The organism is Promicromonospora sp. MEB111 (genome assembly GCF_030209445.1).
Classification (GTDB): Bacteria; Actinomycetota; Actinomycetes; order Actinomycetales; family Cellulomonadaceae; genus Promicromonospora.
Genome location: NZ_JARVSD010000003.1, coordinates 340356 through 398026 on the forward strand (window position 1 = coordinate 340356; position 57671 = coordinate 398026).

General features: G+C 73.5%; 46 protein-coding genes (2 of these 46 cut by a window edge). 14 read left to right on the top strand and 32 right to left on the bottom strand.

Translation table 11 applies throughout. From position 1 onward, the window contains the following. The 4 genes from QRN56_RS03395 to QRN56_RS03410 form a co-directional block, all read left to right on the top strand. Window positions 1-543, top strand: the 3' portion of a protein-coding gene (locus tag QRN56_RS03395) for a LamG domain-containing protein (protein ID WP_285101144.1). 2547 nt of this gene lie to the left of the window's left edge; only the last 543 of its 3090 coding nucleotides appear in the window; its start codon lies off the left edge, out of view; its stop codon occupies window positions 541-543. 131 nt (window positions 544-674) lie between these two features. Then, window positions 675-7178, top strand: coding sequence for an RHS repeat-associated core domain-containing protein (locus tag QRN56_RS03400; RefSeq protein WP_285101145.1), 6504 nt, complete (start codon window positions 675-677; stop codon window positions 7176-7178). A 2-nt stretch (window positions 7179-7180) separates the two neighbouring features. Continuing rightward, entirely contained in the window at window positions 7181-7675 is a 495-nt protein-coding gene (locus tag QRN56_RS03405) for a hypothetical protein (RefSeq protein WP_285101146.1), read from the top strand. A 138-nt stretch (window positions 7676-7813) separates the two neighbouring features. Next, complete coding sequence (locus tag QRN56_RS03410; protein WP_285101147.1) at window positions 7814-8167, top strand: hypothetical protein; 354 nt, start codon at window positions 7814-7816, stop codon at window positions 8165-8167. Window positions 8168-8198: 31 nt separating this feature from the next. Here the strand turns inward: QRN56_RS03410 and QRN56_RS03415 are convergent, their stop codons facing one another. Beyond that, complete coding sequence (locus tag QRN56_RS03415; protein ID WP_285101149.1) at window positions 8199-9059, bottom strand: arylamine N-acetyltransferase family protein; 861 nt, start codon at window positions 9057-9059, stop codon at window positions 8199-8201. A gap of 44 nt (window positions 9060-9103) precedes the next feature. Here QRN56_RS03415 and QRN56_RS03420 point away from each other — a divergent pair, with 44 nt between their 5' ends. Beyond that, entirely contained in the window at window positions 9104-9589 is a 486-nt protein-coding gene (locus QRN56_RS03420) for a DUF456 domain-containing protein (RefSeq protein WP_285101150.1), read from the top strand. Between the two features lie 195 nt (window positions 9590-9784). On the opposite strand, the gene QRN56_RS03425 is transcribed toward QRN56_RS03420, so the two are convergent. Continuing rightward, entirely contained in the window at window positions 9785-10354 is a 570-nt protein-coding gene (locus QRN56_RS03425; RefSeq protein WP_285101151.1) for a PaaI family thioesterase, read from the bottom strand. A 24-nt stretch (window positions 10355-10378) separates the two neighbouring features. Between QRN56_RS03425 and QRN56_RS03430 the strand changes: the two genes are divergently transcribed. Continuing rightward, the gene (locus tag QRN56_RS03430; protein ID WP_285101152.1) at window positions 10379-12376 is read left to right on the top strand and encodes a S9 family peptidase; all 1998 of its coding nucleotides are present in this window, start codon (window positions 10379-10381) and stop codon (window positions 12374-12376) included. A gap of 272 nt (window positions 12377-12648) precedes the next feature. Here QRN56_RS03430 and QRN56_RS03435 read toward each other — a convergent pair whose 3' ends face one another. Continuing rightward, window positions 12649-13779 (bottom strand): glycosyltransferase family 2 protein, encoded by a 1131-nt coding sequence (locus QRN56_RS03435; RefSeq protein ID WP_285101153.1) that lies wholly within the window; start codon window positions 13777-13779, stop codon window positions 12649-12651. A gap of 441 nt (window positions 13780-14220) precedes the next feature. On the opposite strand from QRN56_RS03435, the gene QRN56_RS03440 reads away from it, so the two are divergent. Both QRN56_RS03440 and QRN56_RS03445 read left to right on the top strand, forming a co-directional pair. Continuing rightward, entirely contained in the window at window positions 14221-14700 is a 480-nt protein-coding gene (locus QRN56_RS03440) for a GNAT family N-acetyltransferase (protein ID WP_285101154.1), read from the top strand. A gap of 87 nt (window positions 14701-14787) precedes the next feature. After that, complete coding sequence (locus QRN56_RS03445) at window positions 14788-15621, top strand: class I SAM-dependent DNA methyltransferase (protein ID WP_285101155.1); 834 nt, start codon at window positions 14788-14790, stop codon at window positions 15619-15621. Window positions 15622-15646: 25 nt separating this feature from the next. Here QRN56_RS03445 and QRN56_RS03450 read toward each other — a convergent pair whose 3' ends face one another. The 6 genes from QRN56_RS03450 to QRN56_RS03475 all read right to left on the bottom strand — a co-directional run bounded on the left by QRN56_RS03450 (window position 15647) and on the right by QRN56_RS03475 (window position 22464). Further along, window positions 15647-17101: a sugar transferase gene (locus QRN56_RS03450; protein ID WP_285101156.1), complete on the bottom strand. Its 1455-nt coding sequence runs from the start codon at window positions 17099-17101 to the stop codon at window positions 15647-15649. A 414-nt stretch (window positions 17102-17515) separates the two neighbouring features. Continuing rightward, window positions 17516-18148 (bottom strand): acyltransferase, encoded by a 633-nt coding sequence (locus QRN56_RS03455; protein WP_285101157.1) that lies wholly within the window; start codon window positions 18146-18148, stop codon window positions 17516-17518. Window positions 18149-18158: 10 nt separating this feature from the next. After that, window positions 18159-18440 (bottom strand): acyl carrier protein, encoded by a 282-nt coding sequence (locus QRN56_RS03460; protein WP_285101158.1) that lies wholly within the window; start codon window positions 18438-18440, stop codon window positions 18159-18161. A gap of 45 nt (window positions 18441-18485) precedes the next feature. Beyond that, window positions 18486-19730 carry a pyridoxal-dependent decarboxylase, exosortase A system-associated gene (locus QRN56_RS03465; protein ID WP_285101159.1) on the bottom strand — a complete coding sequence of 415 codons (1245 nt, stop codon included), beginning with the start codon at window positions 19728-19730 and terminating at the stop codon, window positions 18486-18488. Continuing rightward, entirely contained in the window at window positions 19727-21349 is a 1623-nt protein-coding gene (locus tag QRN56_RS03470; protein ID WP_285101160.1) for an acyl-CoA ligase (AMP-forming), exosortase A system-associated, read from the bottom strand. Before QRN56_RS03470 ends, QRN56_RS03465 begins: the two co-directional genes overlap by 4 nt. A 248-nt stretch (window positions 21350-21597) precedes the next feature. Further along, on the bottom strand, window positions 21598-22464 hold the full coding sequence (locus tag QRN56_RS03475; protein ID WP_285101161.1) for a hypothetical protein: 867 nt from the start codon (window positions 22462-22464) through the stop codon (window positions 21598-21600). Between the two features lie 176 nt (window positions 22465-22640). Here QRN56_RS03475 and QRN56_RS03480 point away from each other — a divergent pair, with 176 nt between their 5' ends. Together QRN56_RS03480 and QRN56_RS03485 are read left to right on the top strand one after the other, a co-directional pair. Further along, window positions 22641-23903 carry a glycosyltransferase family 4 protein gene (locus QRN56_RS03480; RefSeq protein WP_285101162.1) on the top strand — a complete coding sequence of 421 codons (1263 nt, stop codon included), beginning with the start codon at window positions 22641-22643 and terminating at the stop codon, window positions 23901-23903. A gap of 32 nt (window positions 23904-23935) precedes the next feature. After that, the gene (locus QRN56_RS03485; RefSeq protein WP_285101163.1) at window positions 23936-24916 is read left to right on the top strand and encodes a hypothetical protein; all 981 of its coding nucleotides are present in this window, start codon (window positions 23936-23938) and stop codon (window positions 24914-24916) included. Between the two features lie 39 nt (window positions 24917-24955). Here the strand turns inward: QRN56_RS03485 and QRN56_RS03490 are convergent, their stop codons facing one another. The 5 genes from QRN56_RS03490 to QRN56_RS03510 form a co-directional block, all read right to left on the bottom strand. After that, complete coding sequence (locus tag QRN56_RS03490) at window positions 24956-25792, bottom strand: glycosyltransferase family 2 protein (RefSeq protein ID WP_285101164.1); 837 nt, start codon at window positions 25790-25792, stop codon at window positions 24956-24958. Next, window positions 25789-26688: a glycosyltransferase gene (locus QRN56_RS03495; protein WP_285101165.1), complete on the bottom strand. Its 900-nt coding sequence runs from the start codon at window positions 26686-26688 to the stop codon at window positions 25789-25791. The genes QRN56_RS03490 and QRN56_RS03495 overlap by 4 nt, the downstream gene beginning before the upstream one ends. Then, entirely contained in the window at window positions 26688-27341 is a 654-nt protein-coding gene (locus QRN56_RS03500) for a polysaccharide deacetylase family protein (RefSeq protein ID WP_285101166.1), read from the bottom strand. The genes QRN56_RS03495 and QRN56_RS03500 overlap by 1 nt, the downstream gene beginning before the upstream one ends. An 83-nt stretch (window positions 27342-27424) precedes the next feature. Next, complete coding sequence (locus QRN56_RS03505) at window positions 27425-28738, bottom strand: O-antigen ligase family protein (protein ID WP_285101168.1); 1314 nt, start codon at window positions 28736-28738, stop codon at window positions 27425-27427. Next, on the bottom strand, window positions 28735-29640 hold the full coding sequence (locus QRN56_RS03510) for a hypothetical protein (RefSeq protein ID WP_285101170.1): 906 nt from the start codon (window positions 29638-29640) through the stop codon (window positions 28735-28737). The genes QRN56_RS03505 and QRN56_RS03510 overlap by 4 nt, the downstream gene beginning before the upstream one ends. 125 nt (window positions 29641-29765) lie before the next feature. Between QRN56_RS03510 and QRN56_RS03515 the strand changes: the two genes are divergently transcribed. Beyond that, window positions 29766-30398, top strand: coding sequence for a hypothetical protein (locus QRN56_RS03515; protein WP_285101172.1), 633 nt, complete (start codon window positions 29766-29768; stop codon window positions 30396-30398). Window positions 30399-30414: 16 nt separating this feature from the next. Here QRN56_RS03515 and QRN56_RS03520 read toward each other — a convergent pair whose 3' ends face one another. The 14 genes from QRN56_RS03520 to QRN56_RS03585 form a co-directional block, all read right to left on the bottom strand. After that, the gene (locus QRN56_RS03520) at window positions 30415-31632 is read right to left on the bottom strand and encodes a rhamnosyltransferase WsaF family glycosyltransferase (RefSeq protein WP_285101174.1); all 1218 of its coding nucleotides are present in this window, start codon (window positions 31630-31632) and stop codon (window positions 30415-30417) included. A 49-nt stretch (window positions 31633-31681) separates the two neighbouring features. Continuing rightward, entirely contained in the window at window positions 31682-32890 is a 1209-nt protein-coding gene (locus tag QRN56_RS03525; protein ID WP_285101176.1) for a glycosyltransferase family 2 protein, read from the bottom strand. Continuing rightward, the gene (locus QRN56_RS03530; RefSeq protein ID WP_285101177.1) at window positions 32890-34068 is read right to left on the bottom strand and encodes a DegT/DnrJ/EryC1/StrS family aminotransferase; all 1179 of its coding nucleotides are present in this window, start codon (window positions 34066-34068) and stop codon (window positions 32890-32892) included. Before QRN56_RS03530 ends, QRN56_RS03525 begins: the two co-directional genes overlap by 1 nt. Beyond that, window positions 34065-35606: an oligosaccharide flippase family protein gene (locus QRN56_RS03535; RefSeq protein ID WP_285101179.1), complete on the bottom strand. Its 1542-nt coding sequence runs from the start codon at window positions 35604-35606 to the stop codon at window positions 34065-34067. Before QRN56_RS03535 ends, QRN56_RS03530 begins: the two co-directional genes overlap by 4 nt. After that, entirely contained in the window at window positions 35603-36652 is a 1050-nt protein-coding gene (locus QRN56_RS03540; protein WP_285101181.1) for a glycosyltransferase family 2 protein, read from the bottom strand. The genes QRN56_RS03535 and QRN56_RS03540 overlap by 4 nt, the downstream gene beginning before the upstream one ends. Beyond that, window positions 36649-37293 carry an acetyltransferase gene (locus QRN56_RS03545; protein ID WP_285101182.1) on the bottom strand — a complete coding sequence of 215 codons (645 nt, stop codon included), beginning with the start codon at window positions 37291-37293 and terminating at the stop codon, window positions 36649-36651. The genes QRN56_RS03540 and QRN56_RS03545 overlap by 4 nt, the downstream gene beginning before the upstream one ends. Before the next feature lies 1 nt (window position 37294). Continuing rightward, the gene (locus tag QRN56_RS03550; protein ID WP_285101184.1) at window positions 37295-38449 is read right to left on the bottom strand and encodes a DegT/DnrJ/EryC1/StrS family aminotransferase; all 1155 of its coding nucleotides are present in this window, start codon (window positions 38447-38449) and stop codon (window positions 37295-37297) included. After that, window positions 38446-39504 carry a dTDP-glucose 4,6-dehydratase gene (locus QRN56_RS03555; RefSeq protein WP_285101186.1) on the bottom strand — a complete coding sequence of 353 codons (1059 nt, stop codon included), beginning with the start codon at window positions 39502-39504 and terminating at the stop codon, window positions 38446-38448. The genes QRN56_RS03550 and QRN56_RS03555 overlap by 4 nt, the downstream gene beginning before the upstream one ends. Beyond that, window positions 39501-40595 (bottom strand): Gfo/Idh/MocA family protein, encoded by a 1095-nt coding sequence (locus QRN56_RS03560; protein ID WP_285101188.1) that lies wholly within the window; start codon window positions 40593-40595, stop codon window positions 39501-39503. The genes QRN56_RS03555 and QRN56_RS03560 overlap by 4 nt, the downstream gene beginning before the upstream one ends. A gap of 200 nt (window positions 40596-40795) precedes the next feature. Next, window positions 40796-41992 carry a glycosyltransferase family 4 protein gene (locus tag QRN56_RS03565; protein WP_285101190.1) on the bottom strand — a complete coding sequence of 399 codons (1197 nt, stop codon included), beginning with the start codon at window positions 41990-41992 and terminating at the stop codon, window positions 40796-40798. A gap of 216 nt (window positions 41993-42208) precedes the next feature. After that, window positions 42209-43144: a hypothetical protein gene (locus QRN56_RS03570; protein WP_285101191.1), complete on the bottom strand. Its 936-nt coding sequence runs from the start codon at window positions 43142-43144 to the stop codon at window positions 42209-42211. After that, window positions 43141-43626, bottom strand: a complete 486-nt coding sequence (locus QRN56_RS03575; protein WP_285101193.1) for a hypothetical protein — start codon at window positions 43624-43626, stop codon at window positions 43141-43143. Before QRN56_RS03575 ends, QRN56_RS03570 begins: the two co-directional genes overlap by 4 nt. A gap of 3 nt (window positions 43627-43629) precedes the next feature. Continuing rightward, window positions 43630-44844, bottom strand: coding sequence for a macrolide family glycosyltransferase (locus QRN56_RS03580; RefSeq protein WP_285101195.1), 1215 nt, complete (start codon window positions 44842-44844; stop codon window positions 43630-43632). After that, the gene (locus QRN56_RS03585; protein WP_285101197.1) at window positions 44841-45770 is read right to left on the bottom strand and encodes a patatin-like phospholipase family protein; all 930 of its coding nucleotides are present in this window, start codon (window positions 45768-45770) and stop codon (window positions 44841-44843) included. Before QRN56_RS03585 ends, QRN56_RS03580 begins: the two co-directional genes overlap by 4 nt. A 142-nt stretch (window positions 45771-45912) precedes the next feature. Between QRN56_RS03585 and QRN56_RS03590 the strand changes: the two genes are divergently transcribed. From QRN56_RS03590 to QRN56_RS03600, 3 genes are all read left to right on the top strand, one after another. Beyond that, window positions 45913-48648, top strand: coding sequence for a UvrD-helicase domain-containing protein (locus tag QRN56_RS03590; protein ID WP_285101199.1), 2736 nt, complete (start codon window positions 45913-45915; stop codon window positions 48646-48648). Between the two features lie 204 nt (window positions 48649-48852). Then, window positions 48853-50880 carry an acyltransferase family protein gene (locus QRN56_RS03595; protein WP_285101200.1) on the top strand — a complete coding sequence of 676 codons (2028 nt, stop codon included), beginning with the start codon at window positions 48853-48855 and terminating at the stop codon, window positions 50878-50880. A 76-nt stretch (window positions 50881-50956) separates the two neighbouring features. Beyond that, entirely contained in the window at window positions 50957-52285 is a 1329-nt protein-coding gene (locus QRN56_RS03600) for a hypothetical protein (RefSeq protein WP_285101201.1), read from the top strand. Here QRN56_RS03600 and QRN56_RS03605 read toward each other — a convergent pair. The 4 genes from QRN56_RS03605 to QRN56_RS03620 form a co-directional block, all read right to left on the bottom strand. Then, entirely contained in the window at window positions 52282-53022 is a 741-nt protein-coding gene (locus QRN56_RS03605; RefSeq protein WP_285101202.1) for a hypothetical protein, read from the bottom strand. The genes QRN56_RS03600 and QRN56_RS03605 overlap by 4 nt on opposite strands. Further along, window positions 53019-53639 carry a hypothetical protein gene (locus QRN56_RS03610; RefSeq protein ID WP_285101204.1) on the bottom strand — a complete coding sequence of 207 codons (621 nt, stop codon included), beginning with the start codon at window positions 53637-53639 and terminating at the stop codon, window positions 53019-53021. The genes QRN56_RS03605 and QRN56_RS03610 overlap by 4 nt, the downstream gene beginning before the upstream one ends. Then, a complete protein-coding gene (locus QRN56_RS03615; protein WP_285101206.1) occupies window positions 53636-54445 on the bottom strand; it encodes a hypothetical protein in 810 nt (269 codons plus the stop codon). The genes QRN56_RS03610 and QRN56_RS03615 overlap by 4 nt, the downstream gene beginning before the upstream one ends. Before the next feature lie 165 nt (window positions 54446-54610). After that, window positions 54611-57671, bottom strand: partial view of a S8 family peptidase gene (locus tag QRN56_RS03620; RefSeq protein ID WP_285101208.1) — the 3' portion only. It continues 710 nt past the right edge of the window; only the last 3061 of its 3771 coding nucleotides appear in the window; its start codon lies beyond the right edge, outside the window — the gene reads right to left on this strand; the stop codon is at window positions 54611-54613.

The window sequence follows — 57671 nt, forward strand, 5'->3', positions numbered from 1 at the left end:
GTCACCCAGGTACCGTCGTCGGCCGAGACCGTGGACGGGGACTACCGCTCCAGCTTCCACCTCGGGTTCACCACGAGCCAGAGCTGTCCGACCGACGCCGATCCGGCGAACGTGGGGAACGTGGCGCCGTGCTGGGCGTTCTGGCAGGCGCGGGACAACGACCCCCACTCGCCGAACGTGATCTCCCGGACCCCGGTCCCGGCGGTGGTCGGGCAGTGGACGCACGTGGTCGGCGTGTACGACGCCACCGACAAGTCGCTGCAGGCCTGGGCCTGCCCGATGTTCGCCTTCCCGACGGAGCGTCCCCAGGCCGGCGACGTCGCCGCGTTCGAGACCGATGAGGACGGGGACGGTGTGATCGGGGTGGGCGAGACGTGGAACCCCTGGAGCGTGGCGGGCCATCTGCGCCTCGGGTCCGGGATGAGCGACGGCAACCCCGTCCTGCCCTTCCACGGGGCCGTGGACGAGGTGCGCGTCGCCGCGGGGCACGTCTACGACGAGGACACGCTGTCGAACATCTGCACCGGGGCCGACGTCCCGTGACGAGCGCGGCAGGAACGGACAGGTCCGGTACTCAGGAAGCGAGCCGGCGAGGGGGCCGAGCAGTGGGGGACAGCGTGCGGGATCGTGGAGCGAGACGACGGCGTCAGGGTTCGGGGCGTGGTGCGGCAGTGGTGGCCGGCGCCCTGGTGCTGGTCCTGGCGGGTCCTGTGGTGGCCCCCGCGGTCGCGGCGGGCATCGACGCGGCCGAGCGGCAGAGCATGACGCTCGACGAGGCGCGGGACTACACCGACTCGCTCGGGTTCGAGGCTCCGGAGGTGGATCTCGTCGAGTCGACCGAGCTGACGTCCGACGACGCCCGGGCGGCCGGTCCCGCGGAACGGGATTCGATGCCGAGCGCCGAGCCGACGACGGTGGTCGTTCCCGACGGCGGTGCGGTCACCCTCGACCTGCCTGCCACCGAACCCGGCGCGGACGTGAGCTCGAAGGCACGCCGTCAGGCCGACGGCGTGCACGGCCTCGCCGGTGGCCTCGGCGTGGAGCTCCGCCCCGCGGGCCTGCGGCCGGCGGCCGGGCCGGTGGAGGTGGAGCACCTGACCCGATCCGCCGCCGAGTCGCTGGGCATCGCCGGCCCGGTGGTCGCCCTCCGGGCCGTGGACGCCGTGGGCGCCGCGACGGTCGAACCGACCTCGGGCGGCCAGGTGCGCGTGGGGTTGGACGTGTCCTACCTCGCGGGTGCGGGTGCCGACCTCGTGCACCGGTTGCGGCTGGTCCGGCTGCCGGAGTGCGCGGTGACCTCGCCGGAGATCGCCGGCTGCCGGGAGGCGACCCCGGTGTCCGGTGCGCGTCTTGATCCCCGGACCCTCGAGCTGATCGGTGAGGTCGAGGTTCCCGCGCGGTCCGCACGCGCGGCCGACGACCTGCTGGTCCTCGCCGTCACGGCCGGGACGGCCGGCTCCGCCGGTGACTGGGGTGCGACGTCGTTGTCGCCGTCGGCGTCCTGGAACGTGTCCACCCAGAGCGGGGCGTTCTCCTGGCCCTACCCGATGCGTACGCCGCCGGTCCCCGGCGGGCTGGCGCCGGAGCTGTCTCTGTCGTACTCCTCCGCGAGCCTGGACGGGCGGGTCGTCTCCGCGAACTCCCAGGCGTCGCAGGTCGGTGACGGGTGGGAGGCCAACCTCTCGGGGTACGTGGAGCGCAAGTACGTGCCGTGCTCCGAGGACCAGGCCGCGGTCAAGGAGCAGGCGCCGAACAACGCCACCCGCGACACCGGCGACCTGTGCTGGAAGTCGAACAACGCGACCCTCGTGTTCAACGGGTCCTCGACCGAGCTGGTCCGGGAGGGCAGCACGAACACGTGGCGCCCCGAGAACGACGACAACACGAAGGTGGTTCGCGCGACGGGCGGCTCGGGCGGGGGCCAGGACGGCGAGCACTGGGTGGTGACCACCGACGACGGCACGAAGTACACGTTCGGCGGCGGGCTCACGAGCACCGGCGTCGCGTCCCTGTCCGTCCAGTATGTGCGCGTGTACGGCAACCACCCGGGCGAGCCGTGCCACGCCACGGCGTTCGCCGACTCGTCGTGCGCGCAGATGCCGTACCGGTGGAACCTCGACCAGGTCGAGGACACGTCGGGGAACACGATCTCGTACACCTACGAGCGCGAGACCAACCGGTACGGGCACAACCTGAACTCCCACGGTTCCACCACCGAGTACGTGTCGGGGGCCCGGCTGGCGGCGGCGACCTACGGCACGCGCGCCGGCGCCACGACCGCGGCGCCCGCGGAGATCTCCTTCGGCTACGCCGAGCGCTGCGTCCCGACGGCGGACTTCGACTGCGCGGCGAGCAAGCTGAACGCGGCCAACAGCAGCCACTGGCCCGACGTCCCGCAGGACTTGATCTGCACGTCCGGCACCACGTGCCCCCAGACCTCGCCGGCGTTCTACGACCGCAAGCGTCTGACGGACGTCACGACCAACATCCGCGACGGCGGCACGCTCGTGCCGGTGGACAGGTGGAGCCTCACGCAGACCTACCCGGACGTGGGGGACGGGCAGAGCCCGGCCCTGTGGCTGGAGTCGATCCGGCACACGGGCCTCGGCGGGGCTGCGGCCGACGTGGCGCTTCCGGACGTCCGGTTCCACGGCGCGCAGAAGGACAACCGGGTCGACACCACGGGTGACCTGGGCCCGGCCATGACCCGGTACCGGCTGGACGAGATCCGGACCGAGGCCGGCGGGCTCACCACCATCGCGTACTCGGGGCGGGAGTGCTCGACGTCGAACCTGCCGGACAGCCCGCAGAGCAACTCGATGCGGTGCCAGCCGGTGTGGTGGACCCCCGAGGGCGCGGCCGAGCAGGTGATGGAGTACTTCCACCACTACCGCGTGGAGTCGGTGACCCAGGACGGGCGGGTCGCGGGGACGGTGCCCGTGGACACCACGTACGAGTACACCGGCGGGCCGGAGTGGCACTACGCCGACAGCGAGCTGATCAAGCCGAAGTACCGCACCTGGGGTGAGCTGCGCGGCTACTCGCGGGTGGACGTGTACACCGGTGCCCCCGGGGAGGAGGACGCGCCGCAGCTGCACACGGCGTACCGGTACTTCCGCGGCATGCACGGCGACCGGAACGGCGCGGGCGGCACCACGACCGATCAGGTGGACGGCATCGACGACCTGGACCAGTACGCCGGGATGGTGCGCGAGGAGATCACCTACGACGGGTCCGACGTGGTCGAACGAACCCTCAGCACACCCTGGCGGTCGGCGGCGACGGCCACCGACCCTGACGACACGTCGAAGAAGGCCTTCCACACCGAGATCGCGCGGGCCGAGACAGTCACCCCGCTGGCCGCCGGCGGGGAGCGGACCACGTTGACGGAGACGACGTTCGACTCCTACGGGATGCCGGAGACCGTCTCCGAGCACGGCAGCACCGGTGCGACCGGGGACGAGCTCTGTACCCGGACCACCTACGCGCGCAACACGACCGCGAACATCCTTAACACCGCCCAGCGCGTCGAGACGGTGGGCGTGCGGTGCGACCAGACCGCGACGCGGCCGCAGGACGTCGTCTCGGACGTGCGGTACGCCTACGACACGGGTGCGGTGGGCGCGACACCCTCCCGCGGCCTGGTCACCCTGACGCAGGAGGCCGACCGGTACGCGTCGGGCGCGCCGGTCTACGTCGACACCTCGAAGGCCCAGTACAACAGCTACGGGCAGCCCACGTCGGCGACCGACGCCCTGGGCAACGTGACGGCCACCGACTACGACAACACCGGCGGCCTGACCCGGTCGACCACGTCGACCTCGCCCGACCCGGACGGGACCGGGCCGTTGACGTCGCACGTGACGACCACCGTCGTCGACCCACTGTGGGGAGCACCGACGCGGGCGACGGACCCGAACGGGAAGGTCACGCAGGGGCGGTACGACGCGCTCGGCCGGCTGACCGCCGTGTGGGAGCCTGGGCGGGTGCCCGACCAGCATGACCCCACCTCGAAATTCACCTACCAGGTGACCGACACCGGGTTGAACACCGTGCTGACCGAGACCCTCAACTGGGACGCCTCGGGCTACGTCGCGTCGTCGGACGTGTACGACGGGCTGCTGCGCGAGCGTCAGACGCAGGCCCCCTCGGCGAGTGCGACGGTGCTCGGCCGGGTCGTGAACGACACCCTGTACGACTCGCGCGGCCTGACCACCGTGACGCGGGACGGCTGGTCGACCACCGGGGCGGCGTCGGCCTCCCTGGTCGTGTCCGCGAAGGCCGTGGACGCCCGCACCGTGACCGCGTTCGACGGCGCGGGCCGGCCGGTCTCGGAGACGTTCCAGTCGGGTGAGGGCGACCAGTCGGACGGCGAGACGGCCTACCTGGACGTCTGGACGACCACCACGTCGTACGGTGGTGACCGGGTCACCGTGGACCCGCCGCAGGGCGGTATCCCGACCACCACCGTCATGGACTCGCGGGGCCGGACGTCCGAGCTGTGGCAGTACGAGGGGGCGTCGCCGTCAGGCACGCACCACGTGACCACGTACGAGTACGACGACGCCGACCGGCTGATCGGCATGGCGGACCCCGCGGGCAACGAGTGGTCGTACGGGTACGACCTGCGCGGTCGGCAGACCAGCGCGTCGGACCCGGACAAGGGCGACGGCTCCATGACCTACGACGCCGCGGGGCGGGTCCTGACCACCACGGACGCCCGTGGGGAGGTCCTCGGCTACACGTACGACAACCTGGGCCGGAAGACCAGCCTGCGAGCGGGTGGCACGAGCGGCACGGTCCGGGCGTCGTGGTCGTACGACAAGCTCACGAGCGGCACGGTGGTGAAGGGCCAGCAGACGGCGGCCACCCGGCACCACGACGGCGTGCAGCTCACCACGACCGTCGACGGGTTCACCGACCGGTACCAGCCCACGGCCACCACGGTCTCGATCCCCCAGTCGGCCTCGACGCCTGCCGGGCTGGCAGGGCAGTACACCTACCGGTACACCTACACGAAGGACGGCCGGGTCAGGACGCAGAGCGTGCCCGGTGCCGGGCCGATCACGGCGGAAGGCCTGACCACCCAGTACTCCGCCACGAATGCGGCGGACGGCCTGACCGGGGGATTCGGCTGGGGCAACTACGTGGTGCGGGCCGACTACCTTCCCACGGGCGAGGTGTCGTACCTGCGGACCGGCAACACGAAGACCTACCAGGAGACCTCCGCCTACGACCGCGGCACCCGACGGCTCGAGAGCGTGACGACGATGCAGCAGGTGGGCACGGCGGAGGACCCGCTCAACGAGCTGCGCCATGCCGCGTACACCTACGACGACGCCGGCAACGTCCTGTCCGTGGCGGACACCCCTGATCCGGCTCTGGGCGGCCAGCTGTCCGACCAGCAGTGCTTCACCTACGACTGGGCACGCCGGCTCACGGGTGCGTGGACACCCGCGAGCGGTGACTGCGCCACGGCACCGTCCGTCGCCGGGCTCGGCGGGGCGGACCCGTACTGGAAGTCGTACGCCTACGACGCCGTGGGGAACCGCACGTCCAGCACGCTGCACCAGTCGACGGCGGACGGTGGCAACGTCACCTCCGGCTACACGCGGCCCGACGCAGGAGCCGCGCGGCCGCACGCCGTCTCCTCGGTGACGGCGAAGGGGGCGGCCGGCGCCGTCCTGGGTACCAGCACGTTCTCGTACGACGACGCCGGCAACCTGACGGGGCGCGCCGTCGCGGGGCAGGAGGCCCAGGAGCTGTCCTGGGACACGGAGGGCGAGCTCGAGTCCGTGGCCGAGGACACGGACGGCGACGGCTCGGTCTCCGAGGCGGAGCAGGCCGCGGCGGACGAGTACGTGTACACGGCCGACGGCGACCGCCTGATCCGCGAGCAGGACGGCGACACCACGCTGTACCTGCCGGGACAGGAGATCACGCTGGACGGGCAGACCGGCCAGGTGCGGGCCAACCGGTACTACTCGTTCGCGGGTCGAACCGTGGCGGTCCGGGACGGCTCCGCGTTCGCCGACGTCTCCAGCGTCTTCTCCGACCACCACAACACGGCGACCCTCCAGATCGCGAACACGACCAACCAGGTCACGCGCCGGTACACCGACCCGTTCGGTGCGTCACGGGACAGCGCGGCGGGTCTGCCGGATCCCACCGCGGGCGGTAGCGCCGACTGGGTGGGGGACCACGGGTTCCTCGACAAACCGTCCGACACGACGGGGCTGACAGCGGTCGGGGCACGGCTGTACGACCCGGTGCTGGGGTCGTTCATCTCGGTGGACCCGGTCATGGACCTCTCCGACCCGCAGCAGTGGAACGCGTACGCCTACGCGAACAACAACCCGCTGACGTGGTCGGACCCGACCGGGCTGCTGCTCGGGCCGCTCATCGACGGTGCGTACACGGCGCCCACGCGGGGGAAGCCCGGATCGGGTGGTTGGCAGGTCGCTCCGAACCGCACCGGGTACACCGGGCGGTGGAACAACGGAGGCTCGTACCGGGGGCCGAACTCGATCGGGGACCGGCCCGTCTACAACGGAAAGGGCGGCTACGCGCCCGGGGCGAAGGCCCGCATCGCGGCCGCTGCGGCGGCGCATCGGCGGCTGGAGCAGCGCCGGCTGCAGCAGCGCAAGGCCCAGGAAAGAGCGGCGGCGCAGGCGCGTGAGGCGCAGACCCAGAAGCGGGAGCAGAAGAACAGTTGGCTCAAGGGCGTCGGGAACTGGGCCATGGACGCGGCGGACAAGGCATGGGACGCCTCTGGTGAAGCGGCGGAATATATGACGGAGAGCAAGGTCGGAAAATCGATTGAGTTTGCCTGCGGATTCGCCTTCGGTGCTGCGGGTACGCTTTGCGGCGCCGTCTACACTGCGGCCTATGCTCGTCAGGGGAAATGGGACAAGATGGCGGTGTCGGCAGCGGGGATGATCGGCGGCGGTGCGGCAGGAAAGGTTGTGGCGAAGAGCGTGGTCAAGCGGTTCGCGAGCGATCTGCCAGCCAACCCGGCGCTGAGTGTGGCACGGTCCATCGATCCCGTGGGCGACGCTCTTGGAGTGACCGATGTCAGACGTCTTTATGGCACGAGCTACGTGACGTCAAACCTGGCCGGAATTGCCACTTCAGGGGTAATCAGTAGTGGTGGAAACAGTCTGATTGGCGAGAAATAGCAATGTACGTGCTGCGATCCAAGAAATCAGAACTCTGGAGGCCTGTTTACGTCGCCGGGATTCTCGCGTCCGTTGCATTTCTGGGTCTGCTGGCGGCCAGGCTGGTGGACTCTTCCGCGACGCTCAGTGTCGCAGTGACGATTGCGGTTTTCGTGCTTCTTGTTGGCTTGGTGCGGGTGCTGAACTGGTGGTTCACTGCTGGTCGAACAAGGGTCTCGGTGAGTCGGGAAGCACTGCTGGTCCGCGGACGTCTTCGTACCGTTCGGCTTCAGCCCCAGGACGTCGCATCCGCGTACATCCTGCCGGGGGAATGGAGGCCGGAGTGGTCGCGCTGGGCAGTGCATCCGAGGGTTGTCCTCGAACTGCGCGACGGTCGACAGATCTCGCGACAAGTTCTCCTGGACTCGAACGGCGTGCTGCGCGAGGGGCCGAAACTCCACTCGGCCGTCGTGGAGGCTGCAGGTCAGAGCAACCAGGACCATGGCATGACAGGCTGACGAGCGACATGGGATGCCGAGATCCCGGAGTAGGGCGGGCGGGCCGACGGCGCGACCGCCTCGTGAAAATTGTCACTAACGCCCCGGGCGTGAGGTTTTCAGGTGGTTCGGACCCCCGCCGCGGATAGGCTGCCGACCATGGAGTTCCTCTACAACGTCTTCGTGTTCCTGCACTTCGCGAGCTGGGCGCTCGTCTTCGGCGGCTCGATCGCGTCGCTGCGGACCAAGGCTCTCTACAAGGGTGTCTCGCACGGTGCCATGGGGGCCGTCGTCGCGGGCGTCATCATGGTCGGCATCGCCGAGATGGGCGGCCTCTGGGACGACGGTGGCCCGTCGATGGCGAAGATCGGCGTCAAGCTCGTGATCGCACTCGCCGTCGCCGTGCTGGCCGTGATCGCGGTGCGCAAGGGCGAGAACGTGTCGCAGGGCCTCAAGGGCTCCGTGCTCGGCCTCACCCTGGTGAACATCGGGGTCGCGGTCTTCTGGAACTGACACCGGGCGCGCACCGGGCAGGACGGCGTCGCTAGCGCGTCGCCACCCAGTCCCGGTGCGCTGCCAGGCTGCGGTCGAACAGTCCCCGCAGGGCGTCGTCGTTGATGCCCCGCAGCGTGATGCCCAGCGTCCGCAGGCCGTCGCGCCAGTCGTCGTACGTCGTGAGCTCGACCTGCTCGGCGCGTGACCCGGTCCGCGTGAACTGGCAGCCGCGCAGCGTCTCCGCGGCGTCGGGCAGACGGCGTTGCACCACCAGCTTGCGGGCGTACGCCCCGCCGTCCGGCGCGGTCAGCCGGCGGTGGGCGGCGTCGGCCTGCTCGGGCGTGAGCGCCTCGTCGAAGAGGTCGACGGCGCCGAAGCTGCCCTGGGCGTCGTGGTGGAACGTCCAGCCGTCGTCGCGCACGTCGAGCCGGTAGGTGAACGGGCCCTGCCGGTACTCGCCCGCGGCCAGCGGCAACGGTTCGTGCAGGCCGTCGCCGCAGCCGACGTCGGGCCACCAGACGCCGGCCGGGTTCTCGTCGGTCGGCAGGCCGCGCACCGACAGCGCCAGGTGGCCGACGTGCAGGTCCCGGCGTTCGGCCTCGTCGTCCCAGTTGTGCCCCCACGCGGGGACGACGTCGTAGCCGAGCGCCCGCAGCGCCGTCGTCATGACGCCGTTGTGGTGGAAGCAGTAGCCCGCGTTGCCGCCCGTGGCCACGCGCGCCAGGGTCGCGGCGGCGCCGATCGCGGGCGGGTCGCCGAGCATGGTGTGCAGGTTCTCGTACGGGATGCGCTCCGCGTGCCGCCGGTGGATCTCGAACAGCGTCCCGACCGTCGCCGGGGGCCGCGCCTCCAGGCCCAGCCGGGCCAGGTAGCCGGCCGCCTCGTGCTCCATGGCGAGCAGGATATCCATCCGGGCTCGGTGTCCGATTTGCACCAGCAGGCTAGTGTGCGGCCGTGGACGTTTGGGCAGAGGTACTCGTCGGTGTCGCAATCCTGGTCGGGCTGATCGGCATCGTCGTCCAGGTGTTGCCCGGCGCCGTGCTCGTGCTGGGCGGCATCCTCGTGTGGGCCATCTTCACCGGCGGCGTCGAGGCGTGGGTCGTGTTCGGCATCGCCGCCGTCGCCATCGCCGTCGCCGAGGTGTTCCAGTGGATCCTGGCCGGCAAGCACATGCGCAAGGCCGAGGTACCGGTGCTGACGCTCGCCGTGGGCGGCATCGCGGGCATCATCGGCTTCTTCGTGGTGCCGGTGATCGGCCTGTTCCTGTTCTTCGTCGCCGCGATCTTCCTGCTGGAGTGGGCGCGCCGCAAGGACGTGTCGGCCGCGTGGGGCGCCACCAAGGCCGCCGTCCAGGCCACGCTGATCACGATCGGCGTCCAGCTCGTGGGCTCACTGATCGCGACGGGCGCGTGGGTGGTCGGCCTCTTCATCACGGGCTGACGCCGCAGCCGGGGCGGCCGCACCGGGGTGAGCGTCGGGCCGGGCGAACGTCGGGCCGAGCCGCGAAGGTGCGCTTCTACCCAGCCATTGGGCCCGAAAACAGCGTGTTTTCGGGCCCAATGGCTGGGTAGAAGCGCACTTCGTGCCGGGGGCGCGCGGGTGGGCGACGCCGCGGCCGGGGGTGGGTCGACGGCGTCAGGCGCCCGGCGTCGGGAGGTCGAAGACCAGCAGGGTGCTCGACGCCGTGGCCACCACCGCACCCGTCGCGTCCCGCACCACGCCCTCGGTGAAGCCCACGCGGGAGCCGGCCTTGACGACCGTGCCCTCGGCGGTGAGCGGCCCGCCGCCGCCGCGCACGGCCTTGACGTAGCTCACCTTGATCTCGATCGAGGTGTAGCCCTTGCCCTGCGGCAGCACCGACTGGATGGCGCAGCCGCACACCGTGTCGAGCAGCGTGCAGAGCACGCCGCCGTGGATCGTGCCGATCGGGTTGTAGCCGGACTCGTCCGGTGTGCACCGGAAGGTCACGCGCCCCTCCTCGACCTCGTCGATGTCCAGGCCGAAGTGGGAGGCGATCGGCGGCGGCGGGATGAGGCCGTCGCGCATCCGGCGCAGGAACTCGACGCCGGACGTCAGCGGTGCCTGTGCCGCGGTCCGGAGGGGGTCGTACCAGGTCAGGTCGCGGCTGCGGGGTTCGCCCCAGGCCTCGTGCGCGGTCGCGGCCTCGTGAGCGCCCGGCGCATCGGTCTGCTGTGTTTCGGACATGCTCGCAAGGGTAGTGTCCGGCTCATGCAGGCAGCCGACCTCCCCCTGATCCGCACCGTCTCCCGGCCCGCCGTCCACCCGGACGGTACGTGGGCCGTCGTGTCGGTGACCCGCCCCGACCTGGAGGCGGACGCCGTCGTCGGGCAGCTCTGGCGGGTGCCGCTGGCCCCGGCCGCCGGCGCCGGTGCCGAGCCCAGCCGCCTCACCCGCGGCTTCCGCGACACGGAGCCGCGCTTCTCGCCCGACGGCGCCCTGGTCGCCTTCCTGCGCGCGCAGCCGCAGGGCGCCCCGCAGCTCTGGGTGCTCCCGGTCGGGGGCGGAGAGGCCGTGCAGGTCACGGACCGCACGCTCGGCGTGAGCGGGTTCCGCTGGTCGCCCGACGGGAGGCGCCTCGCGTTCCTGAGCCGCGAGCCCGAGCCGGGCCGCTACGGCTCGGTCGAGGGCATCGCGCCGGGGGCCGAGGGACCGCGCCGCATCACGGAGTGGAGCTGGACGCGCAACGGCCTGGGTTACCACCGCGACCGCCCGCAGCACGTGTACCTCGTCGACGTGCCCGACGTCGACGCCGAGCCCGTGGTCCAGCCCGTCGCGACCCCGCAGGGCCCGGCCGAACCACGGCCCACCGTGCCGGAACCCCGGAGGGTGACCACGGACGACGTCGACCACAGCGGGATCGCCTTCACGCCCGACGGCGGCTCGATCGCGGTGCTCGCCGAGCGTGAGCAGGGCGCGGGCCAGGTGGGCCGCAGCATCCTGCGCGTGCTGCCGTTGGCGGCCGGGGCCGCGGGCGGCGGCTCCGAGGTCGAGCTCGGGACCCTCGGTCCCCAGGCGGTCGCGTTCGGCCCGGGCGGTGAGCTGTACGTGCTCGCCCAGGACCACGGCCCCGAGGGCAAGGACTTCGTGGCCCGCAACGCCGCCCTGTACGTGCTGTCCGCGTGGGCCGACCCGGAGCCCCGCCGGCTCACCGACCCGGAGACGCAGGAGCTGGGTCACGAGCCGGTGCCGCTGGCCGACGGCGGCGTGCTGCTCGTGCTCGCGTCCCGGGGCACCCAGCAGGTGGTCCGCATCGCCGACGACGGCACCACAACCCAGCTGACCAGCGGCGACGTGCTCGTCTCCGACATCGGCGTCGGGGGCGGGACGCTCGCCGTCGCCTACGGTGACGCGGGCACCTACGGCGAGGTGGGCGTCGTCGTGGACGGCGAGATCCGCCCCCGCACGGACTTCTCCGCGCCGCTGCGCGCGGCCGGCGTCGTGACCCCCACCGAGCTGACCGTGACCGGGCGCGACGGGTATCCCGTGCACGGCTGGGTCGCGGTGCCCGAGGGGACGGGCACCCACCCGACCCTGCTGATGATCCACGGTGGTCCCTACGCGTCCTACGACGTGCGGCTGTTCGACGAGACGCAGGTGCTGGTCGACGCCGGGTACGCCGTCGTCTACTGCAACCCGCGCGGCTCGGCGGGCTACGGGCAGGCGCACGGACGCACGATCAAGCAGGCGATGGGCACCGTGGACCTGCACGACGTGCTGGACTTCCTGGACGGCGCGGTCGCTGCGGACGGGCGGCTGGACGGGTCCCGCGTGGGCGTGCTCGGCGGTTCGTACGGCGGGTACCTCACGGCCTGGACCATCGCCCACGACCACCGGTTCGCGGGCGCGGTCGTGGAGCGCGGGTTCCTCGACCCCGACGTGTTCTTCGGCACCAGCGACATCGGCTCGTTCTTCGGCCTGGAGTACGTGGGCGAGAAGCCCGAGCAGGTGGCCGCGCAGTCGCCGCAGGCCGTCGCCGGGCAGGTGGCGACGCCCACGCTCGTGCTGCACTCCGAGCTGGACCTGCGCTGTCCGCTGTCGCAGGCGGAGCGCTACTACTCGACGCTCAAGGGCAACGGCGTGGAGACGGAGCTGGTGGTCTTCCCGGGCGAGAACCACGAGCTGTCCCGCTCCGGGCGCCCGCGCCACAGGCAGCAGCGGTTCGAGATCATCCTCGACTGGTGGAGGCGGTACCTGCCCGTCGCCTGACGTGGAGCTGCGGCGGTCGCCCGCGGGCCGCACGTGCGGGGTCCTGGCGCGCCGCGCACACGGGTGCCCGCCACAGAGAGACCTGTGGCGGGCACCCGTGGCCGCGCAGGGGTCACGCTTCCCTGCGGGGCACGATCCGTCGGAGGGCTGCTCCGGCTGCGACGAGCGCGAACGACGCCAGTCCGAGCCACAGCAGATGCTCGGGGCCTGTGGCGGCAAGGGCTGCCGCACCGCCGCCTCCAATTGTGCTCAGTGCTGCTCCGTTGTACATGTCACCATCTCCTTTCTCGGTTCATCACGGTGTCCAGATATGCCTTTCCGTGGCATGCCTGCAGAAAGATGTCGAACGGCAGCTCGTAAAGTGTGCCGGCGATCATCTGCCTGACCAGTCCACGGTCGCGCAGAGTGATAATTCGCTCGACGACGAAAATGCCGGTCAGTGCCAGCCAGAACGGCTGGACGTTGAGTGCCCCAACTGCCACGAGAGACCAGATGATCGTCGCCAGGTAGGCCGTGGTCACCAGGACTCCCAGCATGGTCACCAGCTGTCGGCCCCAGTAGGGCGCGGTGACACGGGTGAGGCCGTACTGGACGCAGTTCTCGATCGCGCCGCGCTTCCACCGGAGGCGCTGGTTCCAGAGGTCCCGCCAGGTCGACATCACCTCTGTCGTGAGCGTGCATCCCTGGGGCGACAGGATCTTGTAGCCGAGGTGCATCAGGGCGAACGAGATCTCGTTGTCCTCCGTCAGCACCGTCGTGTCGTAGATGCCGCCGCGTCCATCGCCGGCGGGTATCTCGTGCGACAGCCTCGCCGCCCGCACACGCCGCAGCGTGGAGACGCGGAACACCGCGGCGGTGCCGGTGACGACCAGGCACTTCCCCTTCAGGCGCCGTACGTCCCGCGCATATCGCGCGTACTCGTTGCGCTGCAGGTGACCGACCAGCCCTCCGCCGTCCTGTCCGCGGAACACCCCGCCGACGGCCCCGAGCTGGTCGTCGGCGGTGAGGTGGGCGAGCGCGCTCTCGACGAACCCGGGGTCCAGCACGCTGTCGGCGTCCTGCACCAGCACGAAGTCGTCGTCCTCGAGCCGAGGAAGCACCGTGGACAGGGCCTGGTTCAGGGCCCCGGCCTTCTTGTGGGTGTTCCCGACCGTCTCGGTGACGTGGGCGCCGGTGCGCCTTGCGAGGTCGACGGTGTCGTCGGTCGAGTTGTCCGAGACAACCAGGATCTCGTCCGGCGGCCGGGTCTGGCGGCTCAGTGCCGTGACGGTCTCGGTGATGCCCTCTGACTCGTTGTGCGCCGGGATCAGGACCACGACGCGGCTGGGGGTCGGGCGGCTCGTCGGGGCCTCGGCGAGCACGGGACGGGTACGAGCCGGCTGGCGGGCTTCTACGTGGGTCATTGCGATGCTCTCCGGGAAGGGCTTCTGAACAGCGGGCGATCAATGACCGCCAAGACGCCTCCGGATGATTTCCGGAATGCGTGGTGCGGTACGGCTCATCACGAGACCCGTGGCAATGCACGGTCTTTGGTGATGTCGTGTATCTCCGCCGTCCAGATGCCTCTCACGGCTGTCTGATTGGCCTTTCTCAGCATGCTTCCCAGAACTCAAGGCCCAGCCGAAGACCCTCAAGAAAGGCTCAAGATCTCCCTTGGGCCTCTTGGGATACTTGGGGGTCCGGGTGTGGCACACAAACCCGTGAGATGGGTGAGCCGAGGTATTCACGCGGCCTTTTAAATCGTTTCCGCGGCGGAGGTGTCACCCGTGCGGTCCCCGACTCGGCGGCGGCTCGTCCGCGGCGGCACGGTGGGGATGCGGCGGGGGCGTGCGAGGATCGATCCCGTGCAGATCATTACCGCCCCGCTCGCCCGGCTCGACAGCACCATCGCCTACGGGGTCTGGAAGCTGCGTCAGGACGTCTTCGTCGTGGAGCAGGACTGCCCGTACCACGACCTCGACGGCCGCGACGTCGAGCCGGGCGCCGTGCAGGTCGTGCTGCTGGCCGAGGCCGCGCCCGACTCCGTGTCCGACGGCGGGACCCGCGTGCTCGGCACGGCGCGCGTGCTGGACGACGGCGACGTGTGGCGGATCGGCCGGGTCGCGCTGGCCAAGGAGGCCCGCGGCAAGGGCCTGTCCGACGACGTCATGCGCACGGCCCTGAAGTACATCGACGAGGCCGGCGACGACCGGGACGTCGTGCTGGACGCCCAGTCGCCGCTCACGGGCTGGTACGGCAAGCACGGGTTCGTCGCGGACGGCGACGACTTTCTCGACGACGGCATCCCGCACACGCCGATGCGGCTCGTGCGGGTGCACGCCTGAGCGGCGCACCGGCCCGAGGGTTCACCGGCTGGAGGGCGCACCCAAAAGGACTGGGCCGGCGCCGCCGTCGGGCATAGCGTCTGGCGCGTGACCGACGACGCGCACCCCGCAGAGCACATCCCCGACCTCCGTGCCCACCACCCCGGCGACGATCCCGGCGACGGCCAGTTCCCCGAGAGCGTGGCCGTGGGCTACGACGGTCCGGGCGGCGCGAACGACCCGGCGGTCGTGACGCCCGCCGTGGACCTGCTGGAGGAGCTCGCGGTCGGCGGTCCCGTGCTGGAGCTGGCGGTCGGCACCGGGCGCATCGCGGCGCCGCTGGCCGCGCGCGGCGTGCGGGTGGGCGGCATCGAGCTGAGCCGCGCCATGGCCGCGCGGATCGCCGGCAAGCCCGGCGGCGACGCCGTGGGCGTCACCATCGGCGACATGACCACCACCCGGTTCGACGGGTTCGACGGCGCCGTCCGGCCGGGCGACTTCTCCCTGGCCTACCTGGTCTTCAACACGATCAGCAACGTCACCACGCAGGACGGGCAGGTCGACGTCTTCGTCAACGCCGCCGCGCACCTACGGCCCGGCGGGCTGTTCCTGATCGAGGTGGGCGTGCCGGGCCTGCGCCGTCTGCCGCCCGGCCAGGACACGGTCCCGTTCGCCGTCGCGCCCGCCGCCGGGGACACCGGCTACGTGGGCTTCGACCGGTACGACGTGGCGACCCAGCTCTTCACGTCCAACCACGTGACCGTGCGGCCCGACGGCACCGGGCAGTTCCGCTCGGTGCCGTTCCGGTACGCCTGGCCCGCCGAGATGGACCTCATGGCGCGGATCGCCGGCCTCCGGCTCCGGCACCGCTGGGCGGGCTGGGACCGGTCGCCGTTCACCGCGGACTCCGAGAACCACGTCTCGGTGTGGGAGAAGGCCTGACCCGGGCGGGCCGGGTCCCGGGGCCTCAGTAGGCTCCGCGACCCGAGACCACGGCGCGGGCGGTCTGCCCGAGGATCGCCAGGTCCTGCAGCGGCGTCCAGTTCTCGGCGTAGTAGACGTCGAGGCGGACCGCCTCCTCCCAGGGCAGGTCGGACCGGCCGGAGACCTGCCACATGCCCGTCATCCCGGGCTTGACCAGCAGCCGGCGCCGCATGCGCTCCTCGTACGCCGCGACCTCGTGCGGCAGGGCCGGCCGGGGCCCCACGAGGCTCATGTGGCCGACGAGCACGTTGAGGAGCTGGGGCAGCTCGTCGAGCGAGTACCGGCGCAGCACCCGGCCCACGCGGGTGATGCGCGGGTCGGTGCGCATCTTGAACAAGGGGCCCGCCGCCTCGTTGTCCGCGGTCAGCGCCTTGACCTCCCGGTCGGCGCCCACGCGCATGGTGCGGAACTTGAACATCCGGAAGATCTTGCCGTCCCGGCCCACGCGCTCCGACAGGTAGAACAGGGGGCCCTTGCTGGTCAGCGCGACGGCCAGCCCCACGCCGAGCAGCACCGGCGACACGAGCACCGTGATCGCGGCGGCGAGCACCCAGTCGATGCCCTGTTTCACGCGGAACTTGTGCCCCCGGAACCGCGGCGCGGCCACGTGCAGCAGCGAGATGCCCGCCGCCGGGGAGACGCTGATCCGGGCCGCCGAGACGTCGGCGAGCTCGGTGGTGAGCATGAGGTCGACGCCGACCCGTTCGAGCTGCCAGCCGAGCTGGCGCACCAGGTCCGTGGTGATGCTGCCGGACGCGCTCACCGCCACGGCGCTCGCGCGGACCAGGGCGGCGGCCTCGCCGACGCGGGACAGGTCACCGAGCACCGGCACGCCGCCCACCTCGTCGCCGGGCAGCCCGTCGCGCGGCGGCGTCCCGCCGGGGGCCGTCTCACCGGCCGGGGTCTCGGCGGACGGCAGGCAGGCGCCCACCACCACGAAGCCCTTGTGCGGTGAGCCGTTGAGCCGGCGGATCACGCGCTCGGCCTGCTCACGGTGCCCCACCACCAGGACGGGCGTCATGCAGCCCGTGCCGCGTCGCCGCGTGCGGGCCACCCACTGGCGCCAGGCGTAGCGCGAGCCGATCAGCCCGGCGAGGCCGAGCGGCAGCACCACGGCCTGCGCCAGCACGTCCTGGGGCTCGACCGACCCGGTGAGCCAGGCGGCGAGCACGAGCAGGCTCACCGCCGTGCAGGTGGCGCCGAAGATGCGCCGGTACTCCGTGTGGTCGCGGCCCACCACCCGCAGGTCGTACGAGCTGCGCGCGGCCACCGCCCCGATCCAGACCACAGCCACCAGGGCCGACACGGCGAGGGACCGGAGCGGTCCGGGGTGCCCGGGGGAGCCGGACAGGAGGGTCGCGTCGAGCACCGACGCGAGGATCACCGAGGCGAGGACGACGGCCGTGTCCGTGTAGCGCAGCCGTGCGCGATATCGCACCTGCCACTGCGGGTGAGCGCGCCGTGCGCGGACGTCGTGAAAACCGCGCGACGTCGCATTCTTCACCCTTTTCTCGGTGGTCTGCGGGCGAATTTCGAAACCGCCACCTATCGTCTGGCTCGCCACGTCGATTCCTTCCTTCCCTCTGGCCAGGAATGAGTTTCGGGCGCAGTCGATCGCGACGCGTCGACGCGCCCTGGTGGAGCCGGGGGGTGGTGGTCCGGGCCTTGCAACAGCAGCCTCGGGGCGTTGTGTGTGCCCGGTTCTCGTTGCTATTCCTTGATCACGATAATATGAGGGTCACCGTATTCTGTCGTGCCCCAGGTGCCATTTTCCGAGGCCTTCACCCGTCACTTCACCCTTTTCGATGAAAGGGTGAGACGGTGGGCTGGGAAAGAAATAACTGAGCATCGTTCAGTGGCGAAAAGAAGCGTTCGACGGCGCTTCGCGGAGCGTCCCGCCGGTCTCCGTGAACTCGTCCCCGGTGACGGGACATCGCCAGCCGTCCCCCGTGGTGCGCTCCAGCGGCACGCCGGCACGGCCGACCCAGCGGATGCGCCTCGCCGGCACCCCGGCCACGAGCGCGAAGTCCGGCACGTCGGCGGTCACGACGGCACCCGCCGCGACGGTCGCCCAGCGGCCGACCGTCACCGGCGCCACGCACACCGCCCGGGCGCCGATCGCGGCGCCGGTGCGGATCGTGACGCCGACGGCCTGCCAGTCGTCGGTGGTCTTGACGGTCCCGTCGGGCGTGATGGCCCGCGGGTAGAGGTCGTTGGTCAGCACGGCGGCGGGGCCGACGAACACGCCGTCCTCCAGGACCGCCGGCTCGTAGACGAGGGCGTAGTTCTGGAGCTTGCAGCCGTCGCCGACGCGCACGCCGGGCCCTACGTAGGCGCCCCGCCCCACGATGCAGCCGGACCCCACGACGGCGTCCTCGCGCACCTGGGCCAGGTGCCAGATGGTGGTGCCGTCGCCGATCGTGGCGCGCTCGTCGACGTCCGCGGTGTCCAGGACCCGCGCTGCCCCCTGCTCACCGGTGTTCATGGCGTTCCCGTCACCGCGCCCGCGCGCCGACGAACGCGTGCAGGCTGCCCGCGGTCTCCAGCAGCCCGCCGGCGAGCTCGTCGTCGTCCACGGTGATCCCGAACCGGTCCTCGAGGGCGGTCACGAGCTCCAGGACGGCCAGCGAGTCGAGCTCGGGCAGGTCGCCGAAGAGGGGGGTGCCGGCGTCGAAGGTGCTCACGCGGTCCTCGATCCCGAGCACCTTGCCGAGCACCTCGAGCACGTCGGAGAGGGTCACCTCGCCGGTGGCGTCGTCTGTCACGTCGCTGCTCATCATGTCTCTCCTGTCAGGGGTTGGTGCCGGGCCTCGGGCCAGGCATCAGACCAGGACCTCGGCGGGTGCCGGGTGGCCCAGGAAGGCGGTCGGGCTGGCGGTGAGGCCGTAGGCCCCCGCCTGGAGCACGACCACGAGGTCGTCGGGTTCCGCCCGGGGCAGGGGGACGTCGTCGGCCAGCAGGTCGAGCGGGGTGCAGAGGCAGCCGACGACGGTCGCCTGCTCGGTCTCCGACGACGCCATCCTGTTGCCGACGAGGACCGGGTAGTTGCGCCGGATCACCTGCCCGAGGTTCCCGGACGCGGCGAGCTGGTGGTGCATGCCGCCGTCGACCACCAGGTAGGTGCGGCCGCGGGAGACCTTGCGGTCGATCACGCGGGTCACGTAGCTGCCGGCCTCGCCCACGAGGTAGCGGCCCAGCTCGATGTGCACGTCGGCGTCGGGCAGCGCCGGGGCGATCTGCCCGGCGACCACGGCCGCGAGGTTCTCGCCCACGCGGGCGAGGTCGACGGGCCGGTCTTTGGGGAAGTACGGGATGCCCAGGCCACCGCCCAGGTTCACGTACCGCACCGGCCCGGGCGCGTGCTCGGCGAGCGCGACGACCAGGTCGGCCGTGGCGCGCTGCGCGCCGGCGATGAGCTCCGCGTCGAGGTTCTGGGACCCCGCGAAGACGTGGAACCCGACCATGTCGACGCCGGTCGTGCCGAGGTACCGGAGCAGGTCGGGGACCTGCTCGGCGTCCACACCGAACTGCTGCGGGCCGCCGGACATGCGCATCCCCGAGCCGCGTACCGCGAAGTCGGGGTTCACGCGGATCGCCACCCGGGGGACGACGCCGAGCGCGTCCCCGGCCGCGACGACCCGCCGGGCCTCGGTCTGCGACTCGAGCTCGACGAGCACGCCCGCCGCGACCGCCGAGCGGATCTCCTCGGGGGTCTTGCCCGGACCCGCGAAGCTGATCCGGTGCGGGTCGGTCCCCGTGTCCAGGGCGGTGTGCATCTCGTGCGCGGAGGCGACGTCGAGCGCGTCGACCAGGCCGGCCAGGTGCTGCACCACGGCGGGCATGGGGTTGGCCTTGACGGCGTACCCGAGCCGCACCGCGTCGCCGAGCGCGGCCTTGACCTCGCGGACCCGGTCGGTGATGCGCTGCCGGTCGTACGCGAAGAACGGCGTGGACCCGACCCGGGCGGCCAGGCGCGTCAGGGGCACCCCGCCCACGAGGATCTCGTCGCCCGAGACGGGCACGGCCGCCACGGCGGGGTGCGGCGCGACCAGCGGCTGCGCGGTCACTCGGCCACCTCCGCGACCAGCCCCGCACGGATCGCCGGGCGGTCCAGCTTGCCGTTGGGGTTGCGGGGGAACGCGGCGGCCACGTGGACCTCCGCCGGCAGCATGAAGGTGGGCAGCGTCTGCCGCATCTCCTTGAGCAGCCGGTCGGTGTCGACGGGCTCCGGAGCCAGCACGGCAAGCGCGATCCGCTGCCCCAGCCGGGCGTCCGGCACGCCGACGGCGACCGCCTCGCGCACCAGGCCGGTGGCCAGCGCCGCCTCCTCCACCTCGGTGGGGCTCACGCGGTACCCGGAGGTCTTGATCATCTCGTCGGCGCGGCCCACGAAGTACAGGTAGCCCTCGGCGTCGCGCACCACGGTGTCGCCCGACCACACGGCGGGCTCCGGCACGGCACGCCACGGCTCGTCGTACCCGGGCACGGGGCGGAACCGCGCCGCCGTCCGCTCCGGGTCGTTCCAGTAGCCGAGCGCGACCAGGCTGCCGCGGTGGACCAGCTCGCCCGGCTCGTCGGGAGCGCAGGGAGTGCCGTCCGGGCGGAGCACCAGCACCTCCGCGTTCGGGATCGCCCGTCCGATCGAGTCGGGGCGCGCGTCGACCTGCGTCGGGTCGAGGTAGGTGGACCGGAACGACTCGGTCAGCCCGTACATCAGGTACGGCGCGGCCGCGGGGAACAGGTCGCGCAGCTCGCGCAGGAGGGCGCCGGACATGTGCCCGCCGGTGTTGGCGAAGTAGCGCAGCGCGAAGCGGGCGGCCGACGGCCACTCGACGGCCGCGAGCTGCGTCCACAGGGGCGGCACGCCGGTGATGCCGGTGACGCCGTACTTCTCGCACGCGGCGGTGACGTTCCGGGGGAGCAGGTAGTCGAGCAGCACCGCGTGGGCGCCGACGGCGAAGGCGGTGGTGAGCTGGCTGAGGCCGGCGTCGAAGCTGAGCGGCAGCACGGCGAGCAGCACGTCGTCGGCCGTGTTGTGCAGGTAGCCGGAGACGCTGGTGGCGCCCACGACCAGGTTGCGGTGCGACAGGACCACGCCCTTGGGGGCGCCGGTGCTGCCGGACGTGTACAGGATCGCCGCGATGTCGGTGTCGGGGCCGGACGGCGCGGGGTCGGCGGGCACCGGTTCGGCGTCGGACGCAGCGTCGTCGGGCACCGTGCCGTCGGACGCCCCGGCCCAGCGCTGCACCGTCAGGCCGGGCAGGCGGGGCAGCTCGTCCCGCACGCTGCCGTCGGCCGGGTCCACGAGCAGCACGGTGGTCAGTGCGGTGTCGCCGAGGTGGTCGCGGACGGCGCTCAGCCGGCCGGGCGAGGTGACGAGCACCCGGGCGCCGGAGTCGCGCACGACGTGGGCGACCTGCCTGCCCTTCAGGAGCGGGTTGACCGGGACGAAGACGCCGCCGGCCACGGAGGTCCCCCACAGGGCCTCGACCGTCTCGAACCTCTTCTCCAGGAAGACGGCCACCCGGTCGTGGCGGGCCACGCCGAGACCGGCGAGGCGCGCCGCCGCCCGGCGCACGCCCTGCCACAGCTGCGCGTACGTCAGGGTCGCGTCCCGGGCCGACAGCGCGGGGGCGCCGGGCCGCAGGCGCGCCTGTTGCTCGAGGTGCTGATGGATGGTCGTCACGAAGATCACGGTAAAGCGCGAACGACGATTCTCGTCAGGTCGGTGACGGGTGAATAGGGCCAAAAAGCGGGTGAACCCAGAATGGGTGAAAAAAGGATCGCGGGGTGCCGTACGGGCGGCGGGGCCAATCGCTTCGTATCAGGTGCGTAAGGTGAATTCCCGGGCGGACAACAAAACTCATCCCCGGCCCGCCGGTGAGGGAATGGTGAATTGCCTCGCGCGACGGCGGTTTCACCTCGGCCGGGCGCTCACCACGGCACCTGGGTCAGCTCGCTGTAGAGGTAGCTGACCGACTCCGGCGGCTGGCCGGTGCGGCTCAGGTACATCGTCGGCCGCTGCGCCGACAGCGGCACGGAGTGCCACGGGCGGGGTCCGCTGACCCGGTTCTGCAGCAGCGTGAACGGCAGCCCGTGCGCGAGCAGGATGTGCCGGTACACCGCGGGCGCGGCGGCGCGGAACAGCTCGCGGTCGCTCACGTGGAGCACCGAGGCGAACAGGCGCATCCGCTTGCGCCGGACGGCGCGGAACACCACCCAGCACGGCTTCCCGTCGACGACCGCCACCACGTGCCGCGCGGCGGCCGAGTCGGCGTGGTCGCGGTAGGCGGCCAGGTCAGCGCCGGAGAGCACGGCCTCGATGTCGGCCCGCCCCGTCAGCAGGCGCACGCCCGGCGAGGGCAGCGGGAGGTTGACCACGAGCGCGCCCGCCGTGTCGAGGTGGTGGAACCCGAGCCGTTCGTTCAGGGGCACCACCGTGCCGCTGGGGGACAGGTCGGTGAGCTCGCGGTCGCGCTGGGCGAGCATGGCGCGCAGCAGCCGCAGCGAGTGGTGGCGGTACTCGTCCAGCACGCACCAGGCCGCGACGTTGCAGACGGCGCGCGGCCCGCCGGGGCCGTCCGGCTCCGCGTAGAGGGCCGCGTACACGCCCACGACCCGGCCCTCGGAGGTGAGCAGGAACCCGTGGTCGGGGTGACTCGTGGTCCAGGTGGGGCGCAGGGACCGCGCCCACTGCCCGGGGGTGAGGGAATCGTCGAGGTAAACGCTCAGGAATTCGCCCACACGCGGCAGGTCGTCCGTCGTGACGGGAGCGAGCTCGACATCTTTCGAATGTGCCACGTCGGCGAGTATGACCCCGGAATGGGTCCCCGGGCGGGGGTGGCCGGGGTGAAAGGGGCGGCGCCCCCTGATTTCATCCGGTCATTCCCGAATGATTGCCGGAGGCGCATTTCTCACCCCTGTTCTCACCCCGCCGGGGGCTGCGTCCGACGGGCGGCAGCAGTCACTATCGGTGGGTGGCTGTCAACGAACCCGTCGGACCCTCCCGCGTGGCCAGCGTGCTGCTGGTAGCACCCGCGTGCGACGGCAACGACGTGGGCGAGTCGTGGCTCGCCCACCAGTGGGCACAGCTGCTGTCCGAGCGGTTCGCGGTGACGCTCCTGTCCACGTACAAGAAGGGCCACGTGCCGCCGTCGCGGCAGCTTCCCGGCGTGCGCGTCGTCGAGTGGCCGGAGCCGCCGCTGGTGCACCGCGCGGAGCGGCTCAACAGCCTGCTCCAGCCGGCCTACGTGCCGTTCTACGTGCGGGCCCGGCGCTGGGTCCGCGGCCGCCTCGCGGCGGGCGAACGGTTCGACGTGGCGCACCAGCCGGCGCCCGTGGCGATGCGCTACCCGTGCCCTGTCGTCGGGCTTGGCATCCCGCTGGTGGTCGGGCCGGTCGGCGGCAGCCTGGAGTCCCCGCCCGCGTTCGCCCGGGAGGAGGTGGTCCCGTGGTACCAGCGGCTGCGCGCGCTGGACCGGCTGCGGCTGCGGTACGACCCGCTCCTGCGCTCCACCTACGAGTCCGCCGACTGCGTGGTGGGGATCGCCCCCTACGTCCAGGAGGTCCTCGGCGACGTGCGGCTGCGGCGGTTCGAGACCCTCCGCGAGGTGGCCCTCCACGCGGTCCGGCCGCCGATCGACCGCAGGGGCCGCTCCGGCCCGGTGCGGCTGCTGCACGTCGGCCGGCTGGTGCGTACCAAGGGCGCCCGCGACGTGATCCGTGCCATGGCCGCGCTGCGCGACCTGCCGGTGGTGCTCGACGTCGTCGGGGACGGCAACGACCGGGAGGCGTGCGCCGACCTGGTGCGCGAGCTGGGGCTGACCGATCGGGTGACGCTGCACGGGGCGGTGCCGCGCGCCGAGGTCGACCGCTTCTACGAGCGTGCCGACGTCTTCGTCTTCCCGAGCTACCGGGAGCCGGGCGGCGCCGTCGCGCTCGAGGCGATGTCGCACGGGCTGCCCCTCGTGGTGTGCGACCGCGGCGGCCCGGGCGCGAACGTGACCGACGCCTGCGCGTTCCTGCTGCCCGCCGACTCGCCGGAGCAGCTCGCCCGCGACGTCGCAGCCGCGGTGCGCCGGCTGGTCACGGAGCCGGACCTGAGGCTGCGCATGGGCGAGGCCGCCCGCGAGCACGCGGTGTCCGAGCACCTGTGGGACCGGCGGGTCGACCGGATGGTGGAGCTCTACGAGCAGGTCGCCGCGGCGCGGCCCGCGGCCGGGGCACAGGCCACAGGATGAGCGAGGACGACGGGCGTGCCAGGATGACTCGCATGGGCCGATCGTCCTGGTGGGTTCCGCTCCGATGGGCAGTCGGAGCGCTGGTCGCCGCCGTCCTCACCACCGTCGCCACGGCGCCGGACCGCGACCCTGCCGGGTCCGGGCCGACGGCGGGGCAGGCCGCGCCGTCCGCCATGGGGGGACCCGTGGGCGACGGCACCACCTCGGCCGACGACGCCGTCCCCACCACGTTCCCCGGGCCCGGGACCGCGGGTCTGCCCGAGGGCTGGACGCCGCGGCGCACCCACACGGGGGACCTCCACCTGACCGAGCCGGGCGAGGTCGTCAGTGACCTGCGGATCACGGATGGCATCATCTCCGTCGAGGCCGAGAACGTGACCCTGCGGCGCGTGCAGGCCGTCGGCTCCCGGGTGGTCAACGACGCCGGCCCGGTGTGCGGGTCGGGCCTCGTGGTCGAGTCGTCCGAGTTCGTCCGGAGCGACGTCCGGACGGGGGACGGCGACCTGCAGGTGATCGGCAACGGCGGGTTCACGGTGCGCGACGTGGTGATCGACGGCGTGCCCGAGGGCATCCGCGTGGGCGCCAAGCAGTGCGGCGACGTCGTCGTGGAGGACTCGTTCATCCGGGTGGTGCCGCCCGACGTCTGCAACGACTGGCACGGCGACGGCATCCAGGGCTACGGCGGCGGCAGCGTGACCGTACGGAACACCCGGATCATCATGCGCGAGACCGCCGAGTGCTACGGCACGGCGCCGTTCTTCTACCCGAGCGGCCAGGGCAACACGTCGCTGACCGTCGACGGGCTCCTGGTCGAGGGCGGCGGCTACGCGTTCCGCGCCGGCACCGAGGGCAGCGTGCGCAACCTACAGGTGGTGCAGGACACCTGGGGCTACGGGCCCGTCGACGTCCTGTGCCCCGCCCTGACGACCTGGCAGGCGCACACCGTGACGGCCGACAAGGAGGGCCGCACCACGCCGGTGGACCCGATCGAGTGCGGCGGCAGCGGCAACTGAGCAGCTCCGCCGTCAGCCCCTCCGCCCGTCAGACCCTCGTCAGACCCGGGAGCTCGCGTCCCGCTCCCACGTGGTGAAGTCGCCCGCGCGCACCGCCGCGCGGGCGCGCAGCCGCCCGGCCAGCACCACGCCGAGGAACACGGGCACCTTGAGCGCCAGGCCCGGCCGCTCCCGGACCACCCGCCGGAGGTCGCCGAGCGAGGTCCGTGCCTCGGCGCCGCGGAGACCAGCCCGGTCCGCCTGGACGTTCCCGGTGGTCACGCGCGCCCGGCGGCGCACCAGGTCGCGCAGGGTGCGCGCCGGGTGCACGACGACGGCGACGTCCGCCACCACGACGCGCTCGTGCGGGTCGAACGCCTCGGACAGCACCAGGTCGTCGGCCATCACCTCGGGCAGTCGGGCGATCCGGCCGGCGGCGGCCCGGGACACGGCCAGCACCCCGCGCCCGAACAGGCCCGAGCGCACGGTGGGCAGCGCCTCCCAGACGTCGTAGTACCAGCGCGCGAGCAGCGTGACCCCCGTGCGGGGCATCGTGCGCGACGGCGCCGCGACGGCGGCACCCCCGGGGCCCACCGCGGCCGCGAGCCGGGCCACGCCGTCGGCGGTGATCTCGACGTCGGCGTCCAGGTACACCCGCGGGAACGTGCCGGCCACCCGGTCGGCCGCGCGCAGGGCGCGGGCCTTGGAGGGCTCGGGCAGGTCGAGGACGGTCACGGGATACCCCGCGGCCACGCCCGCCGTCCCGTCCATGCACCCGTTGCAGGCCACCACCACCTCCAGCAGCCCCGGCTCTGCGCACAGCGCGTCCAGGAGACGGCCGATCGTGCGCTCCTCGTCGTGCGCGGGCACGACGACGGACGCCACCGGCCCGCTCATCGCGGCAGCACCTCGTCGCTCGCGCCGAGCGCCGCCGGGCGCCGGGCCGGACGGACCAGCGCCCGCAGCGTGGGCCACGACGCCCGGTGGCCCAGCAGGCCGCGCCGGAGCTCCACGAGCAGGGTCACCCCGTAGTACATCCAGGCCGCGCGCGTGCCGCGCCGGCGCCGGATCAGTCGCACCCGGTTCAGCATCAGCATGGTGTGCGTCTCGTGGCTCGTGCCCGAGCCACCGCCGATGTGCATGCCGCCCGCCGTCGGCGTGTAGACGGAACGCCAGCCACGGTCCCGCGCGCGGAGCGCGAAGTCCGTCTCCTCGGAGTAGAGGAAGAACGACTCGTCGAACCCGCCCAGGGTGTCGAAGCACTCCCGGTCCACGAGCCAGATCGCGCCGACGGCCCAGTCCACCGGGTGCTCGGTGGTGTAGGCCCGCGGGTCCTCGATCCGCTCGGCGAAGGCCGGCAGGCGCGTGAAGCTCAGCCCGCCGGCCCGGGCGACGGTGGGCGTGCGGCGCAGGGTCCGGGACAGGCTCCCGTCCTCCTCGCGCGTGCGCGGCACCACGATGCCGACCCCCGGCCGGTGCAGCACGCCGAGCATCCGCGGGACGGCGTCGGCGTCGAGCTCCACGTCCGGGTTGAGCACGAGGATCGCGGCCGACTCCGGCGCGTACCGCACCGCCTTGTTCATCCCCGCCCCGTAGCCGTCGTTGACGCTCTCCACGACGGAGCAGTCGCCCCGGCGCCGCAGCAGCGTGAGCGTCTCGTCCGTGGACCCGTTGTCGACCACCACCGTGGTGTACGGGACGTCGCCGAAGGCCGCGGGCAGGCTGTCGAGCAGCGCGTCCACGTGCCGTGCGCTGTTGTAGGTCACGACCACCGCGGCGACCTCGGCCCCCATCAGCGCAGCCCCTTGACGAACGTCCGGGCCCGGTCCGCCGCGCGGACGCTGTAGCGGTCCCCGTGCCGCAGCCAGGCGGCGACGTCGTCGGCCGTGTCGGTCGCGCGGAGGCTGAACCGGGCCTGCCGCCAGGACCCCGGCCGGGCCAGCGCCCGGTCGCTGGTGTAGACCCGCGTGTAGCCCAGCCTGCGCAGCGCGGTCAGGGTGGTCCGGTCGTAGCGGCCCAGCGGGCAGGCAGCCGTGCGCACCGGCTCCTCCAGCACGTCCTCCAGGCGCTCGCGGGCCAGGACGAGCTCCTCCCGCAGCTCCGGCGGGCGCAGCCGGCGCCAGACCCGGTGGTGCATGCCGTGCGACCCCACGCCCATCCCGGACCGGCGCAGCGCGCGCACGTCGCCGGCGGACAGCGAGCCCGGGTGGCCCAGGCGGCCGGCGATGACGAAGAAGTCGGCCGTCCGCCCGCGCCCCACCAGCTCCGGGAGCGCCACCTCGACGTCGGACTCGTTGCCGTCGTCGAAGCTGAGCCGCACGTCCGGCCGGACGGCGACCACGTCGAGGACGCGCCGAAACGTGTCGGTGCCGATCCAGTAGGCGGCCTCCTCGGCCGGGGCGTCGTGCGGCGGCGTCCCGATGCCGTGAAAGCAGAGATTGATCATTTGTTTATCGTGAACGACGACCCCCGGACGCGGAATGCATTACCGGGTGATTCTCCGGGTGATTCCCGCGGTATGCGGCATACCTATGCCTGGGCGCGCAGCGAACCCGCGACACCGACCAGGAGAAAGAGCGCGCCCATCGTCATCGGGAACGCGAAGGCGTCGAAGAAGAGCAGGCTGACGAACCCGACGACCACCGAGGCCATCAGGGCCAGGGCGAGGTCGTAGGTCCGGGCGTCGGTGCCCCTGCTGCGCCTGCGGACCCGCACCAGCACCCGGACCGTGGCCGCGCCGATGCCGACGAACAGGACGGTCCCCACCAGCCCGACGGTCACCAGCAGCAGGAGGTACTGGTTGTCGAAGATCCGATAGGTGGGCAGGAACGTGCCGAGCCCACGCCCGAACAGGGGATCGCGCGCGATGAACTCGCCCGCCAGGTCGAACGAGCCGGTCCGGGAGGTGACGCTCGGGTCCTCGGACGCGCCGGTGAACAGGCCGAGGATCGAGGACAGCATGCCCGGCGCGACCACCAGGCCCGCCAGGGCGCCGACGGCGGTCACGCCGAGCATGATCCGGCGCCGGGAGCCCTTCCAGCCGAGGAGCAGGATGACCAGGCCGATGGCGGCGCCCACGTACGCGGACCGGGAGCCCGACAGGGGCACCAGCACGAGCGTCGCCGCGGCGGGTGCCCACCGCACCAGCGGCCTGCGCTCGGTGTGCTCGAAGCCGACGTGCAGGGTCAGCGGCAGCAGCATGGTCACGAGCACGCCGTACTCGATCGCGTGGGTCGCGGTGCCCTGCGGGCGGATCAGGCCGTTGCGCTCGCCGAGCTCGTAGGGCGCCGTGAGGGTCAGGCCCGGCAGGGCGAGCCGGTCCACGAGCAGCTCGCCGAGCACGAACTGTGCCAGCCCGAGCACGGCCAGGGCTCCGCTCGCGAGGGCCAGCCGCCACACGAGCGTGTCGCGCCGGGCGGCCGACGTGATGCCGTCGTGCGCCAGCAGGAGCACGCCGGACCAGGCGAGCAGCGCCAGGATCGCGACGTCGGCGGGGCTCATCTCGTTGGACACCACGGGCCGGGACATGGCGATGACGTACGTGACCCCGACGCTGAACAGGAACAGGGCGAGCGAGACCCGGATCAGCCGAGGCCCGCTCAGCCTCGGGCGGGCGGCCCCTACGCCGGTGAGCACCCACAGCAGCAGGCTGGCGAGGCCGACGGCCATCGACGGTGCGCCCGCGCTGCCGAGCGGCCCGATCACCAGCTTGGAGGGCACGGCGAACAGCAGGAGCAGGTAGACCGAGAGCCAGGTGACGACGTCGAACCGCACCGGCCGCCGCGGCACCGGCCGCGGCGGCGAGGCATGCCGCTGGACGGCGGCAGGCCGGGCCTGGGTCACCGGGACTCCGCGGAGGAGGCCCGGGCGGACGCGTCGTCCCTGCGGCGGTCACGTGAGTCGAGCGGGAGGTTGGGCCAGGACGGCAGGGCCCGGTCGTCCGCCGGCCGGCTCGCCGGCGGCTGCACCGACGGCGGCCGCACGGCGGGCAGCCGCACGGTCGCGGGCTTGGCCGGCTTGGCGTCGGCCTTGGCGTCCGGGTTCGGCCCGGCCGGCTTGGGCCCCGAGCTCGACGAACCGGCTGCGGACGGCGCCGGCACGGCCGGGTCCGCGCCGGGGCCCTCCGGAGCGGCCTGCCTGCGTCCCCGCGTCCGGCTGCGGACCAGCCCGTCGACCGCCACGGCCGCGACCACGGTCGCCACGAGCCCGATGCCGCCGGCGGCGATGACCATGCGCACCGTGCCGCTGTTGTCCGTCTTCGCCCGCTCGTCCTTGGCGAGGACCAGCGTCGAGACGACGGTGTTCTTCGGGGCGTCGACCTCCTCCTGGAGGCGCTCCAGCTCGACGGGGATCGACGAGGTGAGCAGCTCCAGGGTCTCGAGGGTGGCCGCGGGGCTGACGTCGGTCACGTCGACCGAGATCACCGGGCCGCGGGTCGACTCCTCGATGGCCACGACGTACTCGGCGTCGGCCGAGCCCGAGCTGAACCGCTCCTTGGCCACGTCGCTCTCGTAGTACGCGACCACCACGCGGGCGGGCAGGTCGAGCCCGCCGAGGGCCAGGAACGGGTTGCCGCCCTCGCCGACGACCTGCTCGGACGGCACCAGCAGGACCAGCGCGCGGGCGGTGTAGACCGGCGGCTCGATGGTGCTCGCGCCGTACACGAGGCCGGCGGTCGCGAGCAGGCCCACGACGGTGACGATCCACCGCCGGCCCAAAGCTGCAATCACGTCGAGGAATGACATTTGTTCACCCTTTCCGGGCGTATCACGCCGCGCTCGACAAAGGTATCGTGCCGAGGGCGGGTAAAGGAACGAGTCGCGGAACTCCGGCGCGAATTTCGCCCGCTCCAGGAAATCGCGGAGAAGCTATGACGTTGTGGGACCTGATACGTGCGGCGCTGCGGCGCTGGCCCGTCCTGCTCGCGGGGGCCGCGGTCACGCTCGGGCTCGTGTACACCACCACGCTGGACGACGGCGTGTACTGGAGCCGTACCCAGGTCGTCTTCCTCGCACCCGCGAGCAAGACCTACCCGAACGCGCTGCGCACCACGTCCGAGGACCTGATCATCACGGCCGGCGCGGTCGCCAAGGCCGTGGCCGGGCCCGACGAGGTGACCAAGTACGCCTCGCCCGACGCGACCCTGGTGGGCGAGGGGCTGCGCGACGGCTGGTCGATCCGGCTGCCCGACACGGGCGGCCAGTGGGCCCCCAACTTCGCCCAGCAGGTGCTGTACGTCGAGGTCGTCGCCGCCACCGCCGAGGAGGTCGGGGCCCGGCAGGACGAGATCGTCGCGCAGATCGCCGACGAGCTGGACCGCCTGCAGCGCGACGCCGGGGTGGTGCCCGTCAACGACATCACCGTGACGGTCGCCCCGGAGTCCCTGGTCGTGCACCAGGTGGGGGGCTCGACCGTGCGGGCCGCCGGGATGGCGGGCCTGCTCGGCGCGAGCGCCACGTTCGCGCTCATCGCCGTGCTCGAGACGCGCGCCCGGCGCCGCTGACCCGGGCCGCCGGCCGTCAGCCGTGCGCCGCGCCACGGACCTCGTCCTCCACGATGCGGGCCACCGCCTCCTGCGCCGGGCCCCAGGACCGGCCCACGACGCTGGCGGCGGCCTTCGCCGCGTACGCGGCGGCGTCGGGCCGCTCGACGGCGGCGGCGAGCCCGGCGGCGATCCCCGCCGCCGTCGGCTCGGCCCATCCCACGTACGGGTTGGGCAGGTCGGCGCGGGCCAGCGGCGAGTCGTTGACGACGGGCACGACGCCGGCGGCCAGCATCTCCTCGGCCACGAGGGAGATGTTGGTGAACGACATCGCGAGCCCCGCCACGACCCGCCCGTACAGGACGTTCAGCTCCGCCGGGGTGAGGCGGCCGTGGTACGTCACCGGGAACGTCAGGTCCGCCGGGCGCGAGCCGTAGACGTGGATCTCCTGCTCGGGGTGCTCCCGGTGGAAGCGTTCGAGGGCGAGCCGGGCGAGCAGGTAGCCCCGGCGTCCGACGTCGGGCTTGGCGTAGAGCACCACCCCGGACCGGGGGGACTCGACCTCGGGGAGGTGGTACGTGTCGGTGTCGCACCCGAACGGGACCACGTCGCTGGTCTGGCCCAGCTCGGACGTGAGGCAGCCGGCCACCATGTCGCCCAGCGCGATGCGCCGGAACGGGAACCGGTAGGTCATCGCCGCCAGCTCGTACTCCGACCCGCGCGGGTAGAAGTACGGCTCGTAGTCCTGGATGAAGTACAGGCGGTGGGTGGGCCGGTGGCTCCGGGCCACGATGACGTGCGCGGACTCCCAGGAGGACGCCACCACGGCGTCCATGCCGGTGATGCCCGCGCGTGCGTCCCGGACCTCGGCCCGCACACCGGGCCAGCCGTGCCGCAGCTCGGCGGTCCGCTGGACGATGTCCAGGCCGTGCCGGTCGTAGAGGAACACGACGCACTTGTGCCCCCGCGCCTCCAGCCCCTCGACCATGCGGAACAGGGTGGTGTGGCCGCCGGAGCCCGTCGCGGGCGGCGACGTCACCCAGCCCACGGTCAGCGGGCGGTCGCCGGCCACGGGCTCCGGCGTCGGGAGCGCCCGAGGGACGTCGGCGGCGATGTCGGCCGCGGAGAGCTGGAAGCCGAGCGCCGCGGCGTCCGTCGTCCGGTAGGCGCGCGCGGCGACGCGCTGGGCCAGCCCGCGCGCGCCCACGCGGCGCAGGCGGCGGAGCCGTGCGGTGGCCTTGGTCAGCCGGTTCATCGGTGGTCCCCCTCGTCGTTCACGGGCGCGGGCGCGTCGTCGGGCGCCGTCACAGGCCGGACGTGGCCCAGCGCAGGTACATCAGCTCGGTCCGGGCCCGGCGGGTGATGCGGCGGACGACGGCGCCGTACCCGGCCCGTCCCGTCCGCTCGGCCCGCGCCGCCCGGCGGGCGATCCGCGCGGCCGAGGGCCACTCCCGGGAGCCCGGCCAGACCTCGACCGCGAGCTCCAGGTAGGGCGCGGGCGGCTCCGCCCGGTCGGCGGCCGCCGCCGCGTACCGCAGGGCGTCCTGGGCGAGGGCGGACCGGGCCCGGTCGTGCAGCCCGTGGGCGCCGGTGAGCCGGTCGCCGACGTTGGCGAACAGCCGGTCGTACGCGTCCGCGCGGGCGCGCAGGTCCAGCAGCGCGCCGGAGCCCTCGTTCACGCTCAGGCTCCCCGCGTGCTCGCGGTGCAGCGCCTGGTCGGCACCGCCCACGTAGCCGACGTCGGCGACGGCGGCGAACCGCAGCCACATCTCGACGTCCATCGTGAACCTGAGGTGCGGGTCCAGCGGCCCGACGTCCTTGAGCAGGTCGGCGCGCATGACCACCTCGGGGGAGGTGATGCAGCTGACGCCGGTGCGACAGCGCTCCGCCAGCCACGCGCGGCCGTCCCACACGGTCCAGGACAGCTCGCCCAGCGCCGGGACGGGCGGCGTGCCGTCGTCGAAGTGCTGCGGGTGGCCGTAGACGAGCCCCACCTCCGGGTGCTGCTCCAGCAGCGCCGTCGCCCGTGCGAGCGCGCCGGGCGGCAGCATGTCGTCGGCGTCCAGCCGCACCACGAACTCGCCCGTGCTGTGCTCCCAGCCTCGGTTGAACGACTCGACCTGGCCCAGGTTGCGCTCGTTCGCCAGCACCGTCACGCCCGGGTGCTCGGCCGCCAGGGCGCGCGCGACGGCGAGGCTGTCGTCCGTGGAGGCGTCGTCGACGAGGATCACCTCGACGTCGACCCCCTCCTGGGTCACGAGGCTGCCCACCGTCTGCGGCAGGAACCGGCCGTAGTCGTAGCAGGGCACCACCACCGAGACCCGGGGGCGCAGCTGCGGGGCCGACGGCGGCCGCCGCCGGTACGACCTGGGCGCCAGCGGCGACGGGACCCAGGACGCGAGCGTGCGCACGGCCCGGGCGCCGAGCCCCGGCCCGCCCGTGGCGTCGCGGTCCACCCGGGCGCGCCACGCGGCGGCCGCGTGGTCGAGGCGCCCGGCCCCGCCGGCGCTCATCAGGCCACCCCCGGGCGTGCGGTTCGCCCCGTCACGGCGTCGCGCAGCGTGCGCACCACGTGCTCCTGCTGGTCGGCGGTGATCCCCGGGAACATCGGCAGCGAGAGGATCTGCCCGGCGTGCGCCTCGGCCCGCGGGGCGGTGCCGGGGCGGAAGCCCAGGTGCGCCGTCGCGGGCAGGAGGTGGACCGGGGCGGGGTAGTGGATGCCGTGCCCGATGCCGGCCGCCGACAGCGCCGCGGACACCGCGGGCCGGTGCGGCGTGCGCACCACGTACAGGTGCCACACGTGCGTGGCCCCCGACAGCTCGCGCGGCGCCACGAGCTCCGGCACGTCGGCGAACGCGTCGGCGAGCAGAGCCCCGTACCGCGCCGCGGCCTCCGACCGCCGCAGGTTCCACGCGTCGAGCCGCGTCAGCTTCGCGGACAGCACGGCGGCCTGGAGGGAGTCGAGGCGCGAGTTGGCGCCCACCTCCAGGTGCTCGTAGCGGTTGACGCCGCCGTGGTTGCGCAGGCGGCGGGCCCGCTCGGCCACGTCGTCGGACGACGTCAGCACCGCGCCGCCGTCGCCGAACGCGCCCAGGTTCTTGCCCGGGTAGAAGCTGGTCGCGGCCACGTCGCCCGCGCCGCCCGAGCGGAACCCGTCCCGGCTCGCGCCCTGGGACTGGGCGGCGTCCTCGACCAGGAGGACGTCGGGGCCCACCAGCTCGCGCAGCTGCGTCACCGGCGCCATCTGCCCGTACAGGTGCACGCCGACGACGGCCCGGGTGCGTGCCGACAGCCGGCCGGCCACGTCCTCGGGGTCCAGCAGGAAGTCGTCGTCGACGTCGGCGGGCACCAGCAGGGCGCCGCAGCGCAGCACCGCCTCCGCCGTCGCGAAGAACGTGTTGGCCGGCACGATCACCTCGTCGCCCGGGCCGATCCCGGCAGCCCGCAGGCCGATCTCCAGGGCGTCCGTGCCGTTGCCCACGCCGACGGCGTGCTGCGCCCCGCTGTAGGCGGCGAACTCGCGCTCGAACCGCTCGACGTCCGGTCCCAGCACGAAGCCGGACGTGCGCAGGATCTCGTCCCAGCGCTCGCGGACGTCGCCCTCCACCTCGGCGGTCTGGGCGCCCAGGTCCAGGAAGGGCACGGGCTCCCGCGACGGCGCGGGGGAGGTCGTTGTCGTGGTCTCGGTCATCGGGTCGTTCCTCTCGGTCGGGCAGCCGGGACGGCGTCCGGCAGAAGGTCCGGCGCCTCGTCCGGTGTCTCGTCGGGCACGGTGTCCGGCGCTGCGTCGGCCGCCTCGTCCGGACCGTCGAGGGCCGTGCGGGCGGCGCGCCAGCGCGGGCGCACCCAGGCGAGCGTGGCGGCCGTGTAGAGGGCGAACGTGACCGCGCCGGCGAGCAGGCCGCCGAGCAGCGGGTCGTCGACCTGGCCGGCGGCCAGCAGGCCCGCGGCCACGGCGGCGGCCCCGGCCAGCCCCGGCAGGGCCAGGGCCCAGGCCAACGCGCCGACCTCGTCCCGCGACCGGCGCAGCAGCACCAGGTAGGCGGGCACCAGCACGCCCACGGAGACGGCGGCCTGCGCGACGGCGACGCCGATGCTCCCGGCCGCTCGCGCGCCGAGCACGACGGCGGGCACCAGGGCCACCAGCCAGACCACCTGCACCGCGAGGACCCCGCGCGAGCGGCCCAGGGCGTAGAGGTAGCCGGCCAGGACGTCCGAGACGACGCGCACGGCGCCGACCACGGCCAGCGGCACCAGGATCTGCGCGGCCGGCTCCCACCGGGCGCCGTAGACGAGCACGACCACCGGGTGGGCCAGCGCGGCGAGCATGGCCGCCGCCAGCACGACGGCCCACCAGACGGGCCCGAGCAGCGGCACGAGCGCGGCGCGGGCACGCTCGCGCACCTGCGAGAAGGCGGGCAGCGTGACCGACCGCAGGGCCTGGCCCACCAGCGTCATGGGCCACGTCGAGATGTTCGCGGCGAGCACGTAGTACCCGAGCTCGACGGCGCCGGCCGTGTTGCCGAGCACCACGCGGTCGACCGACAGCAGCACCCAGGACAGCAGGTTCGCGGCCGCGACGGGCAGCCCGAACGCGAGCACCGACCGGGCGACCGTCGGGTCCCACGAGAAGCGCAGCCGGGTGCGGGTGAGCCAGAACTGCACGGCCACGCCGCAGGCCTGGCCGACGACCCGGCCCACCGCCAGGCCGACCAGGCCGTAGCCGAGCACCGCCAGCACGAGGGTCACGACGGCGCCCACGCCGAAGTCGACGGCGTTCGAGCGGAACAACCCCTGCTGGTCGAGGCGCCGCTGGAGCGTGGCGAACGGGACGACGCCGACCCCGGCAAGCAGGAACGTCGCGGCCAGGATCGCGATGGGACCGGCCGCGCCGGGGCCGCCCATCGCCGACGCGAGCGCGGGCGCGGACAGCGCGGTGACCAGGGTGAGCGTGCCGCCGGTCACCAGGCCGAGCACCGCGACGGGGCCGGTGCGCCGCTCGAAGTCGGGGCTGCGCACGAGGTCGGCGCTCAGACCGAGGTCCGCCAGGGCCATGACCACGCTCTGCACCGTCAGGGCGATCGCGTACAGGCCGAACTCCTCCGGCGACACGATGCGGGCGATGACGATGCCCAGGCCGAGGTTGCCCAGCCGCACCACGACCGTGCCGGTGGTGCTCCAGCGCAGGGCGTTCCCGACACGGCCGCTCAGGGTGGCGCCCTCGCTCATGTCCCGAACCTCGCGAGGAGCTGGCCGCGGACCTTCCAGCGCAGCGACTCGACGGCCTCGACACCGAGCCGGGACCGGTGCGCGGCGCGCCCGGCCAGGCGGGCCCACTGCCAGGCGGGCGACCGGACGACGCCGGGATCGGCCTCCTGGGCGAGCTTCAGGAGCTGCGCGCGGTGCTCGGCGCCGTCGGGCCCCGGGGGCAGCAGCGTGGAGGCGAGCACCACCTCGCGCGCGACGGCGGCGTCGGCCCGCGCGCGCAGCCGGTCGGGCCGGCGCAGCAGGTGCCCGTCCTCGCGGAAGAACAGGTCGAAGGTCCCGAGCACGGAGCGCCAGTTGTCGAGGTTCCCGCCGAACTGGACGTTGTGCATGTTCGCGTCGTGCTGCCGGTAGTAGGCCTGGACCGGCCCGTTGACGCGGCCGATCCGGCCGCGCGCGGCGGCCTGCAGCCACATGTACATGTCCGCCGCCTGCGGCAGCGCGGCCTCGTAGCCGCCGATCGCGTCGTAGACGGACCGGCGCATCACGACCTCGGGGTTGGTCGGGATGTTGCGTCCGCGGCGGGCGACGTGGCCCACCCACTGCTCGCCCTCCCAGACGGTCCACCAGCTCCGGGTGGGCGTGAACGCGGGCGGTGCGCCGTCGAAGTCGGTCACGAGGCCGTAGACCAGCGAGATCCGCCGGTCGTGCTCCAGCAGGGCGGCGGCACGGGCGAGCGCGCCGGGCGCGAGGGCGTCGTCGGCGGACAGGAGCACCACGTAGTCGCCGCGGGCCCGGCCGAGCCCGTCGTTGTAGGTGCGGATGTGCCGCATGTTCCGCTCGTGCTCGACCAGCGTCACGCGCGGGTCCGACGCGGCGATCTCGCGCGCGACGGCGACGCTCCCGTCGGTCGAGGTGTCGTCGACCACGATCACCTCGACGTCCACGCCCTCCTGGGCGAGCACGGAGCCGACGGAGGTCGGGAGGTACTGCCCGTAGTTGTAGTGCGGCACCACCACCGAGACGAGCGGGCGGGTGCGCAGGGGGAGCGGGGTCCGGACCGTGGTCATCGCGCCACCTCGCGGACCAGCCGCCGGGCCGGCACGCCGGCCCAGGTCTCGCCGTCCGGCACGTCGGTCAGGACCACGGCCCCCATGCCGACCACGGCGCCCGCGCCGATCCGGACGCCGGGGTGCACCGAGGCGTTCATGCCCAGGTAGGCGGCACGGCCCACGCGCACGCCCCCGCCCAGGGAGACCCCGGCGGCGAGCGTCGCGAAGTCGTCCAGCACGCAGTCGTGCGTGACCGTCACCCCGGGCATCGCGACCACGTGCGCGCCGAGCACGGCGTCCGCGGTGATCGTGACGCCGGCCAGCAGCACGGAGCCCTCCCCGACCGGGCAGCCGGCAGGGTTGCGCACCGACGGATCGACCACCCGCGCGTACGTGGCGCCCGCGTCGAGCCGCGCGTGCACGGCGGCGCGGGTGCGGCTCGGGCCGACGCACAGCAGCAGGCGGGCGCCGGGGTGCTCCGCGGCGGAGCTCACCGGCCCCAGCACCGGCGCCCCGCCGACGGTGGGCGGCAGATCGGCGTAGCGGTCGTCGAGCACGCCGAGCACGTCGTGCCCGGCCTCGGCGACGACGGGAAGCACCTCGCGGGCCAGCCCGCTCGCCCCCACCAGCAGCAGCGGCCCGCCCCAGCTCGCCGCCACCTCACTGCCCCCCGTACCCGCGGAGCACCTCGACCACGCGGCCCAGCTCGGCGTCCGTCATCTGGTGGAACAGGGGCAGGATCAGCGTGCGGTCCGTGAGCCGCTCGGTCACGGGCAGCGGCACGTGGCCGCGGCCCGCGTGAGCCGGCTGCCGGTGCGCGGCCATGATGCCGCGGCGCGCCGAGATGCCCGCCGAGGCGAGGGCCAGGAGCAGCCCCTCCCGGTCCAGGCGGTACCCGGGCAGCACCTCGGCCCACAGCGACTGCACATTGGCCCGGCCCCAGGCCGGGTCCTCGACGAGGCGCAGGCCGGGCACGTCCGCCAGCTCGGCGCGGTAGCGGGCGGCGAGCTCGCGCCGCCGGGCGACGATCTCGGGGAGACGGCCGAGCTGCACCAGGCCGACGGCGGCCTGCAGGTCGGTCATCCGGAAGTTGAACCCGACCTCGTCGTACTCCTCCGGCGGGGAGACGAGGGCGGCGTGCCGGTCCGCCGCGGAGACGCTCATGGCGTGCTCGCGCAGGCGTCGCGCACGAGCGGCCCAGTCCGGGCGGCTGGTGGTGATCATCCCGCCCTCGCCGGTGGTGAGGATCTTGCGGGGGTGGAAGGACCAGGCGACGATCTCGGCACCCGCCCCGACCGGACGGTCGTGGTAGGTCGAGCCGGCGCCGCACGCGGCGTCCTCGACCACCACGATGCCGAGCGGGTCGCACAGCTCGCGGATCGCGGCGAGGTCGACCGGCACGCCGGCCTGGTCCACCGCGATCACCGCGCGGGTGGCGGGCGTGAGGGCGGCGGCCACCGTCTCGGCGGTGAGGTTCCCGGTGGCGGCGTCCACGTCCGCGAAGACGGGGCGCGCGCCCACGTACGTGGGCGCGTTCGCGGTGGCGACGAACGAGAACGACGGCACCACGACGTCGTCGCCGGGCCGGATGCCCGCGACGACCAGGGCGAGGTGCAGCGCCGTGGTGCAGCTCGACGTCGCGACGGCGGCGCGGGCGCGCATCGCGTCGGCGAACGCCGTCTCGAACGCGGCGACCCGCGGGCCCTGGGCCACCCAGCCGGACTCGATCACCTCGGTGACCGCGGCGATCTCCTCGGCGCCCAGCCACGGCTTCATGACGTCGACGCGGTGCAGGCCCTCCTCCACGGCGGTCATGCGACCACCCCCGCGGGGGCGGTCGTGGCGCTCGCGGGCGCGACCCAGTTGCGGTCCTCGATCCGGCTCAGCATCTCCTGCGGGCTCTCGGGCCGGCCGCGGAACCAGTCGACCAGGTCGGCGACCCCCTGCTCGAAGGTGGTCCGCGGCTCGAACCCGGTCAGCTCCCGGACCAGCGTGTTGTCCACCAGCAGGCGGCGGACGTCGCCCGGGCGGGCCTCCAGCCGCTCCGGCTCCAGGTCGGGCCGCCCGGCGAGCCGCGCGACCGTGGTCACCAGCTCGTTGACGGTCACCTCGGCGCCCGAGCCCACGTTCACGGTGCGGCCCACGGCGGCGTCGCACTCGGCGATGTCCGCCAGGCCCCGCGCGGTGTCGCTCACGTGCAGGAAGTCGCGCGTCTGCTCGCCGTCGCCGTAGACGAACGCGGGCAGGCCGCACAGGGCGCGCACGATGGTGCGGGGCAGCACCTCGCCGCTGTCGCCCTCGAAGTGGCTGCGCGGGCCGAAGGTGTTGAACGGCCGGACCACCACGACGGGCATGCCGTGGGTGCGGAACGCGGCACGCGCGTACGCCTCCCCGGCGAGCTTGGACCCGCCGTAGACCGTCTCGGGCCAGGTCGGGTGCCGCTCGTCCATCGGGGCGTACTGCGCGGTGCCGAACACCTCGCTGGAGCTCACGTGGACGAAGCGGCCCACGCCCGCCGCGCGGGCCCGTTCGAGCAGCTCCAGCGTGGCGGTCGCGTTGACCTCGTGGTTCTCCCGCGGGTCGTGCAGGCTGTGCCGCACCCCCAGGCAGGCCAGGTGGAAGACGACGTCCGCGTCGTCGACCAGCGCGAGTGCGGCCTCGCTCCGGATGTCGTCCGCGACGAGCCGTACCGGGCCGTGCCCGTCGGTGTCTCCCAGGTGGTGGGCCAGGTTCTCGCGCCGGCCGTTGACCAGGTTGTCGACCACGGTGACCGACGCCGCGCGCCGGCGCACCAGCTCGTCGACCAGGTGGCTGCCGATGAATCCCGCGCCGCCCGTGACCAGCACCCGCGCCCCGCTCAGCGCGCTCATGCGGCCGCTCCGTCCTTGGTCGGCCCGCCCGCGAGCACCGGCGTGCGTGCGCCGGTCTCGACCCGCGTCACGCCGCCGCCCGTGGCGAGGCTGCGGTCCGCGGCCTCCAGCACGTCGAGCACGCGCAGGCCCGCGGCGCCGTCGGTCAGGGCCGGGCGCTCGCCCTGGATCGCCTCGGCGAGCTCGCCCACCATGGACCCGAGCGCCTCGCGCTCCTCCAGGGCCGGCGACCAGGTGTCGCCCAGGCGGTAGGAGATCGTGGCGGCCCGGCGCTCCAGGCTGTCGAACGCCTGGGTCTCCAGGTCCACGCCGCGGTCGTAGACGCTGATCCGCTGCTGCGGGTTCAGGTCGTCCCACACGAGCGTGCGGCGCGACCCGCCGATGGTCATCCGCCGCACCTTGGTGGGACTGAGCCAGTTCACGTGCACGCTCGCGACGGCGCCGCCCGGCAGGGGCAGCACCAGGTAGCCCACGCAGGACTTGCCCGCGCCGATCGGGTCGGCGCCGTGCGCCGCCACCGACTCGGGCTGCAGCCCGCCGGGCAGGATGAAGTCGATCACCGAGAGGTCGTGCGGCGCCAGGTCCCAGAACACGTCGACGTCGGGCTGGACCAGGCCGAGGTTGATCCGTACGGAGTCGATGTAGAGGATCTCACCCAGGTCGCCGTTCGCCACGAGCTCGCGAATCTTCCGGACCGCCGGGGTGTAGCAGTAGGTGTGGTCGGTCATGAGCACCAGGCCGCGGTCCCGCGCCGCGGCGACCATCTCGGTGGCCGCCGCCGCGCGGTCGGCGATCGGCTTCTCGACCACCACGTGCTTGCCGGCGCGCAGCGCGGCCAGCGCGATCGCGTGGTGCGTCCGGGCGGGCGTGGCGATGGCCACCGCGTCGATGTCGTCCCGGGCGAGCAGCGCGTCGAGCGACGTCTCGACGTCGGCCCGGCCGTTCGCGCGGGCCACCCGGGAGGCGCGGTCCGCGTCGAGATCGCAGACGGCGGCCAGCTCCCAGCGGTCGGACGCCGCGAAGTTGCGTGCCAGGTTGGGTCCCCAGTAGCCGGCGCCCACCACGGCCGCCCGCAAGAGTCTCTGGTCCATGCTGCCTTCTTCCGGTATCAGCTCGGATCGGCCCGGAGTGTTGTCATCCTGGCTTCGATCAATGTACGTCCCGGCCTCGCGGCGAACTGGCCGGGGCCTTTCGAAATCACCCGTGCTCGACGTTTATTCACCCGGAGCGGGTTTCACCCAGGGGTGAAAAAGAAATGCGCGAAGGGCGCCGGAAATGCCGCGACCGGCATTCATCCGTGCTTCTCGGACAATGCGCGCGCGTGGCCCGTCACCGTGTCGAACACCCGCACGTAGGTCTCCGCCTGCCGGCGCCAGGACAGCTCGCCCTCGATCCGGGCGCGCCCGGCCAGGCCCATCGTCCGGGCGCGGTCGGGGTCGTCGAGGATCTCGAGGATCGCGTCGCCGAACGCCGCGGGGTCGCTCCCGGCGACGTACCGGCCCGCGTCGCCCGCGCTGCGGCGGGTCTCGGTCAGGTCCGTCGCCACCACGGGCAGCTCGTGCGCCATGTACTCGAGCGTCTTGTTCATGGTGGAGCGGTCGTTGAACTCGCTCGGCGGGTCCGGCGTGACGCCCAGGTCCGCGCTGGACAGCCATCGCCCGATGGCCTCGTGGTCGACCCGGCCGGTGAAGTGCACCCAGAGGTCCAGCCCGCGGCGCGTGCAGTCCGCGCGCAGCTCCTCCAGCGCGTCCCCGAACCCGAGCAGCGCGAAGCGCACGTCGGTGCGGCCGCGCACGCGCACCACGTGCTCGACGGCGGCCAGCAGCCGGTCCACGCCGTCCTGCGAGCCCATGATCCCCACGTAGCACACGAGGTGCTTGCCGAGGTCACGAGCCCCCGGCTCGGGGTCGCCCTTGCGCATCAGGTCGGCGTCGGGCGTGCTGAGCACCACCGAGCTGCGGCTCAGGTCGACCCTGCCGCGCTCCAGCGCGATCTGCCGGTACGAGCCGTTCGTCGAGATCACGTGGTCGGCGGTGCGGTACGTCGCGCGCTCCAGGAGCAGCAGCGCCTTGTACAGCAGGTCCTGCCGGCCGAACTTCGCGATGTACACCTCGGGGCACAGGTCGTGCTGGTCGTAGACGAAGCGCACCCCGCGCCGCAGCCGCCAGAGCAGGGCGAGCAGCCAGTAGGTGTCCGGCGGGTTGCACGCCTGGATCACCTGGAACGGCGCGTCGCGGTGCACGCGGGCCGAGGCCCGCGCCGTCCGCCACCAGCAGACGACGAACTCGCGGACATAGCCCATGACGCCGCGGGAGTCCGGGGGCGGGGCGTACGAGTAGACGGTCGTGTCGTCCACCTGGGACCGGGCGGGCTCGTCGGGGTTCTCCTGCGGGCAGACGACGCTCACGCGGTACCCGGCGTCGGTCAGCGCGCGGCACTCGGACCGGACCCTGCGGTCGATCCTGAACGGCAGGTTCTGGATGATCACCAGAACGTGTGGAGCGTCGGAATGCATGAGGAAAGTCTTGCTCCCGCAGCGCGCGCCAGAAACCCGGGGAGCGGGTGAACACGGCGATTCACCCGCGGCGCCGGACGATACCTCCGACGCGAAACATCACCCGAACATCACCCCACCCCGAGGTTGATATCCGTGACCTTTTCCGGATGGGTGCGGGAACGTCGCACACAATCGTTCCGGGCATTTTCATCCGGTGGTTCGGCGGGCCTTTCGGCACTCCTCGCGGATGATCTCGACGACCGTCTCGGTGGTGCGGTCGAGGTGGCTGCTGCCGTCCTCGAGCTTCGCCGTCGGGCTGATGTAGCTCAGCGGCCCGACGTGGGTCGCGGGGTCGAGCCGGTGCACGCGCACCTTCCCGGCCGCCAGGGCCCGGTTCCAGGGGCTGCGGCGCAGCAGCCGCCACCGCTCGGGGAACAGCCAGGTGCTCACCTGCTCGATCCAGTCGTTGCCGCTGGTGAGCCGGTGCAGCCCGGCCGCATGGGTGAGGTCGTTGGCGCCGTTGTGGAACCCGCCGAGCGTGATCAGCCACACCGGGGCGCGCAGCTGGGTCCAGAGCTCCTCGACGGCGCCGAGCGCCACCTGGGCGCCGCCGCTGTAGCCGAGCAGCACCACCGGGATGCCGCTGCCGGGCTCGTAGCCGGCGAGCCGGAGCTGCTCGGCGGTCTGCCCGCCCACGGCGCGGTTGTAGAGCGGGCGGTAGCGGCGGTCGGCCGCCACGAAGGTCTGCATCACGTTGTGCAGGAACAGCGTGATGCCGATGTGTCGCCGCAGCCAGTCCCACACCGGCCGCCCGACCAGCGGGTCCGCCAGCGGGGAGTACGGCTGGACCTGGCCCAGCACCCGCAGCTCGGGTGCCCCGGCGATCACGGCCTGGACGAGCTGGCCGCCGTCGCGCGTGTCGGTGAAGCGACGCTTGCCGATGCCGTCGAGGTAGACCAGGTAGGCGTCGGGCGGGCGGCCCGGTTCCGCGCCCCGCGCGTAGGGCAGGTTCGCGGGCAGCGCCGGGACCTGCGTGCGCCAGCCGACCGTGTAGACCATCAGCTCGTAGCGGGCGAGCAGGCCCTCGGCGAGCAGGAACGGGCCGATCGCCAGCACGAGGAGTAGGGGGAGCAGCTCGGTCATGCGGGCACCTCCCGCGCGCCGGCCATGAGCCGCGCGGTCAGCCGCCGGACCACCTCGACGGTGGCGGCGAGGCCCAGCCCGGCCCCGGCGACGCACGCGGCGGCGGCCCACCAGCCGAGCCCGGACGCCTCGGCGAGCGGGCCGGCCAGGCCCGCGCCGACCCCGACCACGAGCAGGAGGTGCAGGAACGGCCCGAGGAGGGGGAACGCGAGGATCGCGGCCAGCAGCATCGGTGCGACCAGCGCGGGCGTCCAGGTCAGGGTGGGCCCGGGCAGCGTGCCCGGCTGGACCCAGCCGGCCAGCGCCCACGCGGCCGGCGGCCACAGGGCGACGACCGCTCCCTCGACCACCGTGCCGGTGGTCATCAGTGCGACCAGGAGCCGCGGGGAGAGCCGGGGCCGGCGAGCCACCAGGGGCAGCACACGCCCGGCGCTCTCCGACAGACCGGCGAGCACGAGCAGCGCGACGACGGCGGTCGACACGCCTCAGCCCTCCCGTCCTGGGCCGGCGGGCGCGCCCCCGCGTGCCCCGGCGAGGTACCGCTCGAGCTCGTCCGCGGCCCGCAGCGCGCCGCCCGCCTCCTCCTGGGCGTCCCGCTGCACACCGGCCGCCGCCCGGAAGCGGGGCTCCCGGAGCAGCCGCCGGGCCAGCGTGTACACGGACTCGGGCGTCGCGTCCTGCGTGCCGAGGGCCAGGCCCGCGCCGAGCTCGACCACCCGCTGGGCCACGAGCGGCTGGTCGGCGCCCTGCGGCACCACGAGCGTCGGGACGCCGGCCAGCATCGCCTCGTTCACGCTGTTCATGCCGCCGTGGGTGACGAAGAGCGCGGCCTGGGCCAGCACCTGGAGCTGCGGCACCGACGGGCGGGCGAGCACGTTGGCCGGCAGCTCGCCCAGGTCGGCGGGGTCCGTGTGCCCGGTGGAGACCACGACGGTGCCGCCCAGCGGCGCCAGCGCGGTGGCGAAGGTGCGCAGCAGCCCCGGGCCGGCGTCGAACACCGTGCCCAGGGACGCGTACAGGACCGGGCTCTCGAGCCGGTCCGCCGCGAACGCCGGGTCCGGCAGCCGGGAGCCCACGCTCGCCCCGACGAACCGGAAGGACGCGTCGAAGGCGTCGGCGCCCGGCTGGAACGCGCGGGAGGTGAAGACGAGGTTGAGCGGCTCGCGCGCGTCCATCAGGTCGGTCAGCGGCAGCCCGCCGGTGTCGTAGCCGCGGTTCAGGGCCCAGCGGGCCCGGGCGTAGCCGCCGGCGATGCCGGGGTGCGCCGCGGCCGCGGCCAGCAGCTCCGTGGACATCCGTCCGGGGCTGGGTACCTGCCGGTTGAACGCGAACGTGGTGAACGTCGCGGCCGCGGGCACCCCGAGCTCGCGCGCGGCGACGGCGCCCCACGGGCAGGCCGCGCCGTGCACCACGAGGTCGGGCCGGGCGGCGCGGAGGTCGGTGAGCACCGAGGGCAGCAGGCCGACGGCGGCGTGCGCCAACCCCGCCATCATGGCCAGCGGGATGGGCGGGTCCGGCAGGGGCAGGTCGCCCCCGGGGTAGAGATGGACCCGGGCGCCCGCGGCCTCGATCTGCGCCGCGAACGCGGGGGTCGTGTGGTACGTCACCGTGTGGCCCCGGCGGACCAGCTCGGCCACGACCGGGAGCGTCGGGTTGACGTACCCGTGCATGCCGATGTTCAGGAAGGCGACGGTGCTCATCGACCGCCTCCGGCCCGTCGCTCGGGGACGCCGCCGGGCGCGGCCGCGACGGGCTCGCGCCGGTACAGGCCCGGGCCGGTGATGACCAGCTCGTCGAGGAACCGGCTCGCCGAGTCCAGCGCGGCGTCGATCAGCCGCCGGGAGTGGCTGAAGTCCCACATCGCCGGCCAGGCCGCCACACCGGTCGGCAGCACGACGGTCGGGATCTCCCGCGCCACGTCCCGCAGGTCGCGCTCGATCTGGTGGTGCATCATCAACAGCCCGGCGCGGGCGGCGACGGCCTCGGCCCGCCGCGGCGGGGTCGTGGTGCTCAGCGGCAGCGCCTCCCGCCCGGTCACCACGACCACGACGCTCGCGGCCCCGGCCTGCCGGGCGGCGAGGACCGGCACGTGCGCCACGGCGCCGCCGTCGACCAGCGTCTGCCCGTCGCGGACCACCGCGGGCAGGACGCCCGGGATGGCGGCGCTGGCCAGCAGGGCCGACTCCAGGTCGCCGTGGTCCAGCAGCACCTGCTCGCCGCTGGCGAGGTCGGTGGCGACGGCGATGAAGCGGACGGGCAGGTCCTCGATCCGGGGCGGTAGCCCCGCGCGCCGGATCAGCCGGCGCAGCCCGGCGTCGGCGAACAGGCCCGCCCGGAACGAGCGCAGGCCGAAGGGGAACACCTCCCGGCGCCGCAGCCCCGTCCAGGTCAGGGCCAGCGACCGCGCGGCGCTGCCGGGGTGCGCGGCGGCCACCGCGCCGTTGAACGCGCCCACGGACGTGCCCACGATCAGGTCGGGCACGAACCCGTGCTGCTCCAGCGCGTAGCCGACGCCGACCTGGGTGGCCCCGTACACCCCGCCGCCGCCCACCACCGCGGCGACGGGGTGGGGGAGGCCACGCAGGCCCCGGGGCGGATCGGCCGGCTGATCCGGTGCGAACCTCATTGCGGCGACTCCTTGCTGATCCGACGGACTGCCCCGTCCACACACTTGTCCACCCATATGACCGGGAACACCTCCAGTCTGTGACGACCCGGACCGCGCGGCCCGTCGGCAGTGTCGGTGAGCCCGCCTAGGCTTAGGGGCGATGACTTCCCTCTTCGACAGCCTCTCCCTGCCCGGCCTCGACCCGGCGGCGCCGGGTGACGAGGCGCGCCTGCCGCGCACCGCCCCGCGGTGGGACGACGCGCCGGACGGCGGCGACCCCGGCGAGTCGGCCGTGCCCGCTGAACCGGACTGGCTGGCCGGCCTGCCGCACGAGTCGGAGGCACCACGCGCCCGCGGGGCGTATGCGCACCTCGACCCCGACGAGCTGCTGGACGGGCTCAACCCGCAGCAGCGGGCCGCCGTGGTGCACGAGGGCGGGCAGCTGCTCATCGTGGCCGGCGCCGGGTCGGGCAAGACGCGCGTGCTCACACACCGCATCGCCTACCTGCTGGCCACGGGCCGGGCGCGGGCGGGCGAGATCCTGGCGATCACGTTCACCAACAAGGCCGCCGCCGAGATGCGCGAGCGTGTCGAGGGCCTGGTCGGCCCGGCCGCGAACCGCATGTGGGTGTCCACGTTCCACTCGGCGTGCGTGCGGATCCTGCGCCGGGAGGCGACCACGCTCGGGCTGCGGTCGAGCTTCAGCATCTACGACGCCGCGGACAGCCAGCGCCTCATCACGCTGGTGACGCGCGAGCTCAACCTCGACCCCAAGAAGTACCCGGCGCGCGGGCTGTCGAACAAGATCAGCGACCTGAAGAACGAGCTGATCGACCCCGAGACCTACGCGCGGCAGGCCGTGACATACGCGGAGCAGGAGGCGCAGGCGGAGGCCGCGTCCGCCGCGGCGGGCGGCATCCGGCGGCCGTGGGGCGGGCAGTCGGCCGACGAGCGCAACACCACCACGCCCACGTTCGACCAGGTCCTGGCCGACGTCTACACCCGGTACCAGGCGCGCCTGGCCCAGGCGAACGCCCTGGACTTCGACGACATCATCATGACCACGGTGAACCTGCTCCAGGCGTTCCCGAACGTCGCGGAGCACTACCGGCGCCGGTTCCGGCACATCATGGTGGACGAGTACCAGGACACCAACCACGCGCAGTACACCCTGGTCCGGGAGCTGGCGGGCGTGGGCGCGGACGACGACTCGGGTCTCGACCCGGCCGAGCTCACCGTCGTGGGCGACTCCGACCAGTCCATCTACGCGTTCCGCGGCGCCACGATCCGCAACATCCTGGAGTTCGAGAAGGACTACCCGGACGCCACCACGATCCTGCTGGAGCAGAACTACCGCTCCACGCAGAACATCCTGAGCGCCGCCAACGCGGTGATCTCCCGCAACGCCGGCCGCACGCCCAAGCGCCTGTGGACGGACTCGGGCGCCGGGGCCAAGATCGTGGGCTACGTCGCGGACGACGAGCACCAGGAGGCCCGGTTCGTCGCCGACGAGATCGACAAGCTCGGTGACAGCGACGACGTGCGCCCCGGCGACGTCGCGATCTTCTACCGCACCAACGCTCAGTCGCGTGCGCTGGAGGAGGTGCTGGTCCGCGTCGGCCTGCCGTACAAGGTGGTGGGCGGCACGCGGTTCTACGAGCGCCGCGAGGTCAAGGACGCCGTCGCCTACCTGCGCGCGCTGGCCAACGAGGACGACGACGTGAACCTGCGCCGCATCCTCAACGTGCCCAAGCGAGGGCTGGGCGACCGCGCGGAGTCGCTCGTCGCCTCGTTCGCGGAGCGCGAGCGGATCTCCTTCGGCGCCGCCCTGGAGCGGGCCGACGAGATCCCCGGCATGACCAACCGCTCGCTCAAGCCGCTGCTCGCCTTCCGCGACCTCATGCGGGAGCTGCGCGGCCTGGTCGACGACGGCGCGGCGCCGGCCGTGGTGCTCGGCGCGGTGCTCGACCGCACCGGCTACCTCGCCGAGCTGCGCGCGAGCGAGGACCCGCAGGACGAGGGACGCGTCGAGAACCTGGCCGAGCTGCACGCCGTAGCCGTCGACTTCGGGGAGACCGACCCGGAGGGCTCGCTCGCGGACTTCCTGGAGCGGGTCTCGCTGGTCGCGGACAGCGACCAGATCCCCGACGAGGACGTGGCCGACGGCGCCGCGGAGGAGGCGCCCAAGGAGAACCAGGGCGTCGTCACGCTCATGACGCTGCACACCGCCAAGGGCCTGGAGTTCCCGGTCGTCTTCCTCACCGGCATGGAGGACGGCACGTTCCCGCACATGCGCTCGCTGCACGACGACACGGAGCTCGCCGAGGAGCGCCGCCTCGCCTACGTGGGGATCACGCGGGCGCGCGAGCGGCTCTACATCACGCGGTCGTCGGTGCGCGCGGCGTTCGGCATGGCCAACGAGTTCCCCGAGAGCCGGTTCCTGCAGGAGGTCCCCGAGGAGCTGTGGGACTGGCGGCGGCGCGAGTCGTCGACGGCCGCCATCCGCTCGGGCCGGGGCGGCTGGAGCGGCGGGTACGGGTCGGGCGGCTACGGCTCCGGCGGGCGTTCAGGTTCGGGCGGGCGCGGCCAGGGCTCGGGCTCCTCGTGGTCCTCGGGCCGGTCGGGGGCCTCGCGCACCGGCACCACGTCGTCGTCGGGCGGCGGGCAGGCCAACCCGTTCTCCCCGCAGAAGAAGGCGGGCGCCACGGGCGGGTTCGGCGGCATCAACGTGCAGAAGGACATCCCCAGCCTGGAGATCGGGGACCGCGTGACGCACGACTCCTACGGTCTGGGCACCGTGGTCGACGTCGAGGCCAACGCCGTGGTCAAGATCGACTTCGGCACCAACGGGACCAAGCGCATCGCACTGAAGTACACGGCGGTCACCAAGCTCTGAGGGGCCGGGTCCTGGCGGGGGCCGGGACCGGCTGACCCAGCCGGCCTCGGCTCGGTCGCGGCCCATCCTCTCCTTCGAGGCCTAAGTTTCTTCGCTTTGGAGGGGCTCAAAGCGAAGAAACTTAGGCCTCGAAGGGGACCGCTGGCGGGCCGGGCTTCACATTCCGGACTTTTTCGGTCCACGGAGGTTCGGTACCGTCCGCCCATGGTCCTGACCGACGACGCCCGGCCCGGCCTGGTCGCCGGGCCCGCCCCGGCCGCAACCACGCCATCGGCCCCGGGCTCGCCGTCCGCGGGATCCCCCGCGGCCCCGGCGGGGAGCCCGACCCCGAGCGGTGACCCGCGGTCCGCGACAGCACACGGCCCCCGGATCCCCGGCCTCGACGGTCTGCGGGCCGTCGCGGTGGTCGCGGTCGTCGCGTTCCACCTGGCGCCGGCGTGGGTGCCGGGCGGGTTCCTGGGCGTGGACGTCTTCTTCGTGGTCAGCGGGTTTCTCATCACCACCCTGCTGCTGCGTGAGGTCGCGGGCACGAGCTGGATCCGGCTGCCGCGGTTCTGGGTGCGCCGCGCCCGCCGGCTGCTGCCCGCCCTCGCGCTGGTGCTGGTCACGAGCATCCCGGTGGCGCGGCTGGTCGAGCCGGACCTCACGGTCGGCATCGGGCGCCAGCTCCTCGGGGCGGTGACGTTCAGCACCAACTGGGTGGAGATCGCCGCGGGCACCGACTACTTCGACGAGTCCCAGCCGGAGCTCCTGCGGATCCTGTGGTCGCTGGCCATCGAGGAGCAGTTCTACCTGGCGTGGCCGGTGCTGCTCGTGCTCCTGCTGATCACCGTGCGTTCGGCCGCCTGGCGGGTGCGGATCGTGGCCGCGGGCGCGCTCGTCTCGGCGGCGGCCATGGCACTCCTGCTCATGCCCGCGTACGGGACCGGCGTGGACCCCACCCGCGTCTACTACGGCACCGACACCCACGCGTTCGGGCTGCTCCTCGGGGCCGCGGTGACGCTGCGCTGGGCCAAGGCCGGTCCGGCGCTGTGGGGCGTACGGGCCCGCGTGCTGCCGCCGCTCGCGCTGGCCGGCCTGGTCGCCCTGTTCCTGCTGCTGCGCAGCGACTCGCCCGTCACCTACCCGCTCGGGCTGCTGGCCGCCTCGCTGCTGGCCCTCGTCCTCGTGCAGGCGTGCGGTGCGGCCCGGGTCGAGCCCACCTGGTTCACCGCCGCGCTGGAGGCTCCCCCGCTGCGCTGGGTGGGGGAGCGGTCGTACGGGATCTACCTGTGGCACTGGCCGGTCGCCTGCGTGGTCACGGCGGCGGTCGGGGCGCAGCCGGGGACCGTGTGGTGGGGCGTCGGCACCGGCCTCACCGTGGCGCTGACCGTCGTGCTCGCGTCGTCCTCGTACCGGTGGGTGGAGGTGCCGGTGCGCCGGCTCGGCTTCCGGGGAGCGCTCCGGGCGCTGCTCGGCGCGGTGCGCACCGCCGCCGTCGTGCCCAAGGCGGCCGTGGTGGTCGCGGTGCTCGCCCTGGTCGGGACGGGGGCGGCGGTCACGTCGGCCCCGTCCCGGACGGCGACCGAGCTCGCCATCGCCGCCGGGGTCCAGGCGGCGGCAGGGCAGGCCGCGGCAGGGCAGGCGGCGGCGCAGGCCGCCGCCGGACCGAACACCGCGACCCTCGCGGCCGACGGCGCCGGCGCGCCCGCCCCGACGTCGCGCGCCGGCGGGCCGGCGTCGGACCGCCTGCCCTTCGGGGCGCGGCAGGGCACCCAGGTCTCCGCCTTCGGTGACTCCGTGCTGGCGGCCGCCGCACCCGCGATCCTCGCCCGCTACCCGCGTGCCCAGGTCGAGGGCGTGGTGAGCACGGACTGGCTCGACGCCGAGCGGATGATCCGCACGGCCAAGCGCGAGGGCCGCCTGCGCGAGACGGTGCTGCTGAACTTCGGCACCAACGCGGGCTTCCAGCTCGAGGGCTCGGCCGACGCCGCGAAGCACGTGCTCGACATGATCGGGCCCGACCGCCGCGTGGTGCTCGTCAACAGCGTGGGGATCAGCTACTGGGTGCCCGACGCGAACAAGACCCTCGACCGGATCGCCGCGGGCCGCGAGAACGTCGAGGTCGCCGACTGGCACACGCTGGTCGACGAGCATCCCGGCCTGCTGCACGCCGACGCGACGCACCCGAACCTGGACGGCGTCGAGGCCTACACCGACCTGGTGGAGCGGTCGTTCGCGGCGCTGGAGTGACACGTGCCGGCCGGAGGGCCGGCCGGAATGACACGGCTTGGCGCGCCGCGCCCGGTTTAGGCCACTATGTGTCGCCATGAGGATCCTGGTCTCCGCGGGTCGCCTGTTCGTGGCGCACTGGCCCGCGCTCCTGACGCTCGGCCTGCTCGGCGTCGCCGTCCGGAACGGCGCGATGTGGGGCGCGGTCGAGCTGAGCCAGTGGAACTCGTTCGTGGCGCAGCTCCTGCTGATCCTCAGCCCGCTCGGGTACCTCGTGCCGGTGGTCGGGATGCTGTGGGTCTGCCGGCACAGCCTGCCGAGCCTGGGCGGCGCCGACCTCGGCCGCCGGGAGCGCGCGGCGCAGGCGGCGATCCCCGGCATGCTGCCCACCCGCCGGGCCCCGATGATGCCCTCGGAGCGGCGCGAGCGTCGCCTCATCGACATCGCGCTGTCCGTGCTGGTGCCGTTCCTGGTGGTCTACGAGGTCGAGGGCCTCATGGACGCCGACCAGTTGAGGTTCACCAACGAGGCGGCGGCCGACGAGCTGTTCAACGACACGTTCAGCGCGGAGGGCGTCGACTTCATGTCCCGCCTCGGCGTCTGGTCGGGCTGGACGGTCGTCGCCATCGTGGCCGGCGCGTTCGTGCTGCGCTGGCTGCTCGGCCGGCTCGAGGGCAAGCTCCAGCTCCTCGGCATCGCGGTGCTCGGCGGCTGCCTCGAGATCTACTGGACCAGCCAGGTCGCCAAGCAGGTCGAGTCGATCGAGCTCGGGCTGTGGGACCTCGCCGCGGACCGGCAGCTCGTGGCGGCCGCCGTCGGCACCGTCGGCGCGGCGCAGGAGAGCGTGGGGGACGCCGGCAACGACGCCGCGGCCTTCGTGGCCGACGGCTTCGTCACCGTCCTCGAGTCGCTCGACGTCGTCCTCGTCGCGCCCCTGGCCTGGCTCGCCATCGGCGCCGTGGTGCTGGGGCACAAGCTCATGGAGCCGCCGTCGAGCGAGCACCGCTGGCTCGACCGGATGACGTGGATCCCGGCCGGGCTGCGGTCGCTCCTGGAGTCGCTCACCGAGGACCTGCGCGCCCGCTTCTCCGCCCTGTGGAACGGCCTGAAGCTGATCGTGCGCGGCGGCCTCGGCCCCATGCTGGTCTTCTGCCTGGGCTACCTCGTGGTCATGCGGGCCCCGTACGCCGTCGGCTGGCTCGTACGCGCCGTCACCGGACCGGTCGAGACCAACGCGTGGATCGCGTTCAGCCCCTTCGAGGCGGCCGCGGGGCTCGTGGTGTCCCTGGCGCTGGCCGCCGCGCTGATCGCCGCGACGGTCGAGGTGCTGGTCGAGCGGGGCCTGGCGGTCCGCGACCTGGACGACGACGCCACCCCCGTGGCCGGGAACCGCGCGGTCCCCGCCCCGGCGACGGCCGCCCGCTAGGGCAGCTCGACCGTCAGGTAGTCCGGGCCGCCGAACGACAGCCGGGCCTGCGTGATCGTCGCGTCGGGGTCCACCAGCACGAACGAGCTGACGTCCCACTCGGGCTGCTCGCTCACGAAGCCCTCGGCGTCCGGCAACGAGCACCGGTTGGAGTTGCCCAGCACGTCCGGCGACGACTCCCCGTACCGCGTGCCGTCGTCGGCCACGAGGGCGATCTGGCACAGCGACAGGTCGGTCTGCGGCTCGGCCGCGAAGTGCAGCCGCACCTCGTACGCGACCGACCCCTCGGGGATCGGGACCGGGTCGCCGTAGGCCGGCGCGGGCAGCTCGTCCACCCGCTCGACGCCCGTCACCGTCGCGTCGAGCTCGCGCACCACCCAGGTGTCCGCGCGCTCCGGCACGTCGTACCCCGTGTCGAGGTACTCGCTCTCCAGGTGCGCCTGCTCGCCCAGGGCGACCCGCTGGGACTCGTAGTGCAGGCCGTCCGGCCACCAGTAGGCCCACACCCGGAACGACGACGCCCCCGTGGCCACCGCGAGCGCGAGCGGCAGCAGCACCAGCCACACGGCGTTGCGCCGCCACCAGCCCCGGGGCCGCCCGGCCTGCGGGACGTCGGGCGGCACGGAACCGGGCAGCAGGCCCGGCCGCAGGCTCGGCGCCCCGCCCGGGTACGCGCCCTGACCGGGGCCCTCGTACGAACCCGGCCCCGGCACCGCCGGGGTGACCAGCGTCGTCATCCCGCACTCCCTCCCGCACTCGCCGTGGCGTAGCCCGGCGCCTCCGTCTGCACCGTGTCGGTCGCCGCCCACAGCTCCTTCGCCTGCTGCGCGGAGATGCCCAGGTCGACCACCCCGGCGGCGTCGCGCCGCTGGCCGGCGTAGTCCTCGGTCTGGCTTCCGCGCGCCAGCCGCACCGTCGCTCCGGCGAGCGCGTCCTGGGGTACGTCGAAGCAGTAGGTCGTGTGCCACGCGTAGCCAGGCTGGGCGTTGGCCGACGTCGAGCAGCCGGCCTGGTTGGTGGGCCAGAACCGCCGGCCCTCGGCATCGGTGATCTCGGCGCCGCCGAAGACGGTCGCACCCTGCGTGGCCCGCCAGGTCGCGTCCACCACCACGAACGTCCCGTTCGCGACGGCGGTCTCCGAGAAGCTCTCCAGGGTGTCGGCGACCCGGACGTCGGTCACGGTCAGCTCCGCGTAGGTCAGGTCGAGCGTCTCGCCCACCGCGCCCTCGACCACGAACGGCGTCTCCACGACGGTCTCCTGCGGCACGGCGGTGACGAGCGCACAGCCCGCGACCACGCCGCCGACGACCAGGGCCGAGCCCTGCCACGTGATCCGGCGGCGCCCGTGCCTCACGCCTGACCCTCCTCGGCCTCGGCCATGCCCCGGTTGTCCTTGACCCGGATCTCGCCCTCGAAGGCGACGTCCGCGGGCAGCCAGTACCCGTTGTCCAGGGTCAGGCGGCTCTCGTCGATCCAGGACAGCTCCAGCATCCGGAGCGGGATCTCGTCACCCGTCCACTCGCCGCTCTGCTCCCAGATCAGCGCGATCTGGTAGGTGACGCCGGGGTTGAGCACGCTGGTGCTGGTCGCGTCCTTGACGTGGAGGATGGTCGCGGACGGCAGCTCGGGTTCCCCGGACTCGCCGGGGGAAGCGCTCGCGGAGGGGTCCGCGTCGGCGGAGGGGTCCGCGGAGGGTGCGGCCCCGGCGTCGGCCCCGGCCTCGGCACCCGGGTCGGTGCCCTGGTCCGTGTCGAGGCCGGCGAACGGGTCCACCGCCACGATGCCCACACCCTCGGGCGCGGGGACGGCGCTGCCGAGCGTCGAGCTCAGCTCGGGCACGTCGCTGGTGTTCACCACGTCCGCGACCACGGCGAGCATGTGGTTCCCCGGCGCGGGCACGAGGTAGCCGAGCTCGTCGGCCATCACGGCCCGCAGCACCGTCACGTCGAACGGGCCCACCTCGACCGCCGTCCCCGCCACGATCGGGTCGGCTTGCGCCTCCACCTTGTTCCACGCCCCGAACGGGGAGACGGCCACGAGGGCGGCGACGACGCCGGCGCCGACGCGCTGCATCGTCGACATGTCGTCGGCGACGGCCGAGACCACGCGGCGGCCGAGCCGGAACGCGATGTCGGGGCCGCCGTTGCGGGCATGCTTCATGGCGCACGATCGTAGCGGTGCATCACGGACCAACCGGGCGAAAGTCCACGGGGTTCGGCGGGGCTCGGCCGCGCCGTCCGCCTACCCAGCGATCTGGCCCGGAGACACGCGGTTTCCGGGCCAGATCGCTGGGTAGAAGCGCACCTCGTGGACGAGCCTCGCGGGTCAGCGCAGGCCGAACGCCCTGGTCAGCGTCTGCGACACCCGGTTGTCGTCACTGTCCTCGACGACGGTCCGCAGGGTCGCGAACTGCGCGCCCCGCGGCGCCGACAGCCGGGCCGACCAGGCGTCCGGCCCGTCCGTCTGCCGGTCCCGCGTGAGGTCGAGCCGCCGCCACGTGGCGCCGTCGTCGTACGACACCTCGACCGTGGGCCGCCCCACCCGGGCCTCGATCCCGGGCAGGTGCGACGGCGTCACCGTCAGCCGGGCCGTGCGCGACGCACGTCCCGCCGTGTCGGTGTCCACGCCGTAGTCGAGCTGGATCAGCGGCAGCGGCTCGACGGCGTCCGGCCCGCTCGCCTCCGACGTGAAGTCCCACTGGGTGAGCGTGTGCGTCGAGTACGGACCGGCCCAGTCGGCACGGTCGTTGTCGGCCACGACGCGGTACGGCAGCCGCTCCGCGGGCAGGCCGCCGTTCACGGGCAGGAACTCGGCGTTGCCCCACAGGAGCTCGGTGTCGCCCTGGTAGAGCGTCGCCCGGTTGCGGACGTCGAAGTTGCCGCCGCCCGTGGCACCGACGTGCCCGCTGCCCGAGTCGCCCCAGCCCGGCACCGGCACGTACATCTGGTCCAGGTAACGGATGGGCTGGTAGCCCAGCGCCGACATGCGCGGGCGCAGCACCGGCCCGAACCACGTCACGTCGCTGGTCGTGCGGGCCTTGTACTCCAGCACGTCGACGTTCGACTGCCCCATCTCGCCGGAGATGTGCGCGCTCTGCGTCCACGGCACACCGGCCGCGACCCAGTCGGTCCGCTCGCCCTGCGCGGGAGCGGCGAGCTGGTTGCCCGCCGTCCAGCCGTGCCAGACGTCGAACCGGGCCTCCATCGCGGGACCCTGGCGGTAGTTGCGGAACGACATGTCCACCCGCGCCAGGTCGCCCTTGGCCGAGGTCCACGTGGGCCGGGCCGGCACGGCGCCGGTCCAGTGGTGCACCACGTCGTAGGTGTACTCGGTCGTGGGGTGCGACGAGACCGTGACCTCCGGCCGGCGCCCGTCCAGCGACCGCAGCAGCTCCTCACCCTGGCCGGACGTCAGCGTGGCGACGGTGAGCGGTGCGGGCTCGCCCGGGATCCACGGGGACTCGTCCCACGGTGCCAGCCGCCCGGCGCCGTCGTGCACCACGAACAGCAGGCGCGCACCGGCGTCGGCCGCGGCCTGCGCCAGCGGCGCGATCTCGTCCGAGTCGGCGGCACGCACGACGACGGCGGTGTCCTTCAGGCCGTGCCCGCTCCCGTGCCGCGCCAGGTCCGACGGACCCTCGGCCTCGACCACACGCAGCGTGCGGGTGCCCTCCGGCAGCGGCGTCGCGCCCCGCTTGACCCGCAGGTCGTCCAGGCCGTCGAACCCGCCGCGGCCCTTCGTGACCGTGAGCGCAGGCTGCTCCAGCCGGAACTGCGCCCCGAACTCGAACAGACCCGCGGTGACCTTCTTCCCCGTGGGCAGCGCCCACAGGCTGTCGTACTCACCCGGCGGGAACATGGAGCTCGCCGTGTAGCCGCCGTTCGGGAACTGCCGGATCACGTCCAGGCGCATGGCGGCCGGATCGGTGTCCTGCGGCACCTCCGCACGGACCTGGACCGCCTTGCGGGCGTCCAGCGTCACCGACCGGTCCTGGCTCAGGTCCACGTCCACGAAGCTCAGCAGCGCCGTGCCGAGCGAGCCCGGCCCGTTCGCGCCCTCGACGTCGACCGACAGCCAGCCGCTGTAGCTGCCCACCGGCATCCGCAGCACGGCGGTACCGTTCTCGTCCAGGTCCGCCCCGGCGAAGATCTGGTCGGACGTCACCAGCAGCTTGCCCGTCGCGGGACGGCCGTCGTCACCCGTGACGGTGACGGTCAGCCTCTGGCGCTGCCCCTCGCGGGTCGCGCCCGTCAGGGTGCGGGCCCGCACGGCCCCGGTGCCGTCCGTCGCCACGATCGTCGCGCTCAGGTCGGCCTCCGCCGGCAGGAGCGAGAGGTCCGCCACGAGATCCACGGACGCCGTGCCCTGCGCGGGCACGGTCACCGTGTCGGAGGACAGGGTGAGGAAGCCCGCCGGGACCGCACCGTCGACCGCGAGGTGCAGGTCGACCGGGGCGTCACCCAGGTTCGTGTACGTGATCGGCTTCGACGCCGGCTCGCCCGTACCGTCGTCGAACGTGTGGAAGCCGAACCCGGCGCTCGCGGTGCCGAACACGGTCGCGGCCACGGCCGCGGGCGCGTCGAGACGGCCGCTGCCGGCCTCGTAGGCGGTGTAGGCAGGGGTCGGCACGGCGGTGCTGACGATCGCCTCCTTGATCTGCTCCGCCGTCCAGTCCGGGTGGGCCGCCGCGACGAGCGCCGCGGTGCCCGCCACGTGCGGGGTCGCCATCGAGGTGCCGCTCATCGTCGTGTACATCCCGGAGCCGCGCACGAGCTGCGAGCGGGCCGCGAGCACGTCGACGCCGGGGGCGGTGATCTCGGGCTTGACCCCGCCGTCGACGGCGGGGCCGGTGCTGGAGAAGTCGGCCAGCGTGTCGGTCGCGTCGACCGCGCCCACGGCGAGGGCCGAGTCCGCCAGGGCGGGCGTGCTGATGGTGCGGGGGCCGCCGTTGCCGGCGGCGGTCACGAACAGCGCACCCGTCTCGGCGGTGAGCTCGTCCACCGCGGTCGCCATCGGGTCGTCGGCGCCGGCGGGCTCGCCGCCCAGGCTCATGCTGACGATGCGGGCGTCCTGGTCGCGCGCGGCCCACTCCATGCCCGCGATGATCCAGGACTCCAGGCCCTGGCCGTTGCTGTCGAGCACCCGGCCGACGTGCAGCCGGGCGCCGGGGGCGACGCCCCGCTCCAGCCCGTCGGAGGCCGCGCCGGTGCCGGCGATCGTCGAGGCGACGTGCGTCCCGTGCCCCTGGTAGTCCTCGACGTAGTCCTCGGTGGTGACGAAGTTGGCCGCCTCGGCGACCTGGTCCGCCAGGTCGGGGTGGGTCGTGTCGATGCCCGTGTCGAGCACCGCGACGTCCACGCCCTCGCCGGTGTTGCCGTCGGCCCAC

Excerpts from the sequence above, each read along its gene's own strand:
- QRN56_RS03405 (WP_285101146.1), top strand. The coding sequence starts at position 7,181 with ATGTACGTGCTGCGATCCAAGAAATCAGAACTCTGGAGGCCTGTTTAC.
- QRN56_RS03410 (WP_285101147.1), top strand. The coding sequence starts at position 7,814 with ATGGAGTTCCTCTACAACGTCTTCGTGTTCCTGCACTTCGCGAGCTGG.
- QRN56_RS03415 (WP_285101149.1), bottom strand. The coding sequence starts at position 9,059 with ATGGATATCCTGCTCGCCATGGAGCACGAGGCGGCCGGCTACCTGGCC.
- QRN56_RS03425 (WP_285101151.1), bottom strand. The coding sequence starts at position 10,354 with ATGTCCGAAACACAGCAGACCGATGCGCCGGGCGCTCACGAGGCCGCG.
- QRN56_RS03430 (WP_285101152.1), top strand. The coding sequence starts at position 10,379 with ATGCAGGCAGCCGACCTCCCCCTGATCCGCACCGTCTCCCGGCCCGCC.
- QRN56_RS03435 (WP_285101153.1), bottom strand. The coding sequence starts at position 13,779 with ATGACCCACGTAGAAGCCCGCCAGCCGGCTCGTACCCGTCCCGTGCTC.
- QRN56_RS03455 (WP_285101157.1), bottom strand. The coding sequence starts at position 18,148 with ATGAACACCGGTGAGCAGGGGGCAGCGCGGGTCCTGGACACCGCGGAC.
- QRN56_RS03460 (WP_285101158.1), bottom strand. The coding sequence starts at position 18,440 with ATGAGCAGCGACGTGACAGACGACGCCACCGGCGAGGTGACCCTCTCC.
- QRN56_RS03485 (WP_285101163.1), top strand. The coding sequence starts at position 23,936 with ATGGGCCGATCGTCCTGGTGGGTTCCGCTCCGATGGGCAGTCGGAGCG.
- QRN56_RS03490 (WP_285101164.1), bottom strand. The coding sequence starts at position 25,792 with ATGAGCGGGCCGGTGGCGTCCGTCGTCGTGCCCGCGCACGACGAGGAG.
- QRN56_RS03495 (WP_285101165.1), bottom strand. The coding sequence starts at position 26,688 with ATGGGGGCCGAGGTCGCCGCGGTGGTCGTGACCTACAACAGCGCACGG.
- QRN56_RS03500 (WP_285101166.1), bottom strand. The coding sequence starts at position 27,341 with ATGATCAATCTCTGCTTTCACGGCATCGGGACGCCGCCGCACGACGCC.
- QRN56_RS03510 (WP_285101170.1), bottom strand. The coding sequence starts at position 29,640 with ATGTCATTCCTCGACGTGATTGCAGCTTTGGGCCGGCGGTGGATCGTC.
- QRN56_RS03515 (WP_285101172.1), top strand. The coding sequence starts at position 29,766 with ATGACGTTGTGGGACCTGATACGTGCGGCGCTGCGGCGCTGGCCCGTC.
- QRN56_RS03520 (WP_285101174.1), bottom strand. The coding sequence starts at position 31,632 with ATGAACCGGCTGACCAAGGCCACCGCACGGCTCCGCCGCCTGCGCCGC.
- QRN56_RS03525 (WP_285101176.1), bottom strand. The coding sequence starts at position 32,890 with ATGAGCGCCGGCGGGGCCGGGCGCCTCGACCACGCGGCCGCCGCGTGG.
- QRN56_RS03530 (WP_285101177.1), bottom strand. The coding sequence starts at position 34,068 with ATGACCGAGACCACGACAACGACCTCCCCCGCGCCGTCGCGGGAGCCC.
- QRN56_RS03535 (WP_285101179.1), bottom strand. The coding sequence starts at position 35,606 with ATGAGCGAGGGCGCCACCCTGAGCGGCCGTGTCGGGAACGCCCTGCGC.
- QRN56_RS03540 (WP_285101181.1), bottom strand. The coding sequence starts at position 36,652 with ATGACCACGGTCCGGACCCCGCTCCCCCTGCGCACCCGCCCGCTCGTC.
- QRN56_RS03550 (WP_285101184.1), bottom strand. The coding sequence starts at position 38,449 with ATGACCGCCGTGGAGGAGGGCCTGCACCGCGTCGACGTCATGAAGCCG.
- QRN56_RS03555 (WP_285101186.1), bottom strand. The coding sequence starts at position 39,504 with ATGAGCGCGCTGAGCGGGGCGCGGGTGCTGGTCACGGGCGGCGCGGGA.
- QRN56_RS03560 (WP_285101188.1), bottom strand. The coding sequence starts at position 40,595 with ATGGACCAGAGACTCTTGCGGGCGGCCGTGGTGGGCGCCGGCTACTGG.
- QRN56_RS03570 (WP_285101191.1), bottom strand. The coding sequence starts at position 43,144 with ATGACCGAGCTGCTCCCCCTACTCCTCGTGCTGGCGATCGGCCCGTTC.
- QRN56_RS03580 (WP_285101195.1), bottom strand. The coding sequence starts at position 44,844 with ATGAGCACCGTCGCCTTCCTGAACATCGGCATGCACGGGTACGTCAAC.
- QRN56_RS03585 (WP_285101197.1), bottom strand. The coding sequence starts at position 45,770 with ATGAGGTTCGCACCGGATCAGCCGGCCGATCCGCCCCGGGGCCTGCGT.
- QRN56_RS03590 (WP_285101199.1), top strand. The coding sequence starts at position 45,913 with ATGACTTCCCTCTTCGACAGCCTCTCCCTGCCCGGCCTCGACCCGGCG.
- QRN56_RS03595 (WP_285101200.1), top strand. The coding sequence starts at position 48,853 with ATGGTCCTGACCGACGACGCCCGGCCCGGCCTGGTCGCCGGGCCCGCC.
- QRN56_RS03600 (WP_285101201.1), top strand. The coding sequence starts at position 50,957 with ATGAGGATCCTGGTCTCCGCGGGTCGCCTGTTCGTGGCGCACTGGCCC.
- QRN56_RS03605 (WP_285101202.1), bottom strand. The coding sequence starts at position 53,022 with ATGACGACGCTGGTCACCCCGGCGGTGCCGGGGCCGGGTTCGTACGAG.
- QRN56_RS03615 (WP_285101206.1), bottom strand. The coding sequence starts at position 54,445 with ATGAAGCATGCCCGCAACGGCGGCCCCGACATCGCGTTCCGGCTCGGC.